Origin of the sequence: Plesiomonas sp., from assembly GCF_051652165.1 — a bacterium.
Lineage (GTDB): Bacteria > Pseudomonadota > Gammaproteobacteria > Enterobacterales > CAMTGL01 > Plesiomonas.
Genome location: NZ_JBOFTR010000016.1, coordinates 1 through 57,671, shown reverse-complemented (window position 1 = coordinate 57,671; position 57,671 = coordinate 1). Strand labels below are relative to the sequence as shown.

43 protein-coding genes, 1 tRNA gene and 1 pseudogene are annotated in these 57,671 nt (G+C 45.7%); 31 read left to right on the top strand and 14 right to left on the bottom strand.

The features are described from left to right. Positions 1 to 24: 24 nt before the first annotated feature. The 3 genes from ppiD (at position 25) to ACRC53_RS09885 (ending at position 4,119) form a co-directional block, all read left to right on the top strand. Positions 25 to 1,893 carry a peptidylprolyl isomerase gene (ppiD, locus tag ACRC53_RS09895; protein WP_438643266.1) on the top strand — a complete coding sequence of 623 codons (1,869 nt, stop codon included), beginning with the start codon at positions 25 to 27 and terminating at the stop codon, positions 1,891 to 1,893. Between the two features lie 242 nt (positions 1,894 to 2,135). Further along, positions 2,136 to 2,495, top strand: a complete 360-nt coding sequence (locus ACRC53_RS09890) for a ComEA family DNA-binding protein (RefSeq protein ID WP_438643265.1) — start codon at positions 2,136 to 2,138, stop codon at positions 2,493 to 2,495. Between the two features lie 226 nt (positions 2,496 to 2,721). Continuing rightward, positions 2,722 to 4,119 (top strand): coniferyl aldehyde dehydrogenase, encoded by a 1,398-nt coding sequence (locus tag ACRC53_RS09885; protein WP_438643264.1) that lies wholly within the window; start codon positions 2,722 to 2,724, stop codon positions 4,117 to 4,119. A gap of 52 nt (positions 4,120 to 4,171) precedes the next feature. On the opposite strand, the gene queC is transcribed toward ACRC53_RS09885, so the two are convergent. After that, positions 4,172 to 4,864: a 7-cyano-7-deazaguanine synthase QueC gene (queC, locus tag ACRC53_RS09880; RefSeq protein WP_438643263.1), complete on the bottom strand. Its 693-nt coding sequence runs from the start codon at positions 4,862 to 4,864 to the stop codon at positions 4,172 to 4,174. Between the two features lie 190 nt (positions 4,865 to 5,054). On the opposite strand from queC, the gene ydiK reads away from it, so the two are divergent. Further along, positions 5,055 to 6,206: an AI-2E family transporter YdiK gene (gene ydiK / locus ACRC53_RS09875; protein WP_438643262.1), complete on the top strand. Its 1,152-nt coding sequence runs from the start codon at positions 5,055 to 5,057 to the stop codon at positions 6,204 to 6,206. Positions 6,207 to 6,381: 175 nt separating this feature from the next. On the opposite strand, the gene ACRC53_RS09870 is transcribed toward ydiK, so the two are convergent. Next, positions 6,382 to 7,434: a PLP-dependent cysteine synthase family protein gene (locus tag ACRC53_RS09870; protein WP_438643261.1), complete on the bottom strand. Its 1,053-nt coding sequence runs from the start codon at positions 7,432 to 7,434 to the stop codon at positions 6,382 to 6,384. 110 nt (positions 7,435 to 7,544) lie between these two features. Between ACRC53_RS09870 and ACRC53_RS09865 the strand changes: the two genes are divergently transcribed. The 4 genes from ACRC53_RS09865 (at position 7,545) to yfcD (ending at position 10,810) form a co-directional block, all read left to right on the top strand. Then, positions 7,545 to 8,015, top strand: coding sequence for an Lrp/AsnC family transcriptional regulator (locus tag ACRC53_RS09865; protein ID WP_438623076.1), 471 nt, complete (start codon positions 7,545 to 7,547; stop codon positions 8,013 to 8,015). A 311-nt stretch (positions 8,016 to 8,326) separates the two neighbouring features. Further along, positions 8,327 to 9,508 carry a thiolase family protein gene (locus ACRC53_RS09860; protein ID WP_438643260.1) on the top strand — a complete coding sequence of 394 codons (1,182 nt, stop codon included), beginning with the start codon at positions 8,327 to 8,329 and terminating at the stop codon, positions 9,506 to 9,508. 196 nt (positions 9,509 to 9,704) lie between these two features. Continuing rightward, entirely contained in the window at positions 9,705 to 10,256 is a 552-nt protein-coding gene (yfcE, locus tag ACRC53_RS09855; RefSeq protein WP_438643634.1) for a phosphodiesterase, read from the top strand. A 26-nt stretch (positions 10,257 to 10,282) separates the two neighbouring features. Next, a complete protein-coding gene (yfcD, locus tag ACRC53_RS09850; RefSeq protein ID WP_438623078.1) occupies positions 10,283 to 10,810 on the top strand; it encodes an NUDIX hydrolase YfcD in 528 nt (175 codons plus the stop codon). A 163-nt stretch (positions 10,811 to 10,973) separates the two neighbouring features. On the opposite strand, the gene pta is transcribed toward yfcD, so the two are convergent. After that, positions 10,974 to 13,112 carry a phosphate acetyltransferase gene (gene pta / locus ACRC53_RS09845; RefSeq protein ID WP_438643259.1) on the bottom strand — a complete coding sequence of 713 codons (2,139 nt, stop codon included), beginning with the start codon at positions 13,110 to 13,112 and terminating at the stop codon, positions 10,974 to 10,976. Between the two features lie 75 nt (positions 13,113 to 13,187). Next, positions 13,188 to 14,390, bottom strand: coding sequence for an acetate kinase (gene ackA, locus ACRC53_RS09840; RefSeq protein ID WP_438643258.1), 1,203 nt, complete (start codon positions 14,388 to 14,390; stop codon positions 13,188 to 13,190). A 318-nt stretch (positions 14,391 to 14,708) separates the two neighbouring features. On the opposite strand from ackA, the gene yfbV reads away from it, so the two are divergent. Beyond that, the gene (gene yfbV, locus ACRC53_RS09835; protein WP_438643257.1) at positions 14,709 to 15,161 is read left to right on the top strand and encodes a terminus macrodomain insulation protein YfbV; all 453 of its coding nucleotides are present in this window, start codon (positions 14,709 to 14,711) and stop codon (positions 15,159 to 15,161) included. Positions 15,162 to 15,627: 466 nt separating this feature from the next. Continuing rightward, on the top strand, positions 15,628 to 16,128 hold the full coding sequence (locus ACRC53_RS09830) for a YfbU family protein (RefSeq protein ID WP_438623082.1): 501 nt from the start codon (positions 15,628 to 15,630) through the stop codon (positions 16,126 to 16,128). A 227-nt stretch (positions 16,129 to 16,355) separates the two neighbouring features. Here ACRC53_RS09830 and ACRC53_RS09825 read toward each other — a convergent pair whose 3' ends face one another. From ACRC53_RS09825 to ACRC53_RS09800, 6 genes are all read right to left on the bottom strand, one after another. After that, positions 16,356 to 17,330: a ChuX/HutX family heme-like substrate-binding protein gene (locus ACRC53_RS09825; RefSeq protein WP_438643256.1), complete on the bottom strand. Its 975-nt coding sequence runs from the start codon at positions 17,328 to 17,330 to the stop codon at positions 16,356 to 16,358. A gap of 393 nt (positions 17,331 to 17,723) precedes the next feature. After that, entirely contained in the window at positions 17,724 to 18,464 is a 741-nt protein-coding gene (gene pflA / locus ACRC53_RS09820) for a pyruvate formate lyase 1-activating protein (protein ID WP_438623086.1), read from the bottom strand. A gap of 145 nt (positions 18,465 to 18,609) precedes the next feature. Beyond that, entirely contained in the window at positions 18,610 to 20,892 is a 2,283-nt protein-coding gene (pflB, locus tag ACRC53_RS09815; protein WP_438643255.1) for a formate C-acetyltransferase, read from the bottom strand. A 14-nt stretch (positions 20,893 to 20,906) separates the two neighbouring features. Beyond that, positions 20,907 to 21,815: a formate transporter FocA gene (gene focA, locus ACRC53_RS09810; RefSeq protein WP_438643254.1), complete on the bottom strand. Its 909-nt coding sequence runs from the start codon at positions 21,813 to 21,815 to the stop codon at positions 20,907 to 20,909. A gap of 446 nt (positions 21,816 to 22,261) precedes the next feature. Next, positions 22,262 to 24,016 (bottom strand): 30S ribosomal protein S12 methylthiotransferase accessory factor YcaO, encoded by a 1,755-nt coding sequence (gene ycaO / locus ACRC53_RS09805; RefSeq protein ID WP_438643253.1) that lies wholly within the window; start codon positions 24,014 to 24,016, stop codon positions 22,262 to 22,264. A gap of 141 nt (positions 24,017 to 24,157) precedes the next feature. Beyond that, positions 24,158 to 24,742: a hypothetical protein gene (locus tag ACRC53_RS09800; protein ID WP_438643252.1), complete on the bottom strand. Its 585-nt coding sequence runs from the start codon at positions 24,740 to 24,742 to the stop codon at positions 24,158 to 24,160. Between the two features lie 212 nt (positions 24,743 to 24,954). Here ACRC53_RS09800 and ansB point away from each other — a divergent pair, with 212 nt between their 5' ends. Further along, entirely contained in the window at positions 24,955 to 26,031 is a 1,077-nt protein-coding gene (gene ansB, locus ACRC53_RS09795; RefSeq protein ID WP_438623091.1) for an L-asparaginase 2, read from the top strand. A gap of 119 nt (positions 26,032 to 26,150) precedes the next feature. Here the strand turns inward: ansB and ACRC53_RS09790 are convergent, their stop codons facing one another. The 3 genes from ACRC53_RS09790 to ACRC53_RS09780 form a co-directional block, all read right to left on the bottom strand. Continuing rightward, positions 26,151 to 26,621 carry a hypothetical protein gene (locus ACRC53_RS09790; RefSeq protein WP_438623092.1) on the bottom strand — a complete coding sequence of 157 codons (471 nt, stop codon included), beginning with the start codon at positions 26,619 to 26,621 and terminating at the stop codon, positions 26,151 to 26,153. 55 nt (positions 26,622 to 26,676) lie between these two features. After that, a complete protein-coding gene (yfbR, locus tag ACRC53_RS09785) occupies positions 26,677 to 27,291 on the bottom strand; it encodes a 5'-deoxynucleotidase (RefSeq protein WP_438623093.1) in 615 nt (204 codons plus the stop codon). 304 nt (positions 27,292 to 27,595) lie between these two features. Next, complete coding sequence (locus tag ACRC53_RS09780; RefSeq protein ID WP_438623094.1) at positions 27,596 to 28,810, bottom strand: pyridoxal phosphate-dependent aminotransferase; 1,215 nt, start codon at positions 28,808 to 28,810, stop codon at positions 27,596 to 27,598. 377 nt (positions 28,811 to 29,187) lie between these two features. On the opposite strand from ACRC53_RS09780, the gene ACRC53_RS09775 reads away from it, so the two are divergent. The 6 genes from ACRC53_RS09775 to menE all read left to right on the top strand — a co-directional run bounded on the left by ACRC53_RS09775 (position 29,188) and on the right by menE (position 36,803). Next, positions 29,188 to 30,612: an isochorismate synthase gene (locus tag ACRC53_RS09775; protein ID WP_438643251.1), complete on the top strand. Its 1,425-nt coding sequence runs from the start codon at positions 29,188 to 29,190 to the stop codon at positions 30,610 to 30,612. Beyond that, the gene (gene menD / locus ACRC53_RS09770; protein WP_438643250.1) at positions 30,593 to 32,296 is read left to right on the top strand and encodes a 2-succinyl-5-enolpyruvyl-6-hydroxy-3-cyclohexene-1-carboxylic-acid synthase; all 1,704 of its coding nucleotides are present in this window, start codon (positions 30,593 to 30,595) and stop codon (positions 32,294 to 32,296) included. The genes ACRC53_RS09775 and menD overlap by 20 nt, the downstream gene beginning before the upstream one ends. 65 nt (positions 32,297 to 32,361) lie before the next feature. Next, positions 32,362 to 33,174: a 2-succinyl-6-hydroxy-2,4-cyclohexadiene-1-carboxylate synthase gene (gene menH, locus ACRC53_RS09765; RefSeq protein WP_438643249.1), complete on the top strand. Its 813-nt coding sequence runs from the start codon at positions 32,362 to 32,364 to the stop codon at positions 33,172 to 33,174. Positions 33,175 to 33,302: 128 nt separating this feature from the next. Next, positions 33,303 to 34,160 (top strand): 1,4-dihydroxy-2-naphthoyl-CoA synthase, encoded by an 858-nt coding sequence (menB, locus tag ACRC53_RS09760; RefSeq protein ID WP_438643248.1) that lies wholly within the window; start codon positions 33,303 to 33,305, stop codon positions 34,158 to 34,160. Between the two features lie 238 nt (positions 34,161 to 34,398). After that, on the top strand, positions 34,399 to 35,370 hold the full coding sequence (gene menC, locus ACRC53_RS09755) for an o-succinylbenzoate synthase (RefSeq protein WP_438643247.1): 972 nt from the start codon (positions 34,399 to 34,401) through the stop codon (positions 35,368 to 35,370). Further along, positions 35,352 to 36,803 (top strand): o-succinylbenzoate--CoA ligase, encoded by a 1,452-nt coding sequence (menE, locus tag ACRC53_RS09750; protein ID WP_438643246.1) that lies wholly within the window; start codon positions 35,352 to 35,354, stop codon positions 36,801 to 36,803. The genes menC and menE overlap by 19 nt, the downstream gene beginning before the upstream one ends. 63 nt (positions 36,804 to 36,866) lie before the next feature. On the opposite strand, the gene ACRC53_RS09745 is transcribed toward menE, so the two are convergent. Further along, complete coding sequence (locus tag ACRC53_RS09745; protein WP_438643245.1) at positions 36,867 to 37,298, bottom strand: GNAT family N-acetyltransferase; 432 nt, start codon at positions 37,296 to 37,298, stop codon at positions 36,867 to 36,869. 506 nt (positions 37,299 to 37,804) lie between these two features. Between ACRC53_RS09745 and ygjK the strand changes: the two genes are divergently transcribed. The 14 genes and pseudogenes from ygjK to nuoG all read left to right on the top strand — a co-directional run. Beyond that, positions 37,805 to 40,282 (top strand): alpha-glucosidase, encoded by a 2,478-nt coding sequence (gene ygjK / locus ACRC53_RS09740; RefSeq protein ID WP_438643244.1) that lies wholly within the window; start codon positions 37,805 to 37,807, stop codon positions 40,280 to 40,282. Between the two features lie 431 nt (positions 40,283 to 40,713). Beyond that, positions 40,714 to 43,770, top strand: a complete 3,057-nt coding sequence (gene fdnG / locus ACRC53_RS09735) for a formate dehydrogenase-N subunit alpha (protein WP_438643243.1) — start codon at positions 40,714 to 40,716, stop codon at positions 43,768 to 43,770. Positions 43,771 to 43,781: 11 nt separating this feature from the next. Further along, positions 43,782 to 44,756, top strand: coding sequence for a formate dehydrogenase subunit beta (fdxH, locus tag ACRC53_RS09730; RefSeq protein ID WP_438643242.1), 975 nt, complete (start codon positions 43,782 to 43,784; stop codon positions 44,754 to 44,756). Beyond that, positions 44,753 to 45,400: a formate dehydrogenase cytochrome b556 subunit gene (gene fdoI / locus ACRC53_RS09725; protein ID WP_438631369.1), complete on the top strand. Its 648-nt coding sequence runs from the start codon at positions 44,753 to 44,755 to the stop codon at positions 45,398 to 45,400. The genes fdxH and fdoI overlap by 4 nt, the downstream gene beginning before the upstream one ends. Before the next feature lie 6 nt (positions 45,401 to 45,406). Then, entirely contained in the window at positions 45,407 to 46,342 is a 936-nt protein-coding gene (fdhE, locus tag ACRC53_RS09720; RefSeq protein WP_438643241.1) for a formate dehydrogenase accessory protein FdhE, read from the top strand. Between the two features lie 302 nt (positions 46,343 to 46,644). Beyond that, a pseudogene (gene selA / locus ACRC53_RS09715) lies at positions 46,645 to 48,063 on the top strand (L-seryl-tRNA(Sec) selenium transferase); the annotation flags it as partial. Between the two features lie 158 nt (positions 48,064 to 48,221). Further along, complete coding sequence (selB, locus tag ACRC53_RS09710; protein ID WP_438643240.1) at positions 48,222 to 50,195, top strand: selenocysteine-specific translation elongation factor; 1,974 nt, start codon at positions 48,222 to 48,224, stop codon at positions 50,193 to 50,195. Between the two features lie 83 nt (positions 50,196 to 50,278). Continuing rightward, positions 50,279 to 50,373 (top strand) — tRNA-Sec (locus ACRC53_RS09705). Between the two features lie 711 nt (positions 50,374 to 51,084). Further along, positions 51,085 to 51,507, top strand: coding sequence for an NADH-quinone oxidoreductase subunit A (locus ACRC53_RS09700; protein ID WP_438623113.1), 423 nt, complete (start codon positions 51,085 to 51,087; stop codon positions 51,505 to 51,507). Positions 51,508 to 51,523: 16 nt separating this feature from the next. After that, on the top strand, positions 51,524 to 52,198 hold the full coding sequence (locus tag ACRC53_RS09695) for a NuoB/complex I 20 kDa subunit family protein (RefSeq protein ID WP_438643239.1): 675 nt from the start codon (positions 51,524 to 51,526) through the stop codon (positions 52,196 to 52,198). A gap of 21 nt (positions 52,199 to 52,219) precedes the next feature. Then, the gene (gene nuoC, locus ACRC53_RS09690) at positions 52,220 to 54,019 is read left to right on the top strand and encodes an NADH-quinone oxidoreductase subunit C/D (protein WP_438643238.1); all 1,800 of its coding nucleotides are present in this window, start codon (positions 52,220 to 52,222) and stop codon (positions 54,017 to 54,019) included. A gap of 2 nt (positions 54,020 to 54,021) precedes the next feature. Continuing rightward, the gene (gene nuoE / locus ACRC53_RS09685; RefSeq protein ID WP_438643237.1) at positions 54,022 to 54,522 is read left to right on the top strand and encodes an NADH-quinone oxidoreductase subunit NuoE; all 501 of its coding nucleotides are present in this window, start codon (positions 54,022 to 54,024) and stop codon (positions 54,520 to 54,522) included. Further along, positions 54,519 to 55,859, top strand: coding sequence for an NADH-quinone oxidoreductase subunit NuoF (gene nuoF / locus ACRC53_RS09680; RefSeq protein WP_438643236.1), 1,341 nt, complete (start codon positions 54,519 to 54,521; stop codon positions 55,857 to 55,859). Before nuoE ends, nuoF begins: the two co-directional genes overlap by 4 nt. 134 nt (positions 55,860 to 55,993) lie before the next feature. Beyond that, the coding region (nuoG, locus tag ACRC53_RS09675) for an NADH-quinone oxidoreductase subunit NuoG (protein WP_438643235.1) at positions 55,994 to 57,671 on the top strand (1,678 nt) is incomplete at its 3' end.

The window sequence follows — 57,671 nt, the reverse complement described above, 5'->3', positions numbered from 1 at the left end:
AACAAGACGGAGCATTGTCAACTCATGATGGACAAATTGCGCGAAGCGCAACATAGCATCGCTCTTAAAGTTGTGCTCGGTATCATTATTCTGTCGTTCGTACTGACCGGCGTTCAAGGATTCCTCAGTGCAAGAGGCAACTATGTTGCTAAAGTCGATGGACAAGAGATTACTCGCCAGCAATTCGAGCAGGCATTCCAAACAGAGCGTAATAATTTACAACAGCGTATGGGTGATAACTTTAATACGTTAGCGGCAGACCCCAATTACCTCACTATGCTACGTAAAGAGGTCTTAAATCGCCTCATTGATGATGTCTTGTTAAATCAGTATGCCAAATCACTTGATTTACGCGTTAGCGATGATCAAATCAAGCAAAGTATTGTGACTATGCCTGAGTTCCAGAAAGATGGGCATTTTGATAACGCACAATATCTGGATTTAACTCAGCGTGCAGGGTTTACGCCGGAAGCTTTTAGTGAGTACATGCGTCAGCAAATGGTTCGTCAGCAGCTTTTATCTGCCTTTACTGCCAGTGATTTTGTGTTACCTAAAGAGAGTAACCAGACCTTTGCATTGCTGACACAAGAGCGTGATGTTCGTTTAGCGACTATTCCTGTTCAACCTCTTGAAGCAGCACAATCAGTCACTGAACAAGAGCTAAAAGACTATTACGATAAGAATCCAACTCGTTTTATGTCTCCTGAACAAGCAAAAGTACGTTATGTTGAGCTTAATGTCTCTGAACTGCAAAAAGCAGTAAAAGTAGATGATGCGGCGATTAGCCAATACTACCAAGAGAATAAAGCCCGCTTTAGTCAACCTGAACGTCGTAAATTAAGCCATATTTTAGTCAGCAACGAAAAAGCAGCACAAGATATCGAGGCCGAGCTTAAAAAAGGGGCTGATTTTGCTACTTTAGCAAAAGAAAAATCAGAAGATAAATTCTCTGCTCGTAAAGGCGGTGAATTAGGTTGGACAGATAAAGGTGTGATGGATCCTGCTTTTGATCAAGCTGCATTTGCACTTACAGCAAAAGGCGATATCTCTGGTATTGTAAAAACTCAATTTGGTTATCATGTGATCCGTTTAGATGATATTCAACCTGAGCAAGTACGCCCATTATCAGAAGTCCGTGATGACGTAGCTAAACAATTGCGCCATACAAAAGCAATGAATGAGTTTTATGCTTTGCAACAAAAAGCGAGTGATAAGGCATTTGAAAATCCAGATTCATTAGATGATGTTGAAGCAGTTACGGGCATAAAGGCGCAAGAAACCGGTTTGTTTGATGAGAAAAATATTCCTGCTGCACTTAATTATCCTGACGTTGTGAAAGCGATTTTTAGTGATGATTTAATCAACGGTAATGCTAACTCTGATGTTATCTCTGTAGATGATGAACATGCTTTTGTTATTCGTGTTATTGAGCATAAAAATGAGGCACGCAAACCACTTGCTGATGTGAGTGTAGACATTTCTGCATTATTGAAACATCAAAAAGCAGAAGTTGTTGCACAAGCAGAGGGAGCTAAATTACTGTCTGCATTGAAAGCGGGTAAAGGTGATGAGGCACTAAAAGCTGCATCACTCCAATTTGGGCAACCACAGACATTACAGCGTAATGCACCCGATCAGCAATTAACTGCGGCTGTTTTCAATCTGCCAAAACCACAAAATAATCAACCTGTGTATGGTTTAAGCCAAGACAATAAAGGTGATGTTGTACTGGTTGAACTCGTAAAAGTGCAGAGTGAAAATAATCCAGAAATGGCAAAAATGTTTGCTCAGCAACAACTTAATGGTGAGATGAATACAACGTTTGCTGCAATGTTAGCAAGCTTACGTGCAAATACTGAGATTAAATACGGTGATTTAGCAAACGTAGAGTAATATTCCACCTTTGTTGTCATTGTGTGCAACAACAAAAAGCCGCTTTTGCGGCTTTTTGCTTTTCGATAAACCAAAGATAGACTCTTTTTTTCTAGGCAGGCAGAGTTTAGAGCTAAATAACGGCTGTATTTTTTAAAGAGAGAGTGTCTATTTTGTATCTAAAAAAGAGATGTCAAGAGTGGTTGTATCAAGCGGGGCAACTATTATGTAGTTTGCTATTGATACTATGTTGTTATCTGTTAGTGATTATTAAAAGTTATGCAGAAAATGAGCGTTATATTATCAATGGTATTCCAATTGAAAATATTGAACAAGATAAAAGCTCCCCGGCCATTTCTACAGGCTCTTCAAACTCATCAGTAAATACTATTATCTCATCTACAATAGCAACGAATACCGTAAAATCAGAGCAAGTGAATATAAATACTGCCACTGTAGATGAGCTTGATCGGGTATTGCTTGGTATCGGAAAGAGTAAAGCACAAGCCATCGTAGATTATCGAATAAAAAACGGTGCATTTGTACGTGCAGAACAGTTGACCGAAGTAAAAGGTATTGGTGAGGGCATTTTGAAAAAAAACTTGTCACGAATTTTAATTTAAGCCAATAACATGAATTAAAATTTTAGTGTAAAAATATAGAGCTATTCGGTGAGTCAGTAATTTGTGTTGCAATATACGATTAAATTTATTGTTAACATTTTATAACTATAAATTCATAGAGGTTAGCAAAGAAACATATATTGTGAACATTTATCGTACCAGTATATGTGCCTGTTACTGATATATTAGGGTATCTATCAAACAAAAGAGTAAAGGAGTCAGCTTCATGAGTGCCGCACAACTCGCGTTTAACCGAGTCAAAGAGGCCTTTGATATCAATTCAAACCCTGATATCTCAATGCGCAGGCATTGGTTATTACAGTTACAAAGTGCGTTAAAACAGCACGAGCATGATCTCATTATTGCAATGGGTAAAGATTTTTCTAGCCGTTCAGAAATGGAAAGCCGTATGGCAGATTTAATGCCGTGTTATACACTCTTGCGGTATACATTAAAAAATTTGTCTCACTGGATGAAACCTGAAAAACGTCCTGTTGATTTAGTCTTTCGCCCAGGAAAAGCGTGGGTGGAATACCAACCTATTGGTGTTGTGGGTATTATTGCACCGTGGAATTATCCTGTTAATTTAGCTCTGTTACCTTTGATTACCGCATTAGCTGCAGGTAATCGTGTATTGTTAAAATTGTCTGAGTATACTCCTGAAACTAATCGCGTGCTGAGTAAGCTTCTGAGTGATGTGTTTAGTCATGAAGAGGTTGGTGTGATACAGGGAGGAACAAGTGTAGGTGAAGAGTTTTCTCGTTTGCCCTTTAACCATATTATTTTTACCGGTTCATCAGCTGTTGGACGCAAAGTCATGCGTGCTGCTGCTGAAAATTTAACACCCGTAACACTGGAATTAGGTGGAAAAAGCCCTGTATTAGTTGCACCAGATAGTGATGTTACACAACTTGCAGGCTCTATTGTATTTGGCAAATCACTCAATGCAGGGCAAACATGCATTGCACCTGATTATTTAATGTGCACAGCAGCTCAATGTGAGCCCTTAGTTGTAGCGATGCAAAAAGTATTTACTCAGCAATATCCTACAGCATTAGACAATGAAGCTTATACTTCTATTATTAATGAACAACACTTTCAACGTTTAATTCATTTATTAGCAGATGCAAAAAAATTAGGTGCAACAATCATCCCCTTGCAGCAACCGGCAATCGATGAAGCACGCCGGCGTATCGTACCCCACATTATCACTGGGGTGACAGATAATATGCTGATTATGCAAGAAGAGATTTTTGGGCCATTATTACCTATAAAAATATACGATGTCATTGGTTCTGCTTTACGTTATATCCACCTTAAACCTAAACCTTTAGCATTATATCTGATGACTTCAGAGCCATTTATCATAGAGATGTGCACTAAGCAGGTTCATTCAGGTGGATTATGCATTAACGAGACAATGTTGCATGCTGCAGTTGATAGTTTGCCTTTTGGTGGCATAGGGACATCGGGTGTAGGGTGTTATCATGGGCCTGAGGGATTTAAACGATTATCACACTCTAAAGCTGTTTTGCAGTATAAACGTGTCAACTTTAATTCGCTGATTCATCCGCCATATCGTTGGTGGCACCGTTTAGCTGTACGTTGGTTGTCACGTAAATAGCGGGGATATCCCCGCAAATATGCCAATATGTAAAGGTATAGATGAGTGAATTTCAATCAGTTAATTTGGTTTTTTGTTGCATACGTTGCATAACAACGGAAGGGTTTTTGATATATTCTTGTAAGCCTCGTGCACGTAAATGACAAGCTGCACACTCGCCACAACCATCTCCTGCAATAGCGTTATAACAGGTAAGGGTATTTTCTCGTACCCAAGATAAACGCCCGTAATAATCAGCTAATGCCCACGTTTCAGCTTTATTTAGCCACATTAATGGAGTATCAAATTGCACTGTACGGCCCATTCCTAGAGTAATAGCGTGGTTGAGTGCTTGTACAAACTCATCACGACAATCAGGATAACCTGAAAAATCAGTTTCACAGACTCCAGTGATGACATTTTTAGCACCAATTTGATAGGCATAGATAGAGGCAAGGGTCAAAAATAAAATATTTCGCCCTGGAACAAATGTACTCGGTACACCCTGAGTACACTCTGTCGGTACAGGGATGTTATCACGGGTCAGGCTACTGATCGCAAGTTCATTGAGTAGCGTGACATCCATTATTTTATGTGCTGTTACGCCTAACTCTATGGCTAATTTACGAGCAATATCAATTTCTGCGCGATGCCGTTGACCGTAATCAAAAGTAATACAGTGAACTTCATCATAAATTGAGAGAGCTTGAATTAGACAAGTGGTAGAATCTTGTCCTCCACTGAATACAACAACTGCTTTTGACATGAGATTAACTTCTATACTGATAAATAGTCGTAGCCAATTAAGACTGGGTATATGTTACGAAGATGCATGCCAATAAGCATAGAGAAAAGGTATAAGTTGTGCACGCGTTAAATGACATAACCTTGTGGATGTGTTGCAACAAGAAGAGTTTATCGCGCTGTTATTACTCAGATTTTTATAAAGGTTTTTTATGTCGAGTAAACCTATTGTGCCAAACACATTGGCTACATTGAATAAAACGATTCGTACTGATTTGGCAGGTACTGTTCTCAGTGTGCTATTTATTGGTATTTTAATCATTGCTACATTTTGGGTTGTAAACCCATTTTTACCGGCTTTAGTTTGGGCTACGATGATCGTGATTGCTACGTGGCCTATCTTGCTCTTTTTACAAAAAGTACTTTGGGGAAAACGTGGATTAGCCACATTAGTGATGACAATAGGGTTACTCTTATTATTTGTTATCCCTATTTTATTGGCGATTAGCACAATGATAGAAAATGCTCCTGCATTGATCGCATGGAGCAGCAAACTCTCTTCATTGCACATTCCTATACTCGATAATGTAAGTAAAATTCCGTGGATTGGGCCTAAACTGGCTGAGACATGGGGGCAAATACAGGCCAGTGGCGGTAAGGCACTTTTTAGCAAGTTGACACCTTATATTGGCAAAAGTTTAGGTTGGATTGCCTCACAAGCAGGCAACTTAGGTATGCTGGTTGTTCACTTTATTATTACGGTTGTTATCTGTGGTTTACTGTATAGCTCTGGAGAGTTAGCGGCTACGGGAATCCGCCGATTTACACGCCGTTTAGCTGGCGAGCGTGGTGATACAGCCGTCATTTTAGCATCACAGGCGATTCGAGCTGTGGCGTTGGGGGTTGTGGTTACCGCACTGGTTCAGTCTGGTTTAGCCGGTGTAGGGCTATTTATTGCCGGTGTTCCTTACGCTATGGTATTGACTGTGCTGATGTTCTTACTGGGAATTGCTCAGTTAGGCCCTGCATTGGTACTGTTTCCGGCTGTCGCGTGGATTTACTGGAGTGGTGATAATACGTGGGGTACATTCCTACTAGTATGGTCACTGCTGGTTGGTAGCATGGATAACTTCATGCGCCCAATGCTGATTAAGCGTGGTGCTGATTTACCGCTGATGCTGATCCTGACTGGTGTTATCGGTGGTTTGCTGGCGTTTGGTATTATCGGCTTATTTATCGGCCCTGTTGTGTTGGCTGTTGCTTATACACTGCTGGTGGCATGGATAAAAGAGGGCGATCAATCACAAACCGCTTCTACTGAGTCGGTTATTGCAGAGCAACCAACAGATACAGAGTGTAAATAACCAGAGTTATCATACCGACTTAAACTAGCTTGGTGAGCGGATATAACAGAACAACAAAAGCGGCTTTTAGTTATGCATTTATGCATTAATAGAAAGCCGCTTTCTCGTTTATTGTGTTGTAACTATGTTGTCTGTGTATCAGTTTGAACAAGTAAAACAGAAAAAATCGTTTGATTTACACCTGTGATAGCTGCTGAAGCTGTTGAAAATAGGGCGATATATCGCCTAGTGTGCCGCGTATCCATGCGGGATCATAATAGGTATCTAGGTAACGTTCACCACTGTCACACAATAGTGTCACGATTGAGCCTTGTTCATTATTTGCACGCATGCGTTGAGCTAATTGCAATGCTCCCCATACGTTAGTACCTGTTGATGCACCGACTTTCCGCCCTACTATTTTCTCTAGCCAGTGAATAGTTGCAATGCTGGCTAAATCAGGCACTTGCATCATTTCATCAATCACGCCGCAAATAAAAGAGGGCTCGGCACGCGGGCGGCCAATACCTTCAATTTTACTGCCACATCCGCAGGTCAAATCCCGATCATTACGGGTATAGCAATCAAAAAAGACAGAGTTTTCAGGGTCAACAACCAGCAATTCAGTGGGGTGTGATTTATAACGAATATAGCGGCCAATCGTTGCTGATGTTCCCCCTGTTCCGGCGCTCATGACTACGTAGCGCGGAATTGGGTGCGGTTCTAGCTCCATTTGGCGGAAAATGCTGTTTGCGATATTGTTATTTCCTCGCCAATCGGTAGCGCGTTCAGCATAGGTGAACTGATCCATATAATGGCCATTCAGTGTTTTTGCTAGATGTTCTGATTCCGCGTAAATCTCTGAGGAGTGATCAACAAAGTGGCACTTTCCGCCATAGAACTCAATTTGGGCAATTTTTGTTTTCGCTGTGGTACGTGGCATGACAGCAATAAAAGGTAAACCTAATAAGCGCGCAAAATAGGCTTCTGAAATGGCAGTGCTGCCTGATGATGCCTCGATAATAGGCGTGCCTTCTTTAATCCAGCCATTACATAAGCCGTACAGAAACAGTGAACGGGCTAAGCGGTGTTTTAAACTGCCGGTTGGGTGAGTGCTCTCATCCTTTAAATAGAGATCGATACCCGGAAAATTAGGCAGTGGCAGTTTTATCAGATGTGTATCAGCGGAGCGTTGAAAATCAGCTTCAATCGCGTGAATGGCACGGTTAACCCAAGATCGAGATGGCATATGTCAGCGTCCAGTACTGTTTTTTATTATCCTACCTAGCTGTGCGAAGAAAAACATTGCTATTATCCCTGCAATTACCTTATCAAGTAGAAAATTTTCCTAAAAAAATCATGTTGGATAAAATAGATCGTAAGTTACTGGCGTTGTTACAGCATAACAGTGCACTCTCTTTGCAGGAGTTGGCTGATACGGTAAATCTGACTACCACACCTTGCTGGAAGCGGTTAAAGCGTCTGGAAGAGAGTGGGGTGATCCGAGCGCGTGTGGCTTTGCTGGATGCAGAGAAAATTGGTGTTGGATTAACGGCATTTGTGCTGCTGAAAACACAAAATCATACCCGTGATTGGTATCAGGCTTTTGTGCAGCAGGTGAGTGAATGCCCTGAGGTGATGGAGTTTTACCGTATGGCCGGTGAATACGATTATTTACTGCGGGTTCAGGTTTCGGGAATGAAGCAGTTTGATACGTTTTACAAAAAACTGGTGAACAATGTGCAGGGGTTGAGTGAGGTAACATCAAGTTTTGCCATGGAGCAGATTAAATATACAACGGCATTGCCGCTCGATTTGCCTGCCGGATAACGTATTAAGTTTACTGACTACTTGTGATTACATCCGTATGCCGTTGAATGATAACAAATTCAGCGGCATTTTTTTGCAGTGAAAATGTTAATTGTTGTTAACATGTTTATTACATGTAATGCGCTGGCATACACTTAGTGCATTAAAACAGACAGACAGACAATTATTTTGGAATGTAGGTAATTTTTTTTTGGATATTCAGTTTTTTGTAAACTATAAGTCATCTATGGCGGGTAAAACTGAATACAGATGCATACTGAACAAAATTTACCCGTAGATAAAAAACAAAATAAGCCAAGGAAGAGGTTGTTATGTCTAAGAATATCGTTGTGTTGTCTGCTGTTCGTACCCCAATGGGTGGTTTTCAGGGCAGTTTGGGGGGATTTTCAGCCCCACAATTGGGCGCTGAAGTAATTAAAGCAGCAATAGAGCGTGCTGATATTCAAGCTGATCATGTTAATGAGGTATTGATGGGATGCGTATTGCCTGCTGGACAAGGGCAAGCACCTGCGCGTCAAGCGGCATTAGCTGCCGGTTTACCTGACAGTGTACCCTGCACGACAGTGAACAAAGTGTGTGGCTCAGGGATGAAAACCCTGATGCAGGCTACGGCAAGTTTGCGTACCGGTGAAGCAGATGTAATTGTTGCCGGCGGTATGGAAAGCATGACGCAATCCCCTTACATTCTTCCAGCAGCACGTGCTGGCTTACGTATGGGGCATGGTGCGGTAAAAGATCACATGTTTGCTGACGGTCTTGAGGATGCTTACAGCGGTAAGCTGATGGGTGTATTGGCGCAGCAAATGGCCGATAAGCGTGAACTTTCCCGTGAAGAGATGGATAACTTTGCGATAGCGTCACTGGCAAAAGCAAATAAAGCGATTGCTGAAGGCGCATTTGAAGCAGAAATTACACCCGTTACCGTTAGCAGCCGCAGTGGTAATACGCTGGTGGCTGTTGATGAGCAGCCGGGAAATGCTAAACCGGAGAAGATCCCAACGCTGCGCCCTGCCTTTGCGAAAGAGGGCACTATTACTGCCGCAAACTCCAGCTCCATTTCTGATGGTGCTGCAGCATTGGTATTAACAACGGAAGAGTATGCCGCCCAGCAAGGTTGCAAGCCGTTGGCTCGGATTGTCTCTTATGCATCACACGCCCAAGCACCTGAAGAGTTTACCGTAGCACCGGTAGGCGCTATTCGAAAAGCAATTGATCAGGCGGGTTGGTCGGTAGATGATATTGACTTGTTTGAAGTGAATGAAGCTTTTGCGATGGTAACTCTGCTGGCAATTAAAGATGTCGGTTTAGACAGTGCGAAAGTGAACGTACACGGTGGTGCATGTGCATTAGGGCATCCGCTGGGTGCTAGTGGTGCGCGTGTTGTGGTTACGCTGATCCACGCCTTGCGTCGCTACGGTAAAAAGCGTGGTTTAGCGGCGCTGTGTATCGGTGGTGGTGAAGGTATTGCCATGACAGTTGAGCTGATTGATTGATTTTAAAATCATACGCTTGAGTTGTTTTCTGCGCAAAAAATACAACGATTACGCTTTCATTTTTCAGGCTTAATCAGTATGTAATGTTATGCAATTAAAAGGCTTCATTTTGAAGCCTTTTATCTTATATGAATCATGGCATCTGTCCGATGGCTACGGTATTCTAGGCGTCTCTTTCCTCTGCTTTCCTATCACCATGAAATTGTTATTTGCTTCTGATCTGCATGGCTCGGTTGAGGCAACTGAGCGGGTATTACAACGGTTTGAACAACATCAGGCTGACTGGCTGATTTTACTCGGTGATCTGATGTATCATGGCCCGCGTAATCCGCTGCCTGCGGGTTATGCTCCTGCACAAGTTGCTGCGCTTTTAAATCCCTATAAAGATAAAATTATTGCGGTGCGTGGCAATTGTGAGAGTGACGTTGATCAGATGCTGCTACATTTTCCGGTGATGGCAGATTACCAGCAGGTTTTACTGCCTGCGCGACGGATATTTTTAACGCACGGACACCTTTATAACCCGCAGTCACTGCCACCGCTTGCCGTGGGAGATATACTGGCGTATGGGCATACGCACCTTCCGGTGGCTGAAATGTCAGGGGATATTATTGTATTTAACCCCGGTTCAGCGGCGCTGCCAAAAGGTGGATTTCCGGCAAGTTATGGTTTGCTGGCGGATAATCGGTTACAGGTATTGGCACTAGACACTCAGTCTGCCATTGCTGCTATCACAATTGACGCTTAATGATGATAAGTCAAGGATCGAACCTGATGGATACACTGGTGCAAGAGTGGGTTGATGTTGTGGATGAAGAGAACCGTGTGACAGATACGGTGTCTCGGCAGCAAGTTAGAGAGCAAAACCTGTGTCACCGTGCCACCTATATCATTGTGCACGATGGCATGGGTAATATTTTAGTTCAGCGTCGAACCGAGGGTAAAGATTTCTACCCCGGTTGGCTGGATGCGGCTGCCGGCGGTGTGGTGTCGGCGGGCGAGAGCATGAGTGAAGGGGCTAAGCGTGAAGGAGAAGAGGAGCTAGGTATTGCTGGCATTCCATTCCTTGATCATGGCAGTTTCTATTATGAGTCTGAAGATTGCAAAGTGTGGGGTGGGTTGTTCAGTTGTATCAGCCGAGGGCCATTTGCACTGCAAGAGTCAGAGATTGCAGAAGTGATGTGGATGTCTCTTGATGAGATAAACCAGCGTCGCCGTGAAATAACGCCAGATACTCGGGTTGCGCTTGATTTATGGCTTAACCGTAATAGCGGTGAGCTTTTTACTGAAAAAAGTCAGTAATTAACCGATTTAATGGCTGGGGTTAAATTCGAGCTAAGTGCAGACAATAAGTGCAGACAATTTTAGGCCGGATACGCGTTAGGTAAAACGTGGTTCGGGTATTAAATCGCGAATAAAAAAACCGGCTATCAGCCGGTTTTTTGTATTTCAGACAGAACAATAATTACTGTTGTGTCGCCTGAATTGCAGTCAGTGCGATGGTGTAGACAATATCGTCAACCAGTGCGCCGCGTGACAGGTCATTAACTGGCTTACGCATGCCTTGCAGCATTGGGCCGATAGAGACCAGATCAGCTGAACGCTGTACTGCTTTGTAGGTGGTGTTACCGGTATTCAGGTCTGGGAAGACGAATACGGTAGCTTGACCGGCTACTTTTGAGTTTGGTGCTTTTGATTTTGCTACGTCAGCCATGATAGCGGCATCGTATTGCAGTGGGCCGTCGATCATCAGATCTGGGCGTTTTTCTTGTGCAATACGGGTTGCTTCACGAACTTTCTCTACATCACTACCTGCACCTGAAGTACCGGTAGAGTAAGAGATCATGGCAACACGTGGGTCAATACCAAAGGCAATAGCAGACTCTGCAGATTGAATCGCGATTTCAGCCAGTTGCTCAGCAGTTGGATCTGGGTTGATTGCACAGTCACCGTAAACCAGTACTTGGTCAGGCAGCAGCATAAAGAACACAGAAGAAACCAGTGATGCACCCGGTGCTGTCTTGATCAGCTGCAAAGGTGGGCGAATGGTGTTGGCTGTGGTGTGAACCGCGCCAGATACCAGACCATCAACAGCAGAAGCTTCCAGCATCATTGTGCCCAGAACAACGGTGTCTTGCAGTTGTTCACGTGCAACAACTTCGGTCATACCCTTGTTTTTGCGCAGTTCAACCAAACGTGGAACGTAGGTTTCAATGACGTCAGCAGGGTTAACAATTTCGATACCCTTGCCCAGTGTTACGCCCTGAGAAGCAGCAACACGTTGGATCTCTTCTGGGTTACCCAGCAGGATACATTCGGCAATACCGCGCTCGGCACACAGTGCTGCAGCTTTGATAGTACGTGGCTCATCACCTTCTGGCAAAACAACACGCTTACCAGCTTTACGGGCTAGTTCAGTCAGTTGGTAGCGGAATGCTGGTGGAGACAGACGACGTGAACGGCTTGATGCCGCAGTCATTGACTCAATCCACTGGCCATCAATGTGTGAGGCGACGAAATCTTGAACTTTCTCGATCCGCTCTTTGTCGTCTACTGGCACTTCCAAGCTAAAGCTTTGCAGGCTCAGAGATGACTGCCACGTGTTGGTTTTTACGCCAAATACAGGCAAGCCGGTTTCAAATGCACGGGCACACAGCTCACGAACTTGAGGTTCGATAGCGTAACCACCAGTCAGTAGCAGAGCGCCAATTTCAACGCCGTTCATAGCAGCTAGTGAGGCAGCAACCAGAACATCAGAGCGATCAGCGGAGGTGACAAGCAGTGAGCCTGGGCGGAAATGCTCAACCATGTGCGGAATGCTACGCGCACAGAAGGTGACATTCTTAATACGACGGGTATTGATTTCACCTTCGTTGATGATTTCAGCATTCAGGTGCTTGGCCATATCGATTGCACGGGTGGCAATCAGATCAAAGCTCCAAGGCACACAACCTAGAACACGTAGTGGGCTGTTGGCAAATAGTTGCAAAACTTCAACGTTAGCTGATTTTGCTTTGCTGCTGTCATCAAAAATTTCAGACAGGTCTGGGCGAGTACGGCCCATTTCATCAACGGGTGCGTTCAGTTTGTTAACAATCACACCTGCGATAGATTGGTTTTTCAATCCACCGAAGTTAGAGCATGCCACTTCAAGACGCTCTTTGAGCTCTTCAGGGGAATCGGTGCCCGGAGTGATAACAAATACGATCTCTGCGCCTAATGTCTTTGCAATGTCAAAGTTGACGTTGTTGGCGAAAGACTGCTTACGCGTTGGCACTAAACCTTCGATCAGAACGGTATCAGCATCTTTAGTTTCTTCGCTGAAACGCGCAACAATCTGCTCAAGCAGTACATCAGTCTGGCCGCTGCCGATCAGGTTTTCGGCAAAGCTCAGGGCAAACGGCTCGATAGTTTTTACGGTGCCGTTAGCGTTGATAATGCTGCTGGTCAGATCCGGCTCATTGCCGCCCTGACGTGGCTGACAGATAGGTTTGAAGAAGTTGACGTTAACGCCTTTGCGCTCCATCGCGCGTACAACACCTAGACTGACGCTGGTCAGACCGACACCGGTGCCGATGGGAACTAACATGATGGTACGGGACACGGCTAAACCTCTATTCGGTTGGGCTAGAATGCAAAAAAGCACCGCCAGCAGAGCTGACGGTGCGGAAGTCGTTGATTATGCAGTCAGACGTGCAGCGTCTTGTGCAATCACCAGCTCTTCATTGGTTGGGATGACCAGAGCAGGGCGGCTGTTGGCAGTGGCAATGTTGCCAGACTTACCAAAGCGTGCCTTCAGGTTGCCTTCTGGATCAACATCAAAGCCCAGAACAGCCAGTTTCTTCATGGTCAGCTCACGAACTAGAGCTGAGTTTTCACCGATACCACCCGTAAAGATGATAGCGTCAAGACGGCCTTCCATTGCAGCAGCATAAGATGCTACGTATTTTGCTAAACGGTAGCAGAATACATCCATAGCACGTTTCGCGTTTTCAGCAGTTTCGTAGTTATCTTCAACGTAACGGCAGTCGTTAGACACTTCGGTCAGACCCAGTAGGCCTGATTTTTTGGTCAGCATTTCGTTGATTTCAGCAACAGACATGCCCATTGCGTCGTGCAGGTGGAATACGATAGCAGGATCGATATCACCTGAACGTGTACCCATAACCAAACCTTCTAATGGCGTTAAACCCATAGAGGTATCAACACATTTACCGTTACGAATAGCAGCAACAGAAGCACCATTACCTAAATGGCAAGTGATAACATTCAGCTCTTCTACTGGTTTGTTCAGCATTTTTGCAGCTTCACGGCTAACATAGAAGTGGCTAGTACCGTGTGCACCGTAACGGCGAATATGCTGTTCGGTATATAGGTTGTATGGTAGAGCGTACAGGTATGCCTCTTGTGGCATAGTCTGATGGAATGCCGTATCAAATACAGCAACGTTTTTGTCTGCCAAATTTGGAAACTCTTTCAGTGCTTCTTCAATACCGATCAAGTGGGCTGGGTTATGTAGCGGCGCAAAAGGAATCGCGGCTTTAATACCGTCGATAACGTTCGTGTTGATCACAGCAGAAGCAGTGAAGCTTTCACCGCCATGAACAATACGATGACCAATCGCGGTCAGGTTAGCAGAGAGCTCCGGCTTTTGCGGTAGGATGGTGTTCACGATATAGCTCAGTGCTTCTGCGTGTGCAGCGTCTGCACCCAATTCAGCCTCGTGTTTTGCACCGTCCATTTTCCACTTGATACGGGCTTCCAGCAGGTTAAAACACTCGGCCAGACCAGAGAGATGCTCATCACCTGTTACTGCATCAATGATGGCGAACTTCAGTGAGGAACTACCGCAGTTTAAAACCAGAACCAGCTTGCTCGACATGAGAAAGTACCTATACGTCTAAATCGGATGATCATGACATGAACAAATCGCGTACAATCCTAAAATCGTAGTGCATTATTGGGAAACGTGCTCAGTTTTAAGCAAAAGTATGTTTCTCCGATAATCTGACACAGAAAAGTAGATGACACCTGCTTTATATACGACTATGGTTGAATCATTCTGTTCATGCTTGTGTGAGAGCATAGAATAGCGATACTTACCGCAAATCACAAAATAAATTGAATAAATAAGCTTAATTTTAATCAATTTTTACTTAAATAGTTTAATCGTTGCACTTTTTTTTGATTCGGAGGGCATATGAGTGATGTAAATCCAGGTTGGATGCAGCTGCTCCGCGATGGGCAAACCTATATGAATTTATGGCCAGTAGAGAAGCGTTTGGCGATAATTTTTCCTGAGCCTCGTATCATCAAAACAACGAAGTTTGCACAACGTTTTATGCCGGCATTGGCGGTGTTCAGTGTGGCATGGCAGATGTCTGTGGGTGGTGGCGATAATATGGCGATTGCTGTGATCGTGGCGCTGTTTTCGCTCAGTTTGCCGTTGCAAGGGTTGTGGTGGTTAGGGAAACGGGCAAATACACGTTTGCCACCCTCTTTGACCCAGTGGTATAGAGATATCTACCACAAAATGCAAGCGGGTGGGATGGCGCTGTTACCGGTAGCCGGTAATCCCCGTTATCAGGAGTTAGCAGATCTACTTAATCGTGCACTTAAAAAACCCGAATGGCAGATTTTAGATGAGCTGTAGCTGATTCGCTGTAACTACGCTGTTGTAACTAGGCTAAGGCATATATTGCAGTACTGAGGTATATACTAAGGCGTGGTGTTGTATATCACAGGCTTACTGGGTCTGATTGTCGGACAGTAGGTCTGTGTTGTTTTTGGTTTTTATCCTTTCCTTTAAATAAAGTCTTTTTATTTTTTGATCTGAATCACAATGAATGTTTTGTTTTGCGACTGGCTGTGAAACAAAACGTGTTTAAAATCAAAAAACTGATGTGATGACCATGCTATTTTATGACAACTTTGTGGATGAAATGTTTTTCACGACCACAGTGTTAGTTTATTAAACTGAAACGATACAGCTTATTCAGGATGGGTGATTTTTGCGTGTAAAACGTGAAAATACGGTGGCTGATGTTATTTGAGCCGGTATAAAGGCAATACACTGTTGTGGTGCAAAACTTTTATTTTTCTTATGCGGAGAGCAAACCATGGAAATGACGAACGCCCAGCGTCTGATTTTATCGAACCAGTATAATTTGATGGCGATGATGGATCCGAATAATGCCGCGCGTTATCGTCGTTTGCAGACAATTGTTGAGTGTGGTTATGGTTTGCAGTTGCGGGAGTTGGATCGTCATTTTGGTGATCTAAGCGAAGAGGATTGCCGCACGATTATTGATGCAATGGAGATGTACCACGCTCTGCAGGTATCATTTAATAATTTGAGTGCTGATACTCAGCAGCCGATTGATTCACGCCGTTTAAGTTTTTTAGGGTTTGATGCGGCCACAGAGCCACATTTACTGGGATATGTTCGCTTTCTGGTAGAAACGGAAGGCCGTTACCCGCAGTTTGATGCGTCTGTACACGGGTTTAATGCCCAGATGCCGATGTGGGATAAATATCAGCGTATGTTGAATGTATGGCATGCGTGCCCGCGCCAGTATCACTTGTGTGCTGCTGAAATTGCACAGGTGCTGAATGCGTAACGCATTCGATATTATTTAAGTGTTACTGTAGATAATAAAAAGCCCTCAGGCTATTTCCGAGGGTTTTTTATTATCATCTATTGTGATGCGTGTTATTAAAAATAGAGTAAGAGAACGGAATAATAGAAAGCAGTATCAGGGAAATTGCCTAAATAGTTTGTTTTTAAATAAACTGCCTTAATGTTGTGAGTTTTTCAATAAGCAGTATGATTTTATTTTATATAAATCTAAATTATTACTGGAAGTTTTGTGATTATTTTATTCCAGACCTCACTTTGTTTAAAACCCTCTGTTCTCACACCATAAAATTGTGCGATATGATTTTCATCTTTGTCAAAAAACTCTAAGCTTGTTATATATCCACTTTCTGATCTTTTATTTACAACCCATGCTTGTTCGATGTCTTTAGTAGATATTTTTATAATTGCCTTTTCTCCTTCATATGTCTTACCATGAATGACGATTTTATTATTATTGATTGGCACTAGTTTTAATACAGGCCCTGTATATACGTGTACTACAGCATTATTTCCAATAAAGGCCATAAAGTGTTCTTTTTTTTGCTGAAGAGCTGTTAATACAGACCATATACTATGGGTATCAACTTGATAAGCGAGATCATCTGGAACAGATCTAAACGCATCTAACTTGCTTATTTCAAGCTGTTGTAGCATAGGGTAAAAATGATGAACATCAGTGAGATTTCGCCATAACTCCTCTACATCACTGTTACTGTTTATTTTCTTTAATTTCCCTTTTTTCGATTCTATATTAGTAATAGTTTCTTGAATATCATCTTTTGATTCAAAGTTAATACGAAGAACAATAGATTGACTTTTATCTAAAAAAATAGCTCTATAATTATTATCTGTATTTATGTTTTTTTCGAGCACAAAGCTTTCTATTTCCCCTGGAATTATTCTTAAATCAACACCTTTTGGATTTAAAAGTAAATGCCCATTTGCTGCAGGTTCGGTTATTCTTCCCTTTACGCTAATAAATGAATGTTGTGATTTACCTGTAAAAGTAATGACTTCTGCTTTGGATTTTGAACTGTAACTGTGTTTTATTTTATCAAAAGCAAATTTCAATGAATGTGATGACGATGCTTCTTTATTGTTTATTCCAAAAGCATGACTTGTTTCATTTATTGAATAAACAAGATTGCTTATAGTGTTTGTATTTATCGAGTTGTTCTTCATTGTTTTTTCCTGATTTATTTTGTATTAAATTAATTTTAATCGTGCAGTTCTCTTTATGTTATTTTACCTTTAGCTATTTAAATTTAGCTATCAGGTAAATGCAGTGATTTCTAAATTTTAAGAATAATGTGTATTTAAATAAATAGTGTATTGCTGTAATAGTAAAGTACTTATGCTCTGTGATTAAAAATTAGTTAAAATTACAGATTAATATGTTTTTAAAGAGTTTATTTTCTTGAAAATAATGTAATTTTTGATCAAACATAGAAGCGTTATGAAATTTGAATGTAGGGAATATATGTTATAGATATAATATTTATTGAATACGGTGTAATAAAAAACCGGCACAGATGATATGCGCCGGTCTTTAGGTGAAGTATGCTTAAAGCAAGCTTAGTACATGACTTTGTGGCCATAACCTTCAAGAATGGTTTTAATTTTCTCAAGTGTTTCTTTTTTCGGTGGTTTTACACCGGCCAGCTTGTACTCTTCACCCATGGCTTCCCACTTGTGTTTACCCAATTCATGGTAAGGAAGAAGCTCAATTTTCTCTATATTTTTCATATCTTTGATAAATTCACCCAGTTGGTGTGCTGAGGCTTCATCATCGGTATAACCGGGAACGATCACATAGCGGATCCATGTAGTTTTATTGATTTTGGCTAAGTATTGCGCAAAATCTAAGACCCGCTTGTTTGATACACCAACCAGATTGTGGTGGATATCATCATTAATTTGTTTGAGATCGAGCATGACCAGATCGGTGGCATCAAGCAGCTCATCGATCACCGGTTCCATTTTGCGAACAAAACCGTTGGTATCTAGACAGGTGTGAATCCCTTCTGCTTGGCAGGCGCGAAACAGGTCACGCACAAACTCAGCTTGCAAAATAGCTTCACCGCCTGATGCCGTCACACCGCCACCTGAGGCTTTCATAAAATGGCGGTAGGAGCGTAAATCATTCATGATTTCATCGACTGTCACCTCTTTGCCGCCGTGGGTATCCCACGTGTCACGGTTGTGGCAGTATAGGCAGCGCATCAGGCAGCCTTGCATAAAGACGATGAAGCGGATCCCTGGGCCGTCAACCGTACCGCAGGATTCGAAAGAGTGGATACGTCCTTTCACTGACATAGCGAGGTAATACTCCGCATAAGGCTGAACAATAGCAGCCTGTTTAAAATAAAAAAGGCCCCGAAGGGCCTTTTATTTTACGCGATTTTTGCAGATTTTTCCGCATTTACACGCAGTTTGTAATGTTATTCGTGGAATAACAAGATTACAGTGACTGAGTGAAGGTACGGGTAATCACGTCTTGCTGCTGTTCTTTAGTCAGCGAGTTGAAACGCACTGCGTAACCCGATACACGGATAGTCAGCTGAGGATATTTCTCAGGATTTTCCATCGCGTCCAGCAGCATTTCACGGTTCATTACGTTCACGTTCAGGTGTTGACCACCTTCGATGCTCGCTTCGTGGTGGAAGTAACCGTCCATCAGGCCAACCAGGTTACGCTTTTGCGCTTCCATGTCTTTACCCAGCGCGTTAGGTACGATAGAGAAGGTATAAGAGATACCGTCTTTCGCATGCGCAAATGGCAGTTTGGCCACAGAGGTTAGTGATGCAACAGCACCTTTCTCATCACGGCCGTGCATTGGGTTAGCACCTGGACCGAACGGTGCGCCAGCGCGACGACCATCTGGTGTGTTACCGGTTTTCTTACCATAAACCACGTTAGAGGTGATGGTCAGAACTGACTGAGTTGGGATTGCGTTACGGTAAGTTTTCAGCGCACGGATTTTGGTCATGAAACTCTCAACCAGATCACAAGCGATGTCATCTACACGTGAATCGTTGTTACCAAATTTTGGATAGTCGCCTTCGATTTCGAAGTCAATAGCGATACCATCTTCATCACGTACTGGTTTTACTTTCGCGTATTTAATTGCAGACAAGGAGTCAGCAGCAACAGACAGACCTGCGATACCACATGCCATAGTACGAACTACGTCACGGTCGTGCAGCGCCATCAGCGATGCTTCATAGCTATACTTGTCGTGCATGAAGTGGATAACGTTCAGTGCAGTGACATACTGCTTCGCCAGCCAATCCATGAAGTGATCTAGGCGATCCATGACTTTGGTATAATCAAGAACAGCATCAGTCATTGGTGCTTCTTTCGGGCCAACTTGCATCTTCAGTTTTTCATCAATACCGCCATTGATTGCGTACAGCATGGTTTTTGCCAAGTTTGCACGTGCACCGAAGAACTGCATTTGCTTACCAACGATCATCGGAGATACGCAACATGCGATTGCGTAGTCATCAGATTCGAAGTCTGGACGCATCAGATCATCGTTTTCGTACTGCAGAGAAGAGGTATCGATAGACACTTTCGCTGAGTAACGCTTAAAGCCTTCTGGCAGTGCTTCAGACCACAGGATGGTCATGTTCGGCTCTGGAGATGGGCCCATGGTGTAAAGGGTGTTCAGGAAGCGGAAGCTGCTCTTTGTTACCAGTGTACGGCCATCTAAGCCCATACCAGCCAGAGATTCCGTTGCCCAGATTGGGTCACCAGAGAACAGAGTATCGTACTCAGGTGTACGCAGGAAACGTACCATACGCAGTTTCATGACGAAATGGTCAATCATCTCTTGCGCTTGTTCTTCAGTGATCAGACCTGCTTTTAGATCACGCTCGATGTAGATATCGAGGAATGAAGAGGTACGGCCCAGAGACATTGCTGCGCCATTTTGTGATTTCACTGCAGCCAGATAGCCGAAGTAAGTCCACTGAATCGCTTCTTGTGCAGTTTTTGCTGGGGCAGAGATATCACAACCGTAGGTAGCTGCCATCTGCTTAATTTGACCCAGTGCACGGTGCTGTTCTGCAATTTCTTCACGCAGTTGCATGGTCATTTGCAGATCTTCGCCGTTTTCCATGCGCTCTTGCAGGGAAGTGAACTGTGCGAATTTGTCTGCCAATAGGAAGTCGATACCGTACAGGGCAACACGGCGGTAGTCACCGATAATACGGCCACGGCCATACGCATCTGGCAGACCAGTCAGTACGCCTGATTTACGGCAGCGCAGGATATCAGGCGTATAAATATCAAATACACCTTGGTTATGCGTTTTACGGTATTCGCTGAAAATTTTCTTAACCATTGGGTCAAGTTCACGACCGTAAACTTTGCAAGAACCTTCAACCATCTTAATGCCGCCAAATGGAATCAGCGCACGCTTCAGAGGGGCATCAGTTTGCAGGCCAACGATAGTCTCTAGAGACTGGTCAATGTAACCTGCTCCGTGAGAAGTGATAGTAGAGGGTAGGTCAGTATCAAAGTCAACCGGCGAGTGTGTACGGTTCTCTTCTTTGATGCCTTCCATGACAGAATCCCACAACTTGGTGGTCGCTTCCGTTGCTCCAGCGAGGAATGCTTCATCGCCTTCATACGGTGCGTAGTTCTTCTGAATGAAGTCACGTACGTCGACAGCGTGTTGCCATTCACCGGAAGCAAAGCCTTCCCATGCGTTAGCAAAGTTTTGATTTAATTCGGTCATTATATATACCTACCTTAATTCTGAGGTGTTTCTTGCGAAAGCGCGGTACGTAGAGAGGTGGGTAACACTTTCTCTCCACGCAAAAATATAACCCAGTTCATCATTCCGACCAGTAGCGCACCACCGATAATATTACCTAGGGTAACAGGAATAAGATTGTTGAAGATAAAATGAGAAACAGTTAAATCAGCAAACTGGGCAGGGTTAACATTGATGCTAGCCCAAAATTCTGGGCTGGCAAAGGTATGTACCACAATACCCATAGGGATCATAAACATGTTCGCGATGCTGTGTTCAAACCCACTGGCCACAAACATGGTAACAGGTAACAGCATAGCAAGAATTTTATCGGTAACAGAACGGCCAGCGTAAGTCATCCATACGGCTAAACACACCATTAAGTTAGCGAGTATACCTAAGACAACAGCTTGAATAAAATTGTGGTGTAATTTGTGCTGTGCGGTTTTTAGTACGGTTAAACCCCATTGTCCGTCTGCTGCAGTATGTTGAGCGGCAAACCAGATTAAGCCCACAAAAAAGAGTGCGCCAATGAAATTCCCCAGATATACCACACCCCAATTTTTGAACATCTGAGCCCAAGAGATACGGTTACTGGCTTTTGCAACTAACGTTAATACAGTGGAGGTAAAAAGTTCACCGCCACAAAGCACAACAAGAATTAAACCTAGAGCAAAAGCAACACCCCCCATCATTTTGGCCAAGCCCCAAGCAACATTGCCGGTCCCTGTCATAACGGTGGTGTAAAAAACAAAGGCAATAGAGATAAAAACACCTGCCATGATAGCAAGTAAAAAGGAGTGGTTCTGGTTTTTAGTTGCTTTATAAACACCAACATCCTCAGCCTTTTTAGCCATGGTTGCTGGAGGTAAAGCATCAACATGAGATGAGTTTTCTGTTTTCACACACGGGTACTCATTGACATGAAATTGGCCAGATAATATTAGCAAAATGGCTTTCATTTAAAGTTGATCTAGATCATATACGTGAAATTAGATAACACAATTTACAAGGTTATTAACAGATTGAAATATTCAACTTATTGAAATACAAGAAGAAAAATTTTTTTAAGATTTATATTAAAATTTGAATGTAACTAAATTACGAAAAAAAATAACAAAGCTAGAGGCTTGCTTATACAAAATAAAGAGAGATTGATCACAAATAAGGGTATTTAAACGTGGTTTGAAATAATGAATTTGGTGTTTTTTAATTCTTTATATGGGAGTAAGTGTAGTTAAAATTGGACAGAGGTCTCTTTTTTATCTGCGGTGGGTCAGTTATCGAGATCAAAAAGCAGTGTTGACGATATCAACACTGCATATATGGTAGTTTTTACAGGTTATAGCATTTAGCTCCAATATGTACGTTTTGCATTTTGTAGCTTTTGATAGGCGTGTAGTAGAGCCTGATGCGCTGGAAATTCGTTTAGATCACTGTCAGAGGCGATAAGACCAAAGAAGCGTTGCTCACCCTGAACGGCCGCCCATGCTTCATTCACGGTTTGTGTGCCGTACATACGCTCAAACGCATAGCGATATTGTTCAGGATGCCGCTCTTCATCCAAGAACAACTCTAATGAGGCTTTCAGGCAACGGTAGTAGTTGGCGCGCTCAGTTGAGAACACTGATGCGTTGAACTCCATTGTCCACTCTGCCCATTCAAGTGCGACATCAAGCTCACCTGCTGCCAATGCTAGCATTGATTTCAGTTCTCCGATACGCAGAGTATTCCATGCGCTGTTTACTCCTGGAACAAAACCAAGCAGCTCACGTACGCGGGTGAAATCATCCATGCCTTCTTCATCTAACTGGTTATAGAAGGCCATGTAGTCCTCTTTTTCCCATTCAGAATCTGGCAGGCTTAAGATGATGTCGCGTAGGTGCATACCCATATTGTTGTTGGCCAGCAGCAGATCATCAGCCGGGTAAATATCAGACATGCTCGGCACTAAAATACGGCAGGCATACACGCCTAAATGTTCGTAGTCGGCAATATACACATCCACATCTTCATCGGCAAAAATACTCATCAACCCTGCAAACTCTTGCTCGGTATCATCACCAAAGTTCCAGTCAGCAAACTCATAGTCGGCTTCGGCTTTGAACATATCCCACGAAATCAAACCGCTTGAGTCAATGAAGTGGGTTTCAAGGTTGGCATGTTCGGCAACATCATCGTTATCAAATGACGGAGGCATAAACACGTCGAGATCTTTGAGACTGCGGCCTTGCAGCAGTTCTGTCACCGTACGCTCAAGTGCTACACCAAACATCGGGTGTGCGCCGAACGAGGCAAAGCAACTGCCATTTTCTGGGTTAAACAATACCACGCAAATGACCGGATACTGGCCACCGAGCGAAGCATCATAGGCAAAAATTGGGTAGCCTGCAGTTTCTAGCGTTGCAATAGCCTCTTGTACATGCGGGTAACGTGCCATGACTTCAGCCGGAATTTCAGGCAGGCTGATGCCTTCGGCAATAATGCGGTTTTTAATGTAGCGTTCGAAAACTTCAGATAACCCCTGAACACGCGCTTCATAGCGGGTGTTACCGGCAGACATACCGTTTGACACATACAAGTTGGCAACGATATTCATCGGGATATAGACAGTTTCACCGTCTGACTGGCGGGTAAACGGCAGGGCGCAGATCCCACGTTCTTCATTGCCCGATTGCAGGTCAATCAGGCCTGATGCCAGCAGTTCACCTTCTGGATCATAATAGTCACGCAGACTATCATCCAAAATACCCTCTGGTAGGCTGTCGTCTTCAGGAATAGCGAACCATTTTTCATCGGGGTAGTGCACAAAATCGCCGTTAGCGATCTGCTCTCCAAGATAAAAATCGGCGAAGAAGTAGTTAGTAGACAGGCGTTCAAAATACTCACCCAGTGCAGAAGCCAGCGCGGCCTTTTTAGTTGCACCTTTACCGTTAGTAAAGCACTGCGGACAGTCTTTATCACGGATATGAACGGACCAGACATTAGGCACGGGGTTTAACCATGAGGCTTCTTCAATATTAAAGCCCAATGCTTTCAGTTTGGACTGGAAACGCTCGATAGAATCTTCTAGGGCTGCGTCTTTGCCCGGAATGAAAGTTTGCATGTGCATAGCGTCCGTTTGATTGAGTCAAGAATGCCGGTAAAACTCATCCCGGCGGTTCAGGTGTTACATTACTGCTGTTTTATGGCAATTGTGAACCTGTTGTTTTGTTTATTTGGGAAGCCAGTTGATTGTAGCGCAATATTAACGTACTTCATTCTGATAAAACGTACTCTTGCAATTGGCTGCGCCTTCAACGATGTAATTATAAAAATCACCGTTTACAGAGAGATAATCGTTCAGCGCGGAATAAGCAAGCTGTCGCTCAGGTGTATTGGTGATCCATGGCTCAATTTCTTTTAATGGGAAATCGGGGGTCACATTTTGGAATGTTGCACAGGCCGCTGCTCTAGCAATCGGTTCGCCGGTGACAGAGATGGCTTTTTTATCCTCTGACTCTTGATTATAAGTCATCATACCTTGGCTGATTGCCGCAGCAAGCTGCATCAGCGCAGCACGTTTACTCGGTTCGCTAGGGTAACGCTGTGCAATTTTCCGCTGCACATCATCGCGTATTCCGTTGCCATCAAGATCAATGCCCTCAAGCGTTAATGTACCGGCCATCCCCGGATCGGGCGGTAGGCTAGAGGCGAGCGCGGCAAAGGCCTGTTCCCGTTGCTGGCTATTTTGTGAGTCATCAGCAACCTGTAGCCGTGTGGTATTTGCTGCTACTGGCAACACGGCACTAGCACCGGTAATAGCCAGTGCCAGTATTATTTTGGCGATCATGCACATCCTCCTTCCTCTGTACTAAGAGAGCCCGATTGTCCGCTATTTTTATGTGCGGTAATTAACACTCTTAGGTTTTTATGCTGCACTTAGCACTTTTTTATACGATTAATCACATTTTTATTATTTACGCTCGGCATAATTGCGCCGGCTAAAGAACGCATTTGCTACTTTCATGGCAATTTGTCAATAACTAAATGGATGTAATATTAATGACTCTGCATAAATCCTTCAAAAAAACATTAAGTGCATCAGTGGTTGCATTGTGGTTTTCAAGTGCTGCATTTGCCGCTGATTTACCCAATATTACCATTTTGGCAACAGGCGGCACGATTGCCGGAGCAAGTACCACGAACTCAGCCACCGATTCGGGTTATACCGCAGGCAAAGTGGGTGTAGATGCCCTGATTGCCGCTGTGCCAGAAATGAGTAAGGTAGCAGATGTCACCGGTGAGCAGGTGGTAAAAATTGGTTCACAGGATATGAATGATGACGTTTGGCTAACACTGGCCAAACGTGTGAATGCTCTGCTGGCGAAAGAGGATGTTGATGGCATTGTGATCACACATGGTACAGACACCATGGAAGAGACAGCCTATTTTCTGAATCTCACGGTGAAAAGTGATAAGCCGGTTGTTTTGGTTGGTGCAATGCGCCCATCAACTGCGATGAGTGCTGATGGCCCGTTTAATCTGTATAACGCCGTGGTTACGGCAGCAGATACTGCATCAAAAGGGCGCGGTGTGATGGTCGCGATGAATGATACGGTGTTGGGTGCGCGTAATGTTGTGAAAATGAGCACAACAGAAGTGAATACGTTTCAAGCACCAAATTTTGGCCCGTTAGGGTATATCCATAACGGTAAAATTGATTATCAGCGCACACCAACCCGCAAGCATACTGAAGGCGCGCAGTTTGATATCAGTAAACTTGATAAACTGCCGAAAGTGGGAATTGTGTACGGTTATTCAAACATGGCGGTAGAGCCGGTAAAAGCACTGGTTGACGCTAAATATGATGGTATCGTGACCGCCGGTGTGGGTAACGGTAATCTGTATAATACAACGTTTGATGTACTGGAGAAGGCGGCAAAGCAGGGCACGGCGGTAGTTCGTTCATCACGCGTGCCGACCGGCGCAACGACGCTGGATGCCGAAATTGATGATGCAAAATATGGTTTTGTGGCCTCGGGTGCGCTTAATCCACAAAAAGCGCGTGTGTTGTTGCAACTGGCGCTAACTGAAACCAAAGATCCGGCTAAAATTCAGGAAATTTTCCAGCAGTACTAAATTGTTCTGTGGTACTCAATGTTCTCACAGTGCTGCATGTTCTAGCAGCACTGTGTTTAAAAAAAGGGGCAACTTCTGCAGTGAATGTTGAGGTTTGCGCCTTTTTTATGGTGATGCAATTAGAGCTTTTTGATCCACACTCCATTTTCTTGTTCAACGCTGTTTTCCCAACCACACAGCGCGGTGACATCACTCTCTTTATATAAAATGGCCGGTTGACGACCGTATCCAAACATAAAGTTGTACTGCTGTTTTTGTGCGCTGGCACTGTTGGCATCGGTATTTACATCGCCCAAGGTGCGCTCTACGTTAAACAGCATATCTCCGACCCAAAGAAATTTTCGGTACTGCGGATACATTGAACTCCAGCCCGGCATGGTGTTTTCATCTTCTAATATGCCGGTGACATGGGTGATATCACGGTGTGCAAGTGCTGGGCACAGTGTTTTGAGTTTACGCCATGCACTGACTACGCTCTGAATTTGCTGCGGAGCCAGTGTGGGCTGATCAATGGTGACTTTTAGCTCTTTTTCTTTGTCTTTGCAGCCGGTCAGAGCGACCAGTACAACCAGTGCCGCAATACGTTTCATAGGTTATCCTGTTATTTGTCTGTGTGAGGCTTGTTGGTGCTGTTGGTATTTTTCATCACAAGCTGTGATGCTCGCCCTGTTCGTCATGACTAATTTCATCGAGTGACAGATGAAAACTAGGAACAAACACGGTCATAAAATAGTCCATCTCTTCGCTGTGGCGCTCTTTGAGCGTTTTTTTCAGGCGTTTTTTTGCCAGTTTAAATTCATTATTACCCGCTTCAAGCTCTTCAATGCATTTTAAGTATGCACAGAGTGAGTCAGCTTGTTTTACCAGCAACTGCTCTTCGGGTTCGTGTTCATCTGAGTTAATCAGCGGGCGGTAATCCTCCTGAAACTCTTCTGGCAGCATATCAATCAACCTATTTTCGGCGATTTTTTCAATTTTCTTATATTCGCGGGCAATTTCAGGATTGTGGTATTTAATCGGGGTGGGTAAATCACCGGTCAGCACTTCGCTGGCATCATGGAACATGGCAATCAGTGCGATACGTTCAGGGTTGACATTTCCCCCAAACTTTTTGTTTTTAATCAATGCCAAAGCATGGGCAACAAAGGCCACTTGTAAACTGTGTTCAGAGATATTTTCTGCACGGATGTTGCGCATCAGTGGCCAGCGATTAATCAGCTTCATGCGTGAAAGATAGGCAAAAAAGTGGCTGTGATTCATAACGATCCTCGTCAGCATAAGGCCATCAGTAAAGAGGCGTATCAATAAACGGGTATATCAATAAACAGGCCTATTAATAAACAAAAAGTAGGCTAAACATAAGCGGTATATGCTTTATGTGTTGTCTTGTACGAGAGTTTATCGCAGAAAAGGGAAAACAGCATGCCCATGAATAGGAAACAAAGCGTTACGCTACGTAAAAGAGGGGCAGAAACAGGCAGTGCAACTCTCATAAGGCCTTTCTGAAAAAAGGTGACGCATGAGAAGGCGCACTGCCGATAAGATTATTTACGGTGACGCTATTTTACTGGTGATAACCGGCAAAAAAACGGCCAAGTTTGCCGATGGCCATCTCTAGCGTATCCACTCGAGGCAGGGTAACAATGCGGAAGTGGTCATGCTGTGGCCAGTTAAAACCTGTGCCTTGCACCAGCAGCACTTTCTCCTGCATTAGCAGATCAAACACCATTTTCTGATCATTTTGGATATTGAATTTTTTCTGATCAAGGCGGGGGAACATGTATAACGCTCCCATCGGTTTGACACAGGATATTCCTGGGATCTGGTTGATCAGCTCCCACGCGCGGTTACGCTGTTCATACAAGCGTCCGCCGGGCTGGATAAATTCACTGATACTCTGGTAGCCACCAATGGCGGTTTGGATGGCATGTTGCATCGGTACGTTGGCACACAAGCGCATAGAGGCCAGCATATCTAGCCCTTCGATATAGCCTTTGGCGTGCTTTTTCGGGCCATTGAGAACCATCCAGCCCTGCCGGAAACCCGCTACACGGTAGGTTTTTGACAACCCGTTGAAGGTGACGGTAAGTAGATCAGGCGCTAATGCGGCAATCGAGTAATGTTTGGCTTCATCGTAGAGAATTTTGTCATAAATTTCGTCGGCAAAAATAGTCAAATTATGCTGACGCGCCACCTCAACAACCTCTAGCAGCAGCTCTTTACTGTAGACCGCACCGGTTGGGTTGTTCGGGTTGATGATGACAATCCCTTTGGTATTGGGTGTGATTTTACGTTTGATATCATCAATATCAGGAAACCAGCCAGCATCTTCATCACACATATAGTGTACGGCATTGCCGCCAGAGAGTGAGACTGCGGCTGTCCATAATGGGTAATCTGGGGCGGGGACTAAGATCTCATCACCGGTATTGAGCAGTGCCTGCATCGCCATCACAATCAGTTCTGACACGCCATTACCGATATAGATATCTTCTACCGTAATATCCATCATGTTGCGCTTTTGGTAGTGCTGCATAATGGCTTTACGTGCCGAATACAGACCTTTTGAGTCACAGTAGCCCTGTGCGGTCGGCAGATTACGAATAACATCGACTAAAATTTCATCGGGTGCATCAAACCCAAACGGGGCCGGATTTCCAATGTTCAGTTTGAGGATGTTGTGGCCCTCTTCCTCAAGGCGCTTCGCCTCTTTCAGTACTGGCCCGCGAATGTCATAACAAACGTTATCTAATTTGATTGATTTATTGAGTAAGTGCATGATTAGCGCGCCATTATTTGAAATCATTAACTAAAATGTAGGTATCTATAGCACTTTACTCCGCAAGTTCCTTATTCGAAAGACAAAAACCTGATTTTGGAGCAAGGCTCTGTATCCAGTAGCGATATTAGCGGATATCGGATTGCATAACTGAAATTTACGGTGTTTTGTTATGATAATTGCAGATAAAATAGATTAAAATTGTGTGTGCAGCACAGGGCTTTACGGGTGTAGTCGTTAAACATTGTAATTTAGCGTTACAATACAACTGTTTTATCACTGTTTTTTTGTGATTTCTCTCGATTAACGATAGGCAATATAGATCGTAAAATGGGAAGAGATGACCCGTGAGCGGATAATTTACGCATGAGGTTACTTTGAATCTGCTTGATGACCTGATGCCACGTGTGCATCAGTTACTCTGTTCTTGGCCGGAAAACGGCGCGTCAGCTGAAAAAACAGCAGAAAAAAAGGGTGCGAAACTGAACCCGACGCAGAACGATGTGAGCTCAACCGACGCTGTTTTCCCGCCGAATACAGGTGCTCAGCGGATAATACTTCCGCTGAAACGTCAGGAAATGGGTAAGTTACTCGACTGGCTGGCAGCACAGACGCTGTTTCCTAAATTCTATTGGTTACACCGTGATGGTTCTGAAGAGGTGGCTGCACTGGGGCAGGTGCGTAATTTTACACGTCCTGATGCTGCCAGTGCATTTGTGCACCAGCAAGAGAGTGCATTTCGTCTATGGGGTGGAACGGCTTTTGATGGTGAACATGCCCGCAGTCATGGTTGTCTCAGTGGCTGGTTTTTTCTGCCGCGTTTTGAGCTGAGTCAGGGCACAAAAGGTGCACAACTGGTTATTAATCTATTTAGCCAGACCTCTTTACGTGCAGATGCGGCTCTGGCATGGCAGCAGTTCAGCGCCTTAGTCAGTGGTACGGCCTTAACGTTGCCGGATGTGACGGTGATAAATGCGCAGCATTTACCGGAGCACTGGGCATGGTGTGATCTTGTCAACCGAGCTCTGTCGGCCATTGATACCCATCAGGTTGATAAAGTGGTGCTGGCACGTAAAACCACGTTAACGCTTGATACGCCAGTTGCTGCACCACAGTTGCTCAACGCCAGCCGCAGGGTTAATCACCGCTGCTTTCATTTTATGTTGGCGATGGATGATAAACATGGCTTTGTTGGATCAAGCCCTGAACGCTTGTTCCGGCGGCACGGGTTGGCGTTACACACAGAGGCATTGGCTGGAACGGTATCGCGTACCGGCGATGATAAGCGTGACGCTCAACTGGCAAACTGGCTACTTTCAGATAAAAAGAATCAACATGAAAATCTGCTGGTGGTTGAGGATATCTGCACCCGTTTAAACGGGCATGTAGATAATGTTGATGTGCTTTCGGCAGAAGTGTTGGCTTTGCGTAAAGTGCAGCACTTACGCCGGAAAATTACCGCTCAGCTACGTACCCGTGATGATGCCGAGTGTCTTGAGTGGCTACATCCTACCGCGGCAGTGGCCGGATTGCCGCGCGAACCGGCTCGCGCATTTATCCATGAACATGAGCCGTTTGAACGGGGCTGGTATGCCGGTTCAGTCGGCTATCTTTCGCGTGATCGCGCCGAATTTACGGTAGCGATCCGCTCTGCATTAATTCAACAACATTACGTTCATTTATTTGCCGGCGCAGGAATTGTGCCCGGCTCTGACCCAGAAGCTGAGTGGCAGGAGATCGAGCGCAAAGCGGCCGGTCTGCGCACTCTGCTGGAGCCCGACTATGTCAATGAGTGCCTTTAATCGTCGCTGGGCGGGGGTAGTACTGGAAGCGATTACCCGTCACGGGGTGCGCCATGTCTGTATTGCACCCGGTTCCCGTTCCACACCGCTTACGCTAGAAGCGGCTGCGCATGCAAAACTAACCTGCCACACGCATTTTGATGAACGTGGATTGGGGCATATGGCCCTTGGTATGGCGAAAACCTTAAATCAACCGGTTGCTGTGATTGTGACATCCGGTACGGCGGTCGCTAATCTCTATCCTGCTCTGATTGAGGCGGGGTTAACCAAAGAGAAACTGGTACTGCTGACTGCAGATCGACCACCTGAGTTGGTCGATTGTGGCGCAAATCAGGCCATTCGTCAGCCTGATATGTTTGCTTCTCACCCTTGTGTTAGCCTTAACTTACCACGGCCAAGTGCGGATATTCCGGCACGCTGGTTACTGTCAACGTTGGATGATGCTATGCATCAACAACATCAGCAAGGTGGTGCGGTGCATATTAACTGCCCGTTTGCCGAACCCTTGTATGGCAACGATCAGCACGCGTTTACTGAGTGGTTAGCACCGGTAAATAGCTGGCTGCACAGTAGCACGCCGTGGGTTAGCTTTAGTGCACCAGTTGCGCAGGCTGAAACTGATCCTCAGTGGGAAACTCTGCGCCGTCAGAAAGGGGTGATTGTTGTCGGTCAGTTGGCACTCGGTGAAGGTGCGGCGATTGCGGCATGGGCGCAACAACTGGGTTGGCCACTGATTACTGATGTGCAGTCGGGTGTCTCACCGATGTTGCCTTATGCCGATTTGTGGATGGGCAATTCGCATGCTCTTGAGCGGTTGGCTGAAGCGGATATTGTGCTGCAATTTGGTGCGCGCTTTATCTCTAAGCGTATTAACCAGTGGCTAGAAACACTGAGTGTGCCTGAATATTGGCTAATTGACCCGCAGCAGGGGCGGCTTGACCCGTATCATCAGCACAGCCGCCGAATTTCTTGTACAGTGGCACAGTGGATTAGCGTGCATCCGGCAGAAAGCACGCGTAAACCGTGGGCTCCTGAATTGTCTGCGTTAGCTCGTTTTTCCCATACACAAGTACAAAAACAGGTGGGATCAAAACTCTGTGAAGCCTCTATTGCTCACCATCTCAATAAAATTCTTCCGCCGGAAGGACAGGTATTTTTGGGCAACAGCCTAATTGTGCGTTTAATTGATGCACTCGGCACATTGCCGGAAAACTACCCGATCTTCAGTAACCGCGGAGCGAGTGGGATTGATGGCCTGATCTCGACTGCCGCAGGCGTAGCCAAAGCGGGTGGCAAGCCCACACTGGCTATCATGGGGGATATGTCAGCGTTGTATGATCTAAACTCAATGGCACTGCTGCGCAACTTAGGCGTGCCGTTTGTGCTGATTGTGGTGAACAACAACGGTGGCGCAATTTTTGACATGCTGCCTGTGCCATCAGAAGAGCGAGATCGTCTCTACCGTATGCCGCATGGTCTGGATTTTTCGCATGCTGCGGCAATGTTTGGTATGACCTATACGCGCCCTTATACTTGGGCTGATGTGGGTACGGCTCTGCGTCAGGCCTACATCAAAAATGGCGCGATGCTGATGGAGCTGAAAGTGGCTGATAGCGAAGGTGCAGAGACATTACGTACGTTGCTACAACAAGTGCGCGATGCTGTTCCACAGAGTGCAGCATAAGCAAAACGTTTGATGAGGCAACTCAGTTATCCTACTCATCATAGGGTTTATAGGCTGAATAAAATATGCAACAAGAGCAGGACGTTATCCTACAAACTACGCTGTATTGCCAAAAACAGGGCGCTATTGAGGCCGTTGAAAATAGCCAGCCCTGTCTGGTTTGGCTGCACGGCTTTTTAGGCAGTAGTGAAGAGTGGCAGGCAATTGTTCCCCATTTTGCGGAGTACCCGAATCTGCTGGTGGATCTTCCAGGGCATGGCCAATCATCATCGATCCGTGTGCGCAGTATGGCACAGGTCAATCAGTTGTTAATCAATACCCTTAAGCAACAAGGTATTGAGCATTATTGGCTAATTGGATATTCAATGGGTGGGCGAATTGCTTGTTTTCATGCTACGCAATTTGCAAAACCGTCTGGGTTGTGCGGGTTGATTGTCGAGGGTGCACATCCGGGATTGGCACAGGAAGAGCAGTGTCTTGGCCGTTGGTATCATGATAATCGCTGGGCAGAGCGTTTTCGCCGCCAACCACTGGTAAATGTGCTCGATGAGTGGTATCGCCAACCGGTATTTGCCGATCTTAGTGCTGATATGCGCAGTGCAATGATTGCTGCTCGTAGCCAAAATGATCCGTGCAACCTAGCAATGATGCTGGAAGGCACATCTCTGGCTCGTCAGCCACAAATGAGCCATGCATTACAACATTTGTCTATACCGTTTATGTATTTAGCTGGCAGCAAAGATGTGAAATTTCAGCGTATCGCCCAGCAGTACGGGTTTCCGCTCACTGTGATCACAGATGCAGGACATAACACACACAGGGCTAACGCTGCAGAATTTATCGCACAAGTACGCCATAAGCTGAATATCGCACATTGAGCATACGCTCATTAATATAAGCAATAACATAAGCGATGACCTAAAAATCGTGTAAATGAGGCAAAACAGCCCGCGTATTATCACGGTTTTTGTTTGTTACCATTTTTTCAATCATAGGAAGCAGCCTGATGCTTTATCCAAGCGAAGAAGAACTGTATGCCGCGGTAGACTGGCATGATTGCTCAGAAGGTTATACTGATATTCAGTACCACAAATCGGCTGACGGTATTGCTAAAATTACCATCAATCGCCCAGAAGTTCGCAATGCGTTTCGCCCGCTGACCGTTAAAGAGATGCTACAAGCACTGGCTGATGCGCGCTATGACGATAATATCGGCGTTATTGTGCTGACAGGTCAGGGCGAGAAAGCGTTCTGTGCCGGCGGCGATCAGAAAATTCGTGGTGATTACGGCGGTTATCAGGATGATTCGGGTGTGCATCACCTAAATGTGCTCGATTTTCAGCGTCAGATCCGTACCTGCCCGAAACCGGTTGTTGCTATGGTTGCTGGATATGCAGTCGGGGGCGGCCATGTGCTGCATATGATGTGCGATTTAACTATTGCAGCAGAGAATGCTCAGTTTGGTCAGACTGGCCCGAAAGTGGGATCGTTTGACGGCGGCTGGGGTGCATCGTATATGGCCCGTATTGTTGGCCAGAAAAAAGCACGTGAAATCTGGTTTTTATGCCGCATGTATGGCGCACAAGAAGCGTTGGATATGGGGCTGGTGAATACAGTTGTTTCACTGGAAAACCTTGAGCGTGAAACTGTGCGCTGGTGTCGTGAAATGCTGCGCAACAGCCCAATGGCACTGCGTTGCTTGAAAGCGGCACTGAATGCCGATTGTGATGGTCAGGCAGGTCTGCAAGAGTTGGCCGGTAATGCCACTATGCTGTTCTATATGACCGATGAAGGTCAGGAAGGGCGCAACGCATTTAACGAAAAGCGCCAGCCAGATTTCAGCAAATTCAAGCGTAACCCGTAATCACTGCTGTTGTCGGTTCGATTCTATGTAAGAACCGCCATTGTAAAGCAACCCTTGTTAATACCGCACGCTGCCGCTATCACTGAAATAGCGGCAGCATGCAGTTAGGGTTGCAACAATAAAAAACAGTAGCAGTGACAACAAATATCATCGCACCCTTTGATAACCGCACGCTTGAGCCTGCTTCCCGCAGAATAAAAGTCTGTGCCACCAGCATAATGGATTAGCGAATACCACCATGAAAACTGCCGCTCTGTACCGCTATAGCCTGCCGATGGAGGCAGGAATTGGCCTGCGTAACCGTCCGTTAAAAACCCGTGAAGGCCTGATTATTCATCTGCAACAAGGTGATAAACAAGGTTGGGGGGAAATTGCCCCGTTGCCGTATTTCAGCGAAGAGACGCTTGAACAAGCTCAGGCTGATGTACTGTGCTGGCTAACTCGCTGGCAGGCTGGTGAGCAACCTGAAGAACCACAATGGCCGTCGGTGGCTTTTGGTGTGAGCTGTGCAGAGGCTGAACTTTCCGGTGAACTGCCTGTGCAGGGTGATTTTCGTACCGTACCGCTCTGCTCTGGTGATCCCGATGAGCTGTTTGCCACGCTGAATGCCATGCCCGGAGAGAAGATTGCGAAGGTAAAAGTGGGTCTGTATGAGTCGGTGCGTGATGGCATGATAGTCAACATGTTGCTTGAGGCGCTGCCCGATTTAACGCTGCGTTTGGATGCCAACCGCGCGTGGACGCGCGCAAAAGCTGATGGCTTTGCAAAATATGTAAACCCAGATTACCGTGCGCGGATCTTATTTCTGGAAGAGCCGTGCAAAACGCCGCAAGAGAGTCTGGCTTATGCCCAGTATACCGGCATCAATATTGCGTGGGATGAAACGGTACGTGACCCCGACTTTGTAGTCAAAGCCGAAGAGGGTGTTACAGCAATTGTGATTAAACCAACACTGGTCGGCAGCTTGCAACGTTGCCAAGCCTTGGTCACTCAGGCGCATGAGCAAGGTTTAACGGCAGTTATCAGCTCAAGCATTGAATCTAGCCTTGGGCTGACTCAATTGGCGCGGGTCGCCGCATGGTTGACACCTAACACTCAGCCGGGTTTAGACACCTTAAATATGATGAAAGCACAAGTGTTGCGCCCATGGCCAAATAGTACATTACCGATAATCAGCCAAGGCCAGTTGGAATGTCTTTGGCAGCGTTAAGTGATTATCCGTGGCGGATATGGGCAGAGCAGCGTGCGGCCCAAACGGCGCTGATCACCGAACAGGGCGCGCTGACATGGCAGCAATTGGCAATAGAGATTGATCTTCGCGCGCGGCATCTGGCTGCGCGCGGAGTCTCTGCCGGAACCGGCGTAGCACTGCTAGGCCGCAATAGCTCTGCGTTATTGCTCGATTATCTGGCCGTCATTCAGCTCGGTGCGCGAGTTTTGCCGCTGAATCCGCAATTGCCAGAGCTTCAGCGAGCAGAGCTTGTGCAAAAGTTGGATGTTGGCCTGTTGTTTGATCCGCAATACTCTGAGCTACAAGGGGTAGATCTTCAGACTTGCCACGCCTCTTGTACGGTGGATACCGATAATCTGGCACAACATAATCGGCAAAATGCTTGTGATTATCAACCTGAGTGCCGCGCACCGTGGCAGCCATCGCGACCGGCTACAGTTACCCTGACTTCCGGTTCAAGCGGCCTGCCCAAAGGCGTGGTGCACTCGGTGGCTAACCATTTGGCCAGTGCCGACGGTTTATTGCAGTTGATGCATTTTACTGCCGCAGATAGCTGGCTTCTGAGCTTGCCGTTATTTCATGTTTCGGGTCAGGGCATTGTCTGGCGCTGGTTACTGCGTGGTGCTCGGTTAGTTCTACGTGATACGCGTGATCTGTCGCACGCGCTACATGGTTGCACGCATGCATCGTTAGTGCCGACACAGCTTTATCGCCTGCTCAACCAGCGCGCGCAGCATGATAAGCCGGCAGTGAAACCGGTATTGCGTGAAGTGTTGCTGGGCGGAGCGATGATCCCCGTTGATCTCACCACACAGGCCGAACGCGTCGGTATTGCTTGCTGGTGCGGCTATGGGATGACCGAAATGGCCTCGACAGTCAGCGCAAAACGCGCCGACAGCTTGCCCGGTGTAGGGCAGTGTTTACCGCGCCGTATGTTGCATCTAGAGCATGGTGAGATTTGGGTTAAAGGTGAACCACTGGCATTGGGTTACTGGCGTGAGGGAACTATTGAGCCACTGACTAACCCGCAAGGCTGGTTTGCGACGCGTGATCGGGGTTGTTGGGAAAACCAAGAGCTGCGGATTTTAGGCCGTTTAGACAACATGTTTATCAGTGGTGGCGAAAATATTCAGCCTGAAGAGATAGAGCGGATACTTGCCCAGCATCCGCAAGTCATGCAGGCTTTTGTGCTGCCCGTACCTGATTGTGAATTTGGGCAGCGCCCTGTTGCGGTGTTACAGTTAAATAGCCATAACAACACCTTGTTTACGGAAATTGCCCAGTGGCTAATGCCACAAATCAGCCGTTTTAAGCAGCCAATTGCCTATTACGCCTTACCAGAAAATTTGCAACAAGGCGGAATTAAAGTATCCCGTAAAGCCGTTGCGATTTGGCTATCAGAACAGTCGTAACGGGTACTTTAAATCGTATAAATGCACCTTAAACCGCATGAAAGTGCATGAAAATAGGGGAGATTAATCCCCTTTTTTATAGATATTCGGATCATTAATTTCCATATACACCTGTGGGCGGGGCAGCGGTTCAAAACCGTATTTATTGTACAACGCATGAGCCTCTGCTGTGGTCAACACAAAACGGCGCAAACCTTGTAAATCTGGGTGTGCCATTACCGTTTCTAGCATTGTTCCAGCAATGCCCTGACCCCGAAATTCCTCCAGTACAAACACATCGCACAGATAAGCAAACGTAGCATAATCTGAAATAACACGGCAGAACCCGACTAGCTCATCACCTTTGAGCGCACTAAAACACAGTGAGTGATCAAGGCCATGTAGTAGCGTTTCTCGTGGAATGCGACGAGCCCAACTACTCTGTTCAGCAAGAAATTGATATACCCGTTCATCATCAACATCTTTGCGTTGATCGGAAATGGTTATTTGCAACATGCTCATACTCCGGTAACACTATAATTAACTGAGCATACAGTAATTTACGGTGGGATAAACATGACAATAAGTTAAATTTATTTTGTGCGAACAGCCGTTTATTTAATATCAATAAAGATCACGACTAAAACCACATACCACTGCAACACAAGTTGCATATGATGTTATGTAATACGGCATGGCAAAAAAAGTATGATGATTGCATTAAAGTGTAGAGTTAAATTGAAGTTAATCACGTTTTTTTGTTTTCACTGTTACATCAATGTGATTTTTTCTCTAAGGGTTTTGTTTTTTATCACTCGATAAGAGCTAATAATCTTTAATAAATGATATGTATCTAACATCTACTGTAATCGAAAACACGCATTACATGACATTGCGATATATTTCACGGTGTGAATTTTATATTCACCTACAATCCTCTCCCGTTGATATCAAAACCAATAAATAGATAAAGATATTCATGGCCTTATCAGTAATGCCATGTCTTTTCGGAGAGTTATTGCATGTCCGTAATCACCTTTCAGCGTTCTTACCTTGCGTTATCCCTTGCTGCACTGTTATCCGGTTGCAGTATGTCATCGGCAGTTGCACCTGTATCCCTTGCACAGCAACACCCGAATGTGATTGATCGGCAGGGTTCTCCGGCAGCACTGCAATTGTTTGATAGTTATAAAAATCAAAAATTTAACCCGTTGTTGGATATGGGCAGTTGGCATGGTTTTTTACTGCCAGCTGATAGCCGCGATTACGGTGGTTTTACGGGCCCAATGCTGGTGGCCGAAGAGTATGGGGCTTTTATCGCCCGTGAATTAGAGCAACTGAGCATTCTTAACACCGCTTCTGGTCAGTATTACGATCTGAGTTCAGCAGATGTGACCCTTACCTCGTACCCCGGCATGCTGTTACAACGCTACCAGTTTGCCGATTTTGCGCTGAATTTAGAGCTTCGTTTTGTCAGCAACCGTACTGCACTGGTGAAAACCACACTGGAAAACCGCAGTCAGGCTACGCAAACTGTACAGCTAATTTGGCGTGGTGGGCTTAATGACCAGTGGAATGAGCAGCTTTCACTGGCAGAAAAATATCCTGACTGGCAGCGTATGCAGATTGCATCATCACAAGGGGTTGAGTACCGCTTTGGTAAGATCCGCGAAATGTGGAATTTGATGATGAGCGGGGAGTCTACTTACCAAATTCAACGCTCTATTCCGGTTGAGAGTAAGAGTGAGGGGCTCAATTATCAGGCCACATCTGCAGTAATCACCATTGCGCCGCAAAATCAGCAAACCGTTTTCACCACGCACAGCTATACCCATACCAACGCGGAAAAACAGGCCGAAGCCAATAAAGTTACCCAGTTTTTGCAACATGGACAAACCGCGCTTGATGATTCAGCAAAACGTTGGGAAGGGTATTTGCAGCAGGGGCTAAACAATGCCAATGCCAGCAAAGATCAAACACATGTAGCAGTAAAAGCGATGGAAACACTGCACGGTAACTGGCGCAGTGCGGCTGGAATGCTCAAGCACGATGGTGTGACACCGTCAGTCACCGATCACTGGTTTAACGGCGTGTGGGCATGGGATACCTGGAAGCAGGCGTATGCATTGGCACACATCAATCCGGCGTTGGCAAAAAATAATATTCGGGCCATGTTTGATTACCAGATTCAATCTGACGATACACTGCGCCCATACGATGCTGGTATGGTTATTGATGCGGTATTCTACAACCAAGATGGCGAGCGCGGTGGTGACGGTGGAAACTGGAATGAGCGTAACACCAAGCCAGCGTTGGCAGCTTGGGCTGTGTGGGAGGTCTATACCACTACCCAAGATAACGCATGGCTGGCTGAAATGTACCCGAAATTACAGGCTTACCATGATTGGTGGTTTAGCAACCGTGATCACAATGGTAATGGCATCGTTGAATATGGTGCAACCAATCACCCGATCCACAATGATGCTAACGGTAACATCAAATTTGAGATCCAATCGACAGATCGCACATTGACCAAATCATGCAGCCCGATGATGGAAACCGGTAAAACCAACTGGTATGCGTGCAGCGGCATGGCGAATTACGAGCGTGCGCTGGCATCTGGCAACTATACCGATATGAATATTGAAGCGCAGCACGGTGCGGGCTGGGAATCGGGTATGGATAACGCGGCACGGTTTGGTTTTATCTCCGCTACCCAACTGCAGGCGTATGCAGACAAACACTATCAGGGGGATACAAAGCGCGCCCGTGCCGACTGGCAGGTAAGGTTCTTTGAAAACCGTGATCAACAAGGTCAACTAGTTGGCTTCTCTATCAATCAGGAGTCTGTTGAACAAAATGCCTATCTGTATAAAGAGAAGCAATTGTTGGCACAAATGGCCGAAATATTACAGCAACCACAGCAAGCAAAAACCTATCGGCAGGATGCGGTAAAACTGCAAAATTACATCAACCAATGCATGTTTGATGCTGATTCGGGCTTTTATTACGATCGCCAGATCAGTGGGCAAGACCGCCCTGATGCTAACGGGTGTGTCGGCACGCTGCTAACAGCACGTGGCCGTGGGCCAGAAGGCTGGTCGCCATTATGGGCTGGCGTTGCAACACAACCGCAAGCCGAGCAGGTTGCGAGCGTAATGCTAAACAGTAATGAATTTAATACGTTAGTTCCTTTGCCAACGGCCGCAAAAACTAACCCAGCTTACGATAAAGATATCTACTGGCGTGGTCGAGTATGGATTGATCAGGTCTATTTTGGCATTCAAGGGTTGAATAATTATGGCTATACCAAGGAAGCAAATCATCTGGCTGCCAATGTATTTTCCCACGCTGAAGGCATGACTGGAAACGGGCCAATTCGTGAAAATTACAATCCGGAAACCGGTGCAATGCAGGGGGCGACCAATTTCAGTTGGAGCGCCGCACACCTGTATATGCTTTATCATTCACTGAATTCGAACGGTACAGCAGTGAAGTAACGGTAGTTATTGAGAAAACGAGTATAAAGGCCGGTAACGAAGCATTCGTTTATCGGCCTTTTTCGGTTAATGCTGTTTTCTGTTCTCTTCCTTTTATTATGTTTTATGCCAGCCATTCCCCCTTCTGTTTTTCAGTTTTTCACATTCTATTTTGTATCCCCAAAAAGGTGTTAAGCGTATTAACAATATGGCTGATTAGCTTATGTGTGCAGATGTATTTGATGTGATTGCAATGTGAAAATAAGGCATTTACCTAAGTGTAATTTGTATTTTACGTGTGTTTTAGCACAGGTTTTTATGCCGAAAATCGACAGAATTGTTATGAATACGCTATTATCCACACCACCCCTACGGGTATGCGTTAAGACAGACGTGTTTCAGAGCACTTAAAATACAAAGCAAATGTGATCAAAGTGATCAAGGAGATGACCATGCAGGTCAGCAGAAGACAGTTTTTTAAAGTCTGTGCTGGCGGTATGGCAGGAACAACATTGGCTGCACTGGGGTTCGCCCCCGCAACTGCGCTGGCCGATGTTCGCAGTTATAAACTGATGCGGGCAAAAGAGACTCGCAACACCTGCACATACTGTTCAGTCGGCTGTGGAATTTTACTCTACAGCTTAGGTGATGGCGCGAAAAACGCGAAAGCCGAAATTTTTCATATCGAGGGTGATCCCGATCATCCGGTCAACCGAGGTGCATTGTGCCCGAAAGGGGCAGGGCTGGTGGATTTTGTCCACAGTGAGAACCGCCTAAAATACCCGCAATATCGCGCACCGGGCTCTGATAAATGGCAGCGTATCAGTTGGGATGACGCTTTTAGCCGCATTGCCCGTTTAATGAAAGATGATCGTGATAGCCATTTTGAAACCACCAATGAGCAGGGCGTTACCGTAAACCGTTGGTTAAGTACTGGTATGCTGTGTGCATCGGCGGCCAGTAACGAAACGGGCTGGATAACGCAAAAAGTGGTGCGTTCATTAGGAATGTTAGCGGTCGATAACCAAGCGCGTGTCTGACACGGACCAACGGTGGCAAGTCTTGCCCCAACATTTGGTCGAGGTGCGATGACAAACCACTGGGTTGACATTAAAAATGCCAACCTGATTGTGGTGATGGGCGGGAATGCAGCAGAAGCGCATCCTGTCGGTTTCCGCTGGGTGATGGAAGCTAAAACCAAAAATAATGCCAAACTTCTGGTGATTGATCCTCGCTTTACTCGCACGGCTTCGGTTGCTGACTACTATGCCCCTATCCGACCGGGTACGGATATTGTCTTCCTATCAGGGCTAATTTTACACCTGCTGACCGAAAACAAGGTCAACATGGAGTACGTGCGCGCCTATACCAACGCCAGCCTGCTGGTGCGGGATGACTACGCTTTTAATGATGGCCTGTTTTCCGGCTACGATGCCGAAAAACGGCGCTATGATAAAACCAGCTGGAATTACCAGCTTGGCGCTGATGGTTATGCACTGGAAGACCCGACACTCACCCATCCGCGTTGTGTCTGGAATCTGCTTAAACAGCATGTCAGCCGCTATACCCCTGATGTGGTTGAGAATATCTGTGGTACACCGAAAGAGGCATTCCTAACGGTCTGCGACTATATTGCTCAGACCAGTGCGCCGGATAAAACCACCTCGTTTTTATATGCTTTGGGCTGGACACAGCACTCTGTCGGCTCACAGAATATCCGTACCATGGCGATGGTTCAGTTGTTGCTTGGGAATATGGGCATGGCAGGCGGTGGCGTTAACGCACTGCGTGGCCACTCTAATATTCAGGGTTTGACTGATGTTGGGCTGTTATCACAAAGCTTGCCCGGTTATCTGAGCCTACCATCAGAAAAAGAGACAGATCTCGCCACTTATTTAGCCAAAAATACACCTAAACTGCTGCGTACAGGGCAGGTGAACTACTGGGCTAATTATCCAACCTTCTTCATCTCACTGATGAAATCGTTCTGGGGAAACAGTGCCACGCCTGAGAATAACTGGGGCTATGATTGGTTACCTAAGTGGGATAAAGGCTACGATGTTCTGCAATACTTCACCTTAATGGGGCAGAACAAAGTAAACGGCTATATTTGTCAGGGTTTTAATCCCGTTGCCTCTTTCCCTGATAAAAATAAAGTGGTTGCTAACCTGAGCAAGCTCAAGTTTTTGGTCACCATTGATCCGCTGGTCACTGAAACATCTACATTCTGGCAAAATCACGGCGAAATGAACGCGGTTGATACTGCGGCCATTCAGACGGAAGTGTTCCGCCTGCCGTCTACCTGTTTTGCCGAAGAAGATGGCGCAATTGTTAACTCTGGCCGTTGGTTACAATGGCACTGGAAAGGGGCGGATGCGCCAGGTGAAGCTCGCGGCGATCAAGAGATTATTGCGGGGATCTTCTTAAAGCTCAAAGAGTTGTATGCCAAAGAGGGCGGCGCATATGCCGAGCCGATCCATGCTTTAAGCTGGAACTATCTGCAACCGGAATCGCCAAGCCCTGAAGAGCTGGCGAAAGAGCTGAACGGGAAAACCTTAGCCGATCAGTTTGATAGCCGTGATCCTACCAAAATCAAACTGAAAAAAGGTGAGCAACTTTCAACGTTTGCCCAGTTAAAAGATGACGGCTCTACCGCCAGTGCGTGCTGGATCTTTGCCGGAAGTTGGACAGCGGAAGGAAACCAGATGGCACGGCGAGATAATGCCGATCCATCAGGGCTTGGCAACACCTTAGGTTGGGCGTGGGCGTGGCCAGTCAATCGGCGGATCTTGTATAACCGCGCATCAGCAAATCCAGCCGGACAACCGTGGGATCCAAAGCGCAAACTGATTGGCTGGAATGGCGAGATCTGGAGCGGTATTGATGTGCCTGATTTCAAAACCGATGCAGGGCCTGACAGCAACGCAGGGCCATTTATCATGCAGCCGGAAGGCTTGGGGCGTTTATTCGCACTCGATAAAATGGCTGAAGGCCCATTCCCAGAACACTATGAGCCGTTTGAAACCCCTATTGGTACTAACCCGATGCATGCTTCGGTGATCTCGAACCCAGCAGCGCGGATCTTCAAAGAAGATCAGGCGCAGTTAGGCTCTCACACCGAGTTTCCCTATGTGGGAACAACTTATCGGCTAACCGAGCACTTCCACTACTGGACCAAACATTCGCGCCTGAACGCCATTATTCAGCCCGAACAGTTTATCGAGATCAGTGATGTGCTGGCTGCTGAAAAGGGCATTGCGCATGGTGATACGGTGAAAGTATCTAGCCAGCGTGGTTATATCAAGGCCAAAGCGGTTGTTACCAAGCGGATAAAACCGCTGACCGTAAACGGCCAAACGGTATACACCATCGGTATTCCTATCCACTGGGGCTTTGAAGGGGTAGCGAAAAAAGGCTTTTTGGCCAATACCCTAACACCGTTTGTCGGCGATGCGAACAGCCAGACACCGGAGTTCAAGGCATTTTTAGTTAACGTCGAGAAGGTATAACGGAGTCAATTATGTCAATGCAATCACAAGACATCATTCGCCGTTCAGCCACCTCGTCGCTGACGCCGCCGCCGCAAACGCGCGATTACAAAATTGAAGTAGCCAAGCTGATTGATGTCACCACCTGTATCGGCTGTAAAGCCTGTCAGGTGGGGTGTTCAGAGTGGAATGACTTACGTGATGAAATCGGCAGCAATGTCGGGGTCTATGATAATCCGGCCGATTTGTCGGCCAAAACATGGACACTGATGCGCTTTAGCGAAACCGAAGAGAACGGTAAGCTAGAGTGGCTGATCCGCAAAGATGGCTGCATGCACTGTAGTGATCCGGGTTGCCTGAAAGCCTGCCCGTCAGAGGGGGCAATCATTCAATACCGTAACGGTATTGTTGATTTTCAGTCAGAACAGTGTATCGGCTGCGGTTACTGTATCTCCGGTTGCCCGTTCAATATTCCGCGGATTAACGAACAGGATAACCGAGCTTACAAATGCACCTTATGTTCTGATCGCGTTAATGTCGGCCAAGAGCCTGCATGTGTGAAAACCTGTCCGACCGGTGCTATCCATTTTGGCTCAAAAGAGGATATGTTGCAGTTGGCCGAAACGCGAGTTGCCGAGCTGAAAACGCGCGGCTTTGCCAATGCGGGCCTGTACGATCCGCAAGGCGTTGGCGGAACACATGTCATGTATGTGCTGCACCATGCCGATAAGCCCGATCTTTACCACGGCCTGCCAAAAGATCCACATGTGAGTGACACCATCCGGTTTTGGAAGAGTGTCTGGAAACCGTTGGCTGCCATCGGCTTTGCGGCAACCTTTGCAGCCAGCTTGTTCCACTATGTGGGCGTGGGGCCAAACAGAGTTAGTCAGGATGAGGAAGAGGATGCAAACAGCAACTCAACCGAAGCGGGCACTCAGCCGGCCACTGATTCGCCTACTCAAGAGCAGCACTGTTCGCAGGATCAGGATAAAGGAGGCAAACAATGAGTCAGCAGCGTCTTATCCAGCGTTACAGTGCGCCGGAGCGGATCAATCACTGGATTGTCGCCTTCTGCTTTATGCTGGCGGGAATCAGTGGGTTGGGCTTTCTGTTTCCCTCGTTTAACTGGCTGATGGGTATTTTTGGCACACCGCAATTAGCGAGGATTTTGCACCCTTTCACCGGTGTCATCATGTTTGTCGCCTTCAGTTTCATGTTTATACGTTACTGGCGGCACAACCTGATCAACCGTGAAGATCTGATCTGGGCCAAGAATATTCACCGTATTGCCATGAACCATGAAATGGGGGATACCGGCCGCTATAACTTTGGGCAAAAATGCGTATTTTGGCTGGCGATTGTCAGCCTGATGCTATTGCTGCTCAGTGGTATTGTGATCTGGCGACCGTATTTTGCCCCTGCGTTTCCTATTCCGCTCATTCGCATTGCACTGTTGTTGCATTCCGTTGCGGCTGTTGGGCTGATGTTGGTCATTATGATCCACGTTTATGCTGCATTGTGGATCAAAGGCACAATCACCGCGATGGTTGAAGGTTGGGTTACCGCAGGCTGGGCGAAGAAGCATCACCCACGCTGGTTTCGTGAATCACAACAAAAAAACCTCGCCAATAGCGATAAACCAAGGCAGTAATTTTTCATGAGTATCCGCATCGTTCCAAAAGAAAAATTGGATGCTGATGGCAGAAAAAACAACACGGCGGGGGCTATCCCGCCGTTACTTTTCGCCAATATCAAAACCCTGTATCAACACCGTTCTGCGCGCATGACCACGTTGGCACAACAGCACCCATTTGCAGAGTACCTGAATTTTGCCGCGCAACTTGCGCAGGCCCAACATCATGCGCAGCATGATCATCCGTTACCTCAACGCGAGCGCCAATGGGTGAGAGAGAATGCCGCGTTAGATTCAACACCCCCTTTGGCAGTAAAAACACAGGTTCGCTCAACGCATTGGCATCAGTTATTGCATGCCATCATTGCCGAGTTACGGCCCGATATGCACGAACCCATTTCGAGCGTATTAGACAGCCTAGAAAAAGCCTCTGCCACAGAATTAGAGCAGTACGCCGATGCACTGCTGCATTACGATTTTGCTTTGGTAGGCAGTGATAAAGCACCGTTTTTATGGGCTGCGTTATCCCTATATTGGGTGCAACTGGCCGCAGAGTTACCAAAACATGCCATTGCAGAATATGGCGAACAACGCCAGTGTTGTCCTGTATGTCAGAGTGTACCGGTTTCCGGTGTTATTCAACTGGGCACGGCACAAGGTTTGCGCTATCTGCACTGTGCTCTGTGTGAGTCAGAGTGGCATGTTGTACGGGTAAAATGTAGCCAGTGCGAACTGACAGGCAAGCTCGATTACTGGTCACTTGACAGTGAACACGCCGCCATTAAAGCTGAAAGTTGTGGTGAGTGTGGCAGTTATCTCAAATTGCTTTATCAGGAAAAAGACCCTCACAGTGAAGCAGTGGCCGATGATTTAGCTTCGCTATTTTTGGATGCAAAAATGGAAGAAGAGGGGTTTATTCGTAGCAGTTTAAATCCGTTGGTATTTCCTCAGGGTGAATAGCCTTGCTGCAATAAAATAGCGAATCAATAACAGCCTCAATCACGGTGTGGCAAGGGTGTCAATTTACAGAAGATACTCTGCCACACCATTGAATATTGAAAATACCCGTTGTTGCTGATTAACGGTAAGCCACACACATTCATTAGGATAACGGGTAATCATAATAACTATTGAATAATGACAATTGTATTTATCCCTATTTAATCATTTTTACGCGATATTATGTTATATATGTGTGATAAATAGAGATATTCTCTGTAATTAGACTCCTCTTGCCATTTTAAATCATAACGGACTTATGGATGAGCACCTTCTCTGACACTGCCAACAGATCCTCTTGCTTACCACTTTCGGGCTTATACCGGCAAATTCCGGCTATTGAGCAACTGTTACGCCAGCCGGAGATCCGCGCATTAGTCAGTGAAAATGGGCAGAGTTTTATTGCAGGAAAGCTGCGCAATTTGCAACAGCAGGCGCGTGAGTATATCAAGCAGCATGCTGCATTACCTGAATGGCACAATAATTGGGTAGATGCCCTAAATACCGAACTTATCCGTGTCCCTTGTGCCCCCATTCCGGTTTTTAATTTAACCGGAACCGTGTTGCATACCAACTTGGGGCGCGCGTTACTGGCTGAAAGTGCAATAGAGGCTGTGACTCAGGTGATGCGCCGCCCAGCCGCGCTAGAGTTTGATCTGGATAACGCCACACGCGGACACCGTGATCAGGCTATTGCCCGTCTGTTATGTGAACTCACTGGTGCTGAAGATGCCTGTATCGTCAACAACAATGCCGCCGCAGTCTTGCTGTTGCTGGCCAGTGTCGCGGCAGGAAAAGAGGTGATAGTCTCTCGCGGTGAACTGGTTGAAATTGGCGGTGCGTTTCGCATTCCTGACGTAATGCGGCAAGCTGGCTGCCAGTTGCACGAAGTGGGTGCAACCAACCGCACACACCTGAAAGATTACCAAGCCGCCATTAATGAACAGACCGGTTTGCTAATGAAAGTGCATGCCAGTAACTACAGTATTCAGGGCTTTACGGCAGAAGTCAGTCACGAGCAGTTAGCTGAATTAGGGCAGCAACATCAGTTGCTTACTGCCGTGGATCTGGGCAGCGGTTCACTGACCAATATGCAGGATTATGGTCTGCCCGCAGAACCTATGCCACAAACATTGATTCAGCAGGGTATTGATCTGGTCACTTTTTCGGGGGACAAACTGCTTGGTGGGCCACAAGCCGGTATTATTATCGGTAAACGAAAGTGGATAGAAAAACTCCAGCAGCATCCACTAAAACGCGCGTTACGGGCTGATAAAATGACCCTCGCTGCCCTTGAAGCCACTCTTCGCTTATATCAACAACCTGAATTGCTGGCGCAAAAGTTGCCTTCATTGCGTCTGCTCACCCGTACTCAGAGTGATATCCACACCTGTGCCCGCGATTTACATGCGCCATTGCAAGCACACTATCTAAATGATTTTAAAGTGGATATTCAACGCTGTGCATCGCAAATAGGCAGCGGTTCACTGCCATTAGATCGTCTGCCAAGCTGGGCTGTTACCTTCACACCCCATAACCAGCGTGGCGCACTCTTACATACATTGTGCGAACTGTGGCGCAAATTACCGACACCCGTAATCGGCCGGATTCAGGAAGGCCATCTGTGGCTTGATTTACGTTGTGCAGAGCCAGAATATGAAGCTGAACTGCTGGCAATGTTGACTCATCCTAGCATTTTATCTGGTTTACACGCACTGCCAGTCCATTTGGATAACAGAGCGTTGGGTTAATCCCCATTGCATTAAACGCTAACTGATGCACCAGAATCTACCTATTCATAAACAGGTTATCTGAAAAAATAACACGGAGTAAAACCCCCATGCTGATCGCCACTGCCGGACACGTTGATCACGGTAAAACTACCCTGCTACATGCAATTACCGGAATCAATGCAGATCGGCTACCGGAAGAGAAGCAACGGGGAATGACTATTGATCTTGGCTACGCCTACTGGCCACAGCCCGACGGGCAGGTTATTGGTTTTATTGATGTACCCGGACATGAAAAATTTCTGGCCAATATGCTGGCAGGTATTGGCGGCATTGATCATGCTCTATTACTGGTCGCCTGTGATGACGGCATCATGCTGCAAACCCGTGAACACCTGCAACTTTTGCACCTTAGCGGATTGCAATCACTTAGCGTGGTATTGACCAAAGCTGATCGTGTTAATACTGCCCGTCAACAGCAGGTGCGTCTTGCGGTGACTGAGTTATTGTCAGAATACGGTTGGCAACATGCCCCGTGTTTTATCACGGCGGCCACACAGCAGCAGGGGCTTGATGCCCTCAAACAGCATCTGCAACAGTTGAAACCTTCTGTTAAAACATACTCCCACCGCTTTAGATTGGCTATTGATCGTGTTTTTACCGTAAAAGGCGCAGGCACCGTTGTTACCGGAACGGCCTTGTCTGGTCAGGTTGCAGTGGGTGACACCCTCTGGTTGACCGGTAAAACCGGTCAGGTTTCTGTGCGTAGCCTACATGCACAAAATCAGGCCGTATCTCAGGCCCAAGCGGGGCAACGAGTCGCGCTGAACTTGCGCGGCGCTGATCCGCACAATATCACGCGCGGAGACTGGTTGCTGGCACAAGCACCGGTTGGCGATGCCAGTGATCGTGTTATTGTCAGTTTAGATCAGCAGCATACTTTTACCCACTGGCAACCTCTGCATCTGTACCATGCTGCCAGCCATATTACCGGCCGTATCTCTTTGCTGACCGATCACCACAGTACCTTCCCTCTTGCTGAATTGCGTCTTGATACACCGCTGTATCTAGCAGAAAAAGATCGTCTTATTTTGCGAGATATCAGCGCACGCTACACCTTAGGTCAGGCAACGGTTATTGATCTCACCCCACCTAAGCGGGGTAAACGCCATACATCAAATTTGGCATTTTGGCAGCACTGTGCACAAGAAATTGCCTTTGATCAGCGTATAGTAAAAGCACGTTTACAGCAGGGCAGTATCAACCTACCGCAATTTTCGTGGGCAAGGCAGCTTACACCACAAACACTCAACACACTGCTTGAACAAAACAGCCTAATATCAGCAGGAAACAGCATTATCAGTACAGATTATGCACAAGATTTAATGCAACAGTTATGTAGGGTACTGGCTGATTTTCACCAGCAAAACCCCGATCAACAGGGTATCAGCCGTTCACGGCTACAACGCATGACATACCCTTTATTAGATCCAGCACTGTTTCAGAGCCTGATAAAAATACTGCAACAACAAGATCAGGTCACAGTAACGCAAGGGTGGTTACATCTACCAGAACACCGAATTGAACTGAGTCAAGAGCAGCAACAACAATGGCAATATATCCACCCAATATTGCACTCTGCGGGGGTTAGCTGGGTGCGTGATCTGGCTACACAACTGCAAACAGCTATACAGCAAAATGCCGTAACTGAGCAAAACCTAGAGTTAGAAAATAGCCAATACTGTCAAGGGAAAGGAGATATTCAGTGGGAAGAGAACACACTTCGGCAACTATTACAGCATACTGCAAAAGCCGGTTTAACCACTGCGATTGTGCCTGACCGTTACTGTCTGCGCGAGCAACTGTTTCAATATGCTGCATTAATTCGCACTTTACACGCTACGCAAGGTTCAGTATGTGCCGCTGATTTTCGTGATCATATTCATATTGGCCGAAAACTCGCGATTCAGATTTTAGAGTATTTTGACCGCAGCGGGTTCACTCGTCGGCGGGGAAACAGCCATATTATACGGGATCATAGCATGTTTACTGAGACGGATATGAATTCTTCATCAGCACATTAATTTTAGGCACTGTACCGATAACCTATTACTTAATAGCTGACTTTATCCATAAATTTCTTTATAATTGAAAATGTTAGAGGCATGGAAGGTCGTCGTTTCCGGTGAGGCGGCTGGGCTTCAAATCCAGTTAGGGCTGCCAGCAGTCCTGGGCAGGTTCAACTCCTGTGACCTTCCGCCAATTAACGCTTGCCTTTCGGTCTCATTAAACTCAGTTTTACTAAAAAAGTTGTATTGAATATAGCAAATAAAATAACAACATTAATTGCATATTCACCGTACCACAGCAGTGATTAAATAATTTTTAGAATATAATTAATTAAACTTAAAGAAGATAAGTAAGAGTTCTAGATTGGATCTGGCATGTATTAGTCAAATTTATAAACTGCACATACAGCGTAATGTTATTTAAGCATCTCTCTTTTTTGCCTACTCTTCTTACTCTTACTGGTTTGCTTAACACTAAATCTCATGCCTGTATATTAACATGGTAATTTATATACTCACGCCTCCTCATCCCTTGCACCATAAAAAGTGATAAATATCACATAAATTCTAATATCCGTATTTTGTTGCAAACCTTTATTGTAATCAGGCTCAATGAATAACCTGATCGTGACATGTTATATAGAAATAGACTGTAAATACAAAGAAATAGGCATTCATTTTAAATGTGAGTGAGCTTCTCAAAATGCACAGTAGTACCTTAATTCAATTGACATATTGCTATTTCTTAGTGTAAAAAACGTGTGAAGTTTATATAAATAAATTGCATTTGTTATGATGCTATTTGTTGCTATATATAAATAAACTTTACCCGTTGAAGTGCTTGTTCCTGCCATTACGCACTGTTCAACCTAACGCTAATCTATTAGGTATTGAGGGTAAGACGATGACATCGGAAGTCATTGCTCATCATTGGTCTTTTGCCGTATTCGTTTTTGCGATACTCGGCTTATGCGCTTTCATGGTCGGTACTGCCTCATTGTTGGGCGGTAAAGCTTGGGGTCGCTCTAAAAACCAACCGTTTGAATCCGGTGTTGATTCTGTCGGTAATGCCCGCCTGCGTTTTTCTGCCAAATTTTATCTCGTGGCTATGATGTTTGTTATTTTCGACGTCGAAGCTCTGTTTCTTTTTGCATGGGCCGTATCAGTGCGTGAAAGTGGTTGGCTGGGCTTAATTGAAGCCTCTGTCTTTATCGTCGTACTGTTAATGGGGTTGGTTTACTTAGTGCGAATTGGTGCACTTGACTGGACACCCGAACGCTCTAAACGTGCCATTAATGCCAATAAGAATGTTGCCACCAAGTCGTGAAACAAGGATTGTCCACATGAAGTACACGCTTACCCGAATTGATCCAGATGCATTACCCGAACAGTATCCTATGGGTAAAACTGAGACGGTTGATGATCCTTTGCAACAAGAGATTGACCGTAATATTTTTATGGGCAAGCTCGAAGATGTACTTCATTCAACAGTGAATTGGGGGCGTAAAAACTCCCTCTGGCCCTATAACTTTGGTTTGTCTTGTTGTTATGTTGAGATGACTACCGCCTTCACATCTCCACATGATGTCGCACGTTTTGGTTCAGAAGTGATTCGTGCATCGCCACGGCAAGCTGATTTTATGGTCGTCGCGGGTACATGTTTTATCAAAATGGCACCGGTGATTCAGCGTTTATATGAGCAAATGCTTGAACCTAAATGGGTGATCTCAATGGGGGCGTGTGCCAATTCGGGTGGTATGTACGATATCTACTCAGTCGTACAAGGCGTAGATAAATTTCTGCCAGTTGATGTGTACATCCCAGGCTGCCCGCCACGGCCGGAAGCATTTTTGCAAGCACTCATGTTATTGCAAGAATCTATCGGTAAAGAGCGTCGTCCGCTCTCTTGGGTGGTTGGTGATCAAGGCGTTTATCGTGCGCAAATGCCTGCAGAGCGTGATGTGAAACGTAATGAGCGTATTCAGGTAAAAAACCTGCGTACTCCCGATGAAGTGTGATGAGCAGGAGTTGCGTTTAAAATGACAACAACACTACAGACTCCTGAACTGTCAACACAAGGTTGGCCCTCTTCTGATCATCAGCATGATCCAATTCTTGCTGAATTGGCAACCCGTTTTGGCAGTGATGCTTTTGTATTGCAGCCCACTAAAACGGGTATGCCCGTTATCTGGCTACGCAAACCACTGCTGACAGAAGTACTGGTATTTTTGAAAACAGTCGTCAAACCTTATGTCATGCTGTATGACTTGCACGGTGTAGATGAACGCTTGCGTACGCATCGTGAACACATTGCTGCACAAGATTTTACCGTCTTTTATCATCTGCTCTCGGTTGAGCGTAACCGTGATATTTTGATTAAAATTGCACTCAATGAACATGATTTAGTGCTGCCAAGTATTACGCCTATTTTTGCTAATGCTAACTGGTATGAGCGTGAAGTCTGGGATCTTTATGGCATCACTTTTTCTGGCCACCCTCATTTAACCCGCATCATGATGCCACAATCTTGGGAGGGGCATCCACTGCGTAAAGATTTTCCTGCACGAGCCACTGAGTTTGATCCTTTTTCATTGGATATTGCCAAACAAGATTTAGAACAGGAAGCTCTACGGTTTAAACCGGAAGCTTGGGGGATGAACAAGGGCACAGACAATGAAGACTACATGTTTCTAAACCTTGGCCCCAACCATCCCTCTGCACACGGTGCATTTCGTATCGTATTACAGCTAGACGGTGAAGAGATTGTCGATTGTGTTCCTGATATCGGCTATCACCACCGTGGCGCAGAAAAAATGGGTGAGCGTCAATCATGGCATAGTTATATTCCGTATACCGATCGTGTGGAATATCTCGGTGGCGTGATGAATAACCTGCCTTATGTTTTGGCTGTCGAAAAATTGGCCGGTATTAATGTGCCTGAACGTGTTGACGTTATTCGTGTGATGCTGTCAGAGCTCTTCCGTATTAACAGTCATTTGCTCTTTTTGGGCACCTATATTCAAGATGTCGGTGCGATGACTCCGGTGTTCTTTGCTTTCTCTGATCGGCAGCGTATTTACAATATTATTGAAGCTATTACTGGGGCAAGAATGCATCCAGCATGGTTTCGTATTGGTGGTGTAGCACATGATTTGCCGCAAGGTTGGCAGCATCTGGTACGTGAGTTCTTAGATTGGTTACCGAATCGCTTAGAAAGTTATGTTACTGCTGCGCTGAAAAACAGCATCTTAAAGGGCCGGACTATCGGTGTTGCTGCGTATAACACCCAACAGGCACTTGACTGGGGTGTGACCGGTGCAGGTTTGCGCGCTACCGGCTTTAATTTTGATATTCGGAAATGGCGTCCTTATTCCGGTTATCAAAACTTTGATTTTGATGTGCCTACCGGCAATAACGGTGATGCTTATGATCGTGCATTAGTCAGAGTTGAAGAGATTCGGCAAAGCCTGCGTATTATTACCCAGTGTTTAAATAATATGCCTCAAGGGCCTTATAAAGCGGATCATCCACTGACTACGCCACCGCCAAAAGAGCGGGCATTACAGCATATTGAAACCCTGATAAACCACTTCCTGCAAGTGTCATGGGGGCCAATAATGCCAGCTAATGAATCATTCCAGATGATTGAAGCAACAAAAGGGGCAAACAGCTATTACCTGACCAGTGATGGCAGCACCATGAGTTATCGCACTCGTATTCGTACCCCAAGTTTTGCGCATTTACAGCAAATTCCCAGTGTTATTCGTGGAAGTCTGGTCTCTGATCTTATTGTCTATTTAGGCAGTATCGATTTTGTTATGTCAGATGTGGATCGTTGATTATGGATAATCACAACAAAGACAACGCAACAGCATTTGAACTTCCTTTCGAAGTTAAAGCGGCCATTGAACATGAAATGGCACACTATGAAGACCCACGAGCCGCGTCAATAGATGCGTTAAAACGGGTGCAAAAGCATTATGGCTGGGTATCTGATGAGGCCATTTACGCCATTGCCGAGATATTAAAAATCCCCGCAAGTGATGTAGAGGGTGTAGCGACATTTTATAGCCAGATTTTTCGTCAACCAGTGGGTCGACATGTGATTCGTTTATGCGATAGCGTAGTGTGTTATATCACGGGTTATCAGAGTATTCAGCATAAGTTAGAGCGAAAGCTAGGGGTAAAACTAGGGCAAACTACTGCTGATCAACGTTTTACTTTATTACCGGTTTGTTGCTTAGGTAACTGTGATAAAGGCCCAACCCTGATGATTGATGACGATACCCATAGCCACTTAACGCCAGAGAAGATCGATAATTTGTTGGAGCAATATTTATGAGCATATTGTCCGCAGATACACACCCTTTGACGTGGCGCATTCGTCCTGATTTACAACCGGTATGGCTTGATGAATATAAGAAAAAAGAGGGCTATGCTGCGGTAATCAAAGCATTAACCACTATGCAGCCTGCAGAGGTCACTGCGTGCGTAAAAGATGCAGGCTTGCGTGGACGTGGTGGTGCAGGGTTCTCTACCGGCGTAAAGTGGAGCTTAATGCCAACAGATCCTAAGTTTGATCGTAAATATCTGTTGTGTAACGCCGATGAAATGGAGCCGGGCACCTACAAAGATCGCCTGTTGATGGAGCAATTACCCCATCAGCTCGTTGAAGGTATGATTTTAGCTGCTTATGCGCTTGGTACTTATCGCGGCTATATTTTCCTGCGCGGTGAATATATTGAAGCAGCAGAGAGTTTGCAGCGCGCTATAGATGAAGCGAAAACGGCTGGTTTTTTAGGAAGTAATATTCTTGGCTCTGGATTTAGTTTTGATCTGTATGTTCATACTGGTGCAGGGCGTTATATTTGCGGTGAAGAGACCGCTCTTATTAACTCACTTGAAGGCCGACGCGCCAACCCACGTGCCAAACCGCCGTTTCCTGCAATTGCCGGAGTATGGGGAAAACCAACCTGTGTGAATAATGTCGAAACACTCAACAATATTCCCTACATTATTCATTATGGCGCTGACTGGTATAAAGGTTTATCGCAAGGTAAAAGCACAGATAGCGGCACCAAATTAATGGGCTTTTCTGGCCGAGTTAAACGCCCTGGTGTGTGGGAAGTTCCTTTTGGTACGACTGCCAGAGAATTACTCGAAGAGTATGCTGGCGGCATGCTAGAGGGTTATACATTTAAAGCCTGGCAACCGGGTGGTGCAGGAACCGATTTTCTGCTTGATGAGCACCTTGATTTACCGATGGATTTTGACTCTATTGCCAAAGCGGGTAGTCGTTTAGGCACAGGATTAGCCATGGCCGTTGATGACAGCATTAACATGGTTTCACTGGTTAAAAATTTAGAGATATTCTTTGCCCGTGAATCATGTGGCTGGTGTACACCTTGTCGTGATGGTCTGCCGTGGAGCGTTAAAATTTTACAAGCACTTGAAACAAAACAAGGGCAAGCGGGTGATATTGAAACCCTTGAACAGCTTTGCCAATTTTTAGGCCCTGGAAAAACATTTTGTGCTCACGCACCAGGTGCAGTAGAGCCGTTACAAAGTGCGATTAAATATTTCAGGGCTGAGTTCGAAGCCGGTATTAACAGTGCCGAACTCACATCACTGCGTACACTGGCCGGAATTCAGCCTAATCTACTCAAAGAGCGATGGTAGTAGTAGATAGATCAATACTCAAAATAAAGTCATAAAAAGGAATTGTGAGTACAAATATCTCTGCATGAAGAGAGTGACTCCCAACACATCAATAACCCGCCTGTAGTATCGGGCATAAAATAAGATTGCTAGGTATGGCTACGATTCACATTGATGGAAAGGATTTCGAGGTCAATGGTGCAGATAATTTGCTGCAAGCATGCCTCTCATTGGGTTTAGATATTCCTTATTTCTGCTGGCATCCGGCATTAGGAAGTGTGGGTGCATGTCGTCAGTGCGCAGTAAAACAGTATCAAAATGCCGATGATAAACGTGGCCGTTTGGTGATGTCCTGTATGACGCCGGCAGCAGATGGCACTTATATTTCAATTGATGACGATGAAGCAAAAGCGTTTCGTAAAAACGTTGTCGAATGGCTCATGCTCAATCATCCACATGACTGCCCAGTGTGTGAAGAGGGGGGAGCATGTCATTTACAAGATATGACTGTGATGACACAGCATACCGAGCGGCGTTACCGCTTTACCAAACGAACACATAAAAACCAGAATTTAGGTTCGTTTATTGCACATGAAATGAATCGCTGTATCGCCTGTTATCGCTGTGTTCGCTATTACAAAGACTATGCTGGAGGCACGGATCTAGGTGTATATGGCGCGCATGATAATGTCTATTTTGGTCGTGTAGAAGATGGCGCATTAGAGAGCGAGTTTTCTGGAAACCTTGTTGAAGTCTGTCCAACGGGTGTCTTTACTGATCAAACGCATTCGCAACGTTATAACCGTAAATGGGATATGCAATTTGCCCCGAGCATCTGTCAACACTGTAGCGTTGGCTGCAATATTAGCCCTGGTGAGCGTTATGGCGAATTACGTCGTATAGAAAACCGCTATAACGGCATTGTAAACCACTATTTCCTCTGTGATCGTGGGCGTTTTGGGTATGGTTTTGTGAATGCAAAAGATCGCCCTTTACAACCATTGTTAAAAACAGAGGGTGGCTTTGTTTCTATCACACAAGAACATGCATTAAATTTAGCTGCTGATACTTTACGCCATGCTCAACACATTATCGGCATTGGTTCGGCAAGAGCTAGTATAGAGAGTAACTTTGCATTAAAAGAGTTGGTGGGTGCCGATAATTTTTATGCCGCTGTAGATAAAGAGCAGTGGGAGCGCCAACAGTGTGTATTGGATATATTAACGCAGGCTAATGTTACGCTGCCTTCATTGCGTGATATTGAAGAGTACGATGCAGTATTGATATTAGGTGAAGATATCACTCAAACAGCCCCGCGTATTGCGCTGGCTGTGCGTCAGGCTGCGAAAGGTAAAGGCCGTGAAATGGCAGCCAGTTTGCGTGTTGATGCATGGCAAACGGCTGCTATTCAGCATATTGGCCAAACAGCACTGAATCCGGTGATCATTACCGGCATAGAACCTAGCCGTTTGGATGATATTGCCCAAATGACATGCTTTGCACACCCAGAAGAGCAAGCACATTTAGCCTTTGGTATTGCTGAGTATATTCAGGGTATTCGTACCGATAAAAGTCATGCTGATATAGCCGATGTTGCTAATATTTTGCTTAATGCGAAAAAACCACTGATTATTTCGGGTACATCTGCAGGTTCTTTAACACTGCTTCAAGCCAGTGCGAATATCGCGATGGCATTGAAAAAGCATAACCCACAGGTTGGATTGAGCTTGGTTGTTCCAGAAGTGAACAGCTTAGGGCTGACTATGCTAGGGGCAAAACTCTGGATGATGCTTTTACCCGTATCAGCACAGAGAGCATTGATACAGCCATTGT

Excerpts from the sequence above, each read along its gene's own strand:
- ppiD (WP_438643266.1), top strand. The coding sequence starts at position 25 with ATGATGGACAAATTGCGCGAAGCGCAACATAGCATCGCTCTTAAAGTT.
- ACRC53_RS09885 (WP_438643264.1), top strand. The coding sequence starts at position 2,722 with ATGAGTGCCGCACAACTCGCGTTTAACCGAGTCAAAGAGGCCTTTGAT.
- queC (WP_438643263.1), bottom strand. The coding sequence starts at position 4,864 with ATGTCAAAAGCAGTTGTTGTATTCAGTGGAGGACAAGATTCTACCACT.
- ydiK (WP_438643262.1), top strand. The coding sequence starts at position 5,055 with ATGTCGAGTAAACCTATTGTGCCAAACACATTGGCTACATTGAATAAA.
- ACRC53_RS09870 (WP_438643261.1), bottom strand. The coding sequence starts at position 7,434 with ATGCCATCTCGATCTTGGGTTAACCGTGCCATTCACGCGATTGAAGCT.
- ACRC53_RS09865 (WP_438623076.1), top strand. The coding sequence starts at position 7,545 with ATGTTGGATAAAATAGATCGTAAGTTACTGGCGTTGTTACAGCATAAC.
- ACRC53_RS09860 (WP_438643260.1), top strand. The coding sequence starts at position 8,327 with ATGTCTAAGAATATCGTTGTGTTGTCTGCTGTTCGTACCCCAATGGGT.
- yfcE (WP_438643634.1), top strand. The coding sequence starts at position 9,705 with ATGAAATTGTTATTTGCTTCTGATCTGCATGGCTCGGTTGAGGCAACT.
- yfcD (WP_438623078.1), top strand. The coding sequence starts at position 10,283 with ATGGATACACTGGTGCAAGAGTGGGTTGATGTTGTGGATGAAGAGAAC.
- ackA (WP_438643258.1), bottom strand. The coding sequence starts at position 14,390 with ATGTCGAGCAAGCTGGTTCTGGTTTTAAACTGCGGTAGTTCCTCACTG.
- yfbV (WP_438643257.1), top strand. The coding sequence starts at position 14,709 with ATGAGTGATGTAAATCCAGGTTGGATGCAGCTGCTCCGCGATGGGCAA.
- ACRC53_RS09830 (WP_438623082.1), top strand. The coding sequence starts at position 15,628 with ATGGAAATGACGAACGCCCAGCGTCTGATTTTATCGAACCAGTATAAT.
- ACRC53_RS09825 (WP_438643256.1), bottom strand. The coding sequence starts at position 17,330 with ATGAAGAACAACTCGATAAATACAAACACTATAAGCAATCTTGTTTAT.
- pflA (WP_438623086.1), bottom strand. The coding sequence starts at position 18,464 with ATGTCAGTGAAAGGACGTATCCACTCTTTCGAATCCTGCGGTACGGTT.
- pflB (WP_438643255.1), bottom strand. The coding sequence starts at position 20,892 with ATGACCGAATTAAATCAAAACTTTGCTAACGCATGGGAAGGCTTTGCT.
- ycaO (WP_438643253.1), bottom strand. The coding sequence starts at position 24,016 with ATGCAAACTTTCATTCCGGGCAAAGACGCAGCCCTAGAAGATTCTATC.
- ACRC53_RS09800 (WP_438643252.1), bottom strand. The coding sequence starts at position 24,742 with ATGATCGCCAAAATAATACTGGCACTGGCTATTACCGGTGCTAGTGCC.
- ansB (WP_438623091.1), top strand. The coding sequence starts at position 24,955 with ATGACTCTGCATAAATCCTTCAAAAAAACATTAAGTGCATCAGTGGTT.
- ACRC53_RS09790 (WP_438623092.1), bottom strand. The coding sequence starts at position 26,621 with ATGAAACGTATTGCGGCACTGGTTGTACTGGTCGCTCTGACCGGCTGC.
- yfbR (WP_438623093.1), bottom strand. The coding sequence starts at position 27,291 with ATGAATCACAGCCACTTTTTTGCCTATCTTTCACGCATGAAGCTGATT.
- ACRC53_RS09780 (WP_438623094.1), bottom strand. The coding sequence starts at position 28,810 with ATGCACTTACTCAATAAATCAATCAAATTAGATAACGTTTGTTATGAC.
- menD (WP_438643250.1), top strand. The coding sequence starts at position 30,593 with ATGTCAATGAGTGCCTTTAATCGTCGCTGGGCGGGGGTAGTACTGGAA.
- menH (WP_438643249.1), top strand. The coding sequence starts at position 32,362 with ATGCAACAAGAGCAGGACGTTATCCTACAAACTACGCTGTATTGCCAA.
- menB (WP_438643248.1), top strand. The coding sequence starts at position 33,303 with ATGCTTTATCCAAGCGAAGAAGAACTGTATGCCGCGGTAGACTGGCAT.
- menC (WP_438643247.1), top strand. The coding sequence starts at position 34,399 with ATGAAAACTGCCGCTCTGTACCGCTATAGCCTGCCGATGGAGGCAGGA.
- menE (WP_438643246.1), top strand. The coding sequence starts at position 35,352 with ATGTCTTTGGCAGCGTTAAGTGATTATCCGTGGCGGATATGGGCAGAG.
- ACRC53_RS09745 (WP_438643245.1), bottom strand. The coding sequence starts at position 37,298 with ATGTTGCAAATAACCATTTCCGATCAACGCAAAGATGTTGATGATGAA.
- ygjK (WP_438643244.1), top strand. The coding sequence starts at position 37,805 with ATGTCCGTAATCACCTTTCAGCGTTCTTACCTTGCGTTATCCCTTGCT.
- fdxH (WP_438643242.1), top strand. The coding sequence starts at position 43,782 with ATGTCAATGCAATCACAAGACATCATTCGCCGTTCAGCCACCTCGTCG.
- fdoI (WP_438631369.1), top strand. The coding sequence starts at position 44,753 with ATGAGTCAGCAGCGTCTTATCCAGCGTTACAGTGCGCCGGAGCGGATC.
- fdhE (WP_438643241.1), top strand. The coding sequence starts at position 45,407 with ATGAGTATCCGCATCGTTCCAAAAGAAAAATTGGATGCTGATGGCAGA.
- selB (WP_438643240.1), top strand. The coding sequence starts at position 48,222 with ATGCTGATCGCCACTGCCGGACACGTTGATCACGGTAAAACTACCCTG.
- ACRC53_RS09700 (WP_438623113.1), top strand. The coding sequence starts at position 51,085 with ATGACATCGGAAGTCATTGCTCATCATTGGTCTTTTGCCGTATTCGTT.
- ACRC53_RS09695 (WP_438643239.1), top strand. The coding sequence starts at position 51,524 with ATGAAGTACACGCTTACCCGAATTGATCCAGATGCATTACCCGAACAG.
- nuoC (WP_438643238.1), top strand. The coding sequence starts at position 52,220 with ATGACAACAACACTACAGACTCCTGAACTGTCAACACAAGGTTGGCCC.
- nuoE (WP_438643237.1), top strand. The coding sequence starts at position 54,022 with ATGGATAATCACAACAAAGACAACGCAACAGCATTTGAACTTCCTTTC.
- nuoF (WP_438643236.1), top strand. The coding sequence starts at position 54,519 with ATGAGCATATTGTCCGCAGATACACACCCTTTGACGTGGCGCATTCGT.